This is a genomic window from Ruthenibacterium intestinale (assembly GCF_040096265.1).
GTDB classification, from domain to species: Bacteria; Bacillota; Clostridia; order Oscillospirales; family Ruminococcaceae; genus Ruthenibacterium; species Ruthenibacterium komagatae.
In genome coordinates, this window is the sequence record NZ_JBBMFA010000094.1 from 1 (window position 1) to 56,232 (window position 56,232).

Here is a 56,232-nt window from a genome sequence, read left to right on the forward strand (position 1 = left end):
CCCCCCCCCCCCCCCCCCCCCCCCCCCCGCCTTTTGGTTTATCAGTTCCGGAGCAGGCGAAACGTGCGGCCGCGCACTTCCAAAAGACCGTCCCTTTGCATGCGGGACAACTCCCGGCACAGGGCCGAGCGGTCGCAGCCCAGATAGGCGGCCAGCTGTGCCCGTGTGAAAGGCGTGACGCAGACGCTGTCCGGCCCGGCCTCCGCGGTCAGATAACGCAGAATCTTTTCCCGCAGGGTGCGAGCCATCAGAAGCTCCAACCGGCGGTCCAGCGAAAAGTATTTGTCCGCCAGCAGAGCAATCAGATTCTGCAGAAAGAGGATGTGCGCAGGGCTTCCGCCGCCGCTCAGCACCCGTGCATAGGGAACCCACAGCGTCTGCACCGGGGTGGCGGCCACCACGGTCACCGGGCTTTTCCGGCTTCGGCTGCCGCAGATCACGTCGCCGAACACCCCGCCCGGCCCCATGCGGGCCATCATCAGCTGGCCGCCGTCAGGCTCGGTTTTATATGCTTCGATCGTTCCATCCAGAACGATTCCGATGCTGTGATTTTCGTAACCGGCCAGTACCAGCGCCTCGCCGCAGGCATAGGTGCGGGTCCAGGCGTTCAGTTCGTCCAGCAGCTGCCAGGCCTGCGCGGCAGAAATTTGAGCAAACAGGGGGCAGCGCTCCAGAACTTTGCGGGAGATTTCCATGCTTTTCCTCCAAATGTTGCAACGGCAACGTTCTTTTGCGCTTTATTATACTATAATGAAACGGCAACATGCAAGAAAGAGGAGTTTTATGCGTATGAAAAAATGGATTTCTGCTTTTCTGGCTGCGGCCATGAGCCTCAGCCTGTTGGCCGGATGCGGTGCGTCCGGGGCGTCCAGCTCCAGCGATGCGGTGGCTTCGGCTTCTCAAAGTGTCTCGGCCAGCTCCGAGGCTTCGTCGACTGCGTCCGCTGAGCGAACCACCTTCCGTATCGCCAGCCTGAAGGGCCCCACCACCATGGGTCTGGTGGAGCTGATGGACAGCGCGGACAAGGGTGAAGCGCGCCACGACTATCAGGTCACCATGTACGGCACGGCCGACGAGATCGCGCCGCAGCTGATCAAGGGCGACATCGATGTGGCGCTGGTGCCTTGCAACTTGGCCAGCGTGCTGTATAATAAGACCGAGGGGGCCGTACAGGTGGCGGCCATCAACACCCTGGGCGTGCTGTATGTGGTCACCAACGGCGACGGCATCTCTTCGGTGGCGGACCTGAAGGGCAAGACCATCTATTCCACGGGCAAGGGCACCACGCCGGAGTACGTGCTGAATTACGTTTTGTCTCAGAACGGCCTGACCGTGGGAACGGACGTGACCGTGGAGTACCTGAGCGAGGCCACCGAGGTGGCGGCCGCCATGGAGAGCGCCGGTGAGGGCGCTGTTGCCATGCTGCCGCAGCCCTATGTGACCACGCTGCAGATGCAGAACGAAAACGTCAAAGTGGCGCTGGATATGACCGAGGAGTGGAACAAGGTTTCTCCGGATTCGGCACTGGTCACCGGTGTCGCGGTGGTCCGCAAGGAGTTTGCCGAGGCCAATCCCGCCGCGTTTGAGGAATTCCTGGAAGATTACGCGTCCAGCGTGGATTTTGTCAACAGCAATGTGGAAGCAGCGGCCGAGCTGGTAGCCGGGTATGAGATCGTGCCCAAGGCGCCTGTAGCTCAGAAAGCGCTGCCGGAGTGCAACATCACCTTCATCACCGGTTCGGAAATGAAGGAGAAGGTCTCCGGCTATCTGCAGGTGCTGTACGACCAGGCCCCCGATTCTGTGGGAGGGACCATGCCGGATGATGCATTCTATTACGGAGCGTAAAAAGAAAATAATCGTCAATGGGCTGGCTGTCTGCTTCTGGCTTTTGCTGTGGCAGGCGGCCAGCGTCTGCATTGGAAGCGATTTGCTGCTGGTCTCGCCGGTAAAAGTGCTGGTCACTCTGGCGGGGCTGATCACAACCGGAGATTTTTGGGCCACTGTGCTGTTCAGTACCGTGCGCATTTTGTCCGGATTTGTACTGGCGGTGCTGGTCGGCGTGGTGCTGGCGGTGCTGGCGGCCGGGTCCGGCGTGGTGCGGGCTCTTCTGCGCCCGCTGATGGTCACGGTGAAAAGCATCCCCGTGGCCAGCTTTATCATTCTGGCGCTTTTGTGGCTGCGGAACACGGGAAATCTGGCTGTGTTCATCAGCTTCCTGATGGTGTTGCCCATTGTGTACACCAACACGCTCACAGGCATCCGTCAGGCAGACGCACAGCTTTTGGAACTGGCGCGCCTGTACCGGGTACCCTGGGGACGCACCATGCGTTACATCCGTCTGCCCGCGGTGCTGCCGCCTTTCCGCGCGGCTTGCGCCGTGGGGTTGGGTCTGTGCTGGAAAAGCGGCGTGGCCGCCGAAGTGATCGGCATCACTTCGGGCAGCATCGGCGAGAAATTGTACGATGCGAAACTGCTGTTTTCCACAGCCGAACTGCTGGCGTGGACCGTGGTGATCGTGCTGCTGAGCCTGTGCTTTGAAAAGTTGTTTTTGCGTGCGCTGGACTGGGCGGGCCGGCGGGCCCTTCGGGTGACGGCCCCCCGGCCGACGGAGCCGGGCACTGCGGGCCCTGTCCGAATGGAGCAGGTGGCGAAAGGGTTCGGCGGCGCTCCCGTGCTGCAGGATCTCAGCCTGGAGTTTCCGGCCGGCGAAATGGTCTGTGTGATGGGACCGTCCGGTCAGGGAAAAACCACGCTTTTGCGCGTGGTCGCGGGGCTTTTGAAACCCGACCGGGGCACGGTATCCGCCGGAGACACTCGCTTTTCCGCCGCCTTTCAGGAAGAACGGCTGCTGGAGTATGCCGATGCGGTGGATAATGTTCGCTTTGTGTGCAGCCTGCCGGAACAGAAAATCCGGGATGCGCTTTACAGCCTTGGTCTGGAGAAGGATGCGTGCGGCCGGCCGGTGGCGGAGTTGTCCGGCGGGCAGCGGCGGCGTGTGGCACTGGCCCGGGCCATGCTGGCGGACGGAGCGGGCGCCGTGCTGCTGGACGAGCCGTTCAAAGGACTGGACGAGGAGGCACATCGTTGTGCGGCGCGGTTTGTGCAGGAGCGCCGGCAGGGGCGCACGGTGCTGGTGGTGACCCATGACGCGCAGGATGCGCAGCTGCTGCAGGCTCCGGTGCTGTCGCTGGAACCGGTGCCGCACGGCCATTGACAATTTGTCGAAATCTTTCGCGGAAACCGACGGCCTCTTTTTGCCGATTCACGATTTGCTTTTGTTTTTCTTGACAAACCCTGTTGTGAGAGCATACACTGAATAAGGCGAAGAGACCCATAGCGATGGAAAAAGGAGTGTGACATAGCGTGGAGGGCGATCCTCGAGGGCGATCATGCCGACAAAAAAATGAGCGTGCTTTCTGCGCTGTGCGCGGCTGATTTTGTGCTGCCTGCATGTGCGCGGACCGGCGCGCGGAAAGCAGGGATATCATGATTACGATTTATTCGACGGACGAAGGCGTGCTGAACGAACTGGAGCGCATTGAACCGGGCGCCTGGATCGATTTGTGTGCGCCGACAGAAGAGGAGATCCGATCGGTTTGCGACCAGCTGCAGGTGGATGTAGACCTGGTGCGGGCCGCACTCGACGAAGAAGAACGCAGCCGCATTGACTCGGAAGACGACAATATGCTGATCCTGGTGGACACCCCGACCGTGGAAGTCCAGCCGGGACGTGGTTTTGTTTACACCACATTGCCGTACGGCATTGTGCTCACGAAGGACAACATCATCACCGTGTGCCTGAAGGAAAGCGCGTTGTCCCGCGCGTTCAGCGACGGTTCTGCCAAGCGCTTTTCCACCAAAAAGAAAAAGCGCATGACGCTGCAGCTTTTGTATCGCAACGCGACGCTGTTTTTGTTCTATCTGCGTGAGGTGGACAAGGCGTCCAACCGCGTGGAGAACGAGCTGCACCTGTCCATGAAAAACAAAGAGCTCATTCAGATGCTGGGCCTGGAAAAGAGCCTGGTGTATTTTTCCACTTCGCTCAAGGGCAACGAGCTGGTGCTGGAAAAACTTCTCCGCATGGATTTTGTGCGGGATTTTCCCGATGACACCGAACTGCTGGAAGATGTGATCATCGAAAACAAGCAGGCCATTGAGATGTCCAATATCTATCGGGACATTTTGTCGGGCACCATGGATGCCTTTGCTTCGGTGATTTCCAACAATCTGAACATCGTCATGAAAATGCTGGCCAGCGTGACCATTATTCTCACGGTCCCCAGTATTGTGTTTGCGTTATGGGGCACCAATGTGCCCGTGCCGTTTGAGTCCTCGCCTTTCGGTTTTTGGATCGTCATCGGCATTGCGGTGGTGTTCACCGCTGTCAGCGTTGTGCTGGCGATTCGTAAAAAGTGGCTTTGAAAAAACCCCGCTTTCCTTGGGAAGGCGGGGTTTTGCTGTATACAGAAAGATTGTCTTTGACGAAATTTATAGCGAACTGTGCCCGATTTTGAAAAATTTGTGGATTACCTGTTCCAAGAGAACGGCGAAAAGTTTCGAAAGTTGCCTTTTTATAATTGCTATACATCGATTTCGCGGGACAAGTTGTATGACAACCTTCAGGAAACTTTTGGCCAAGGATTGACAAAAAAATCGCAATTTTTCTAAGATTGGATAAAATTTGTGTAAAATGTCCAAAAAATGGTGCGTTTTTTGGTGCCCGTTTCAACGAATGATACAGAAAACTATTGCAAAAAGACTGGAAAATGTTTATTATAATAAGAAAGAAACCGCGTTTAGCCGTGGTTTCAGTCAGTATGTGCGAAACCTGCCTTTTGCCGGGTTTGCCCCAAAGGAGGAGCTTTTTTGAAAAAGACCAATCAGGCATCAGACTTGCCGATTTACCTTTTTAAGCAGGGAAAAAACTTTGAGTGCCAGCGCTTTTTCGGCGCGCATCTGGAAAAGCGCGGGGACTACGAGGGCGTGGTGTTCCGGGTATGGGCGCCCCGTGCCAAAGCGGTATCCGTGGTGGGCGATTTCAACAGCTGGGTCCCCACGGCCACACCCATGCTGAATCTGGACCCGGACGGCGGCATTTGGGAATGCTTTGTGCCCGGTCTGGAGCAGTTTGACATTTACAAGTACTGTGTGACCACCCCTGCGGATGAGCTGGTGTTCAAGGCGGACCCTTATGCGTTCCACGCGGAAACCCGGCCTGCCAACTGCAGCAAGGTGTACGATCTGTCGGGGTATGAGTGGGGAGACAGCCGCTGGCAGCGCTACATCTCCCAGACTGACCCGCTGAACACTCCCATGAACATCTATGAGATGCACGCGGGCAGCTGGCGCACCTATCCGGACGGGAACCAGTTTGATTACAAGGCTCTGGCGGATGAGCTGGTGCCGTATTTGATTGATATGGGCTATACCCATGTGGAACTGCTGCCGCTGATGGAGCATCCGCTGGATGCCAGCTGGGGCTATCAGGTAACAGGGTATTTTGCTCCCACCAGCCGCTATGGAACACCCCATGATTTCAAGTATTTTGTGGACAAATGCCACCGTTCCGGCATTGGCGTGATCATGGACTGGGTGCCTGCGCACTTCCCCAAGGACCAGTTCGGTCTTTACAAGTTCGACGGTACCAACTGCTACGAAGACCAGAATCCCCTGCGTGCAGAGCACAAAGAATGGGGGACCATGGTGTTTGATTACGGCCGGCCCGAGGTGCAGAGCTTCCTGATCTCCAACGCGCTGTTCTGGCTGGAGGAATATCATGTGGACGGCCTGCGCGTGGACGCGGTGGCCAGCATGCTGTATCTGGACTACAACCGGCGGGACGGCGAATGGAGCCCCAACGCGCAGGGCGGAAAGGAAAATCTGGAAGCCATTGACTTTTTGCGCAAGCTGAACACAGAGGTGTTCGCCCGTCATCCCCACGCGCTGATGATCGCGGAAGAGAGCACTGCCTGGCCGATGGTGTCGCGTCCGGTGGCGGACGGCGGTTTGGGTTTCAACTTCAAGTGGAACATGGGCTGGATGAACGACATGATCAGCTATATGAGCACGGACCCGCTGTTCCGTGCCGGCAATCACAACAAGGTCACATTCAGTTTCTTTTATGCCTTCAGCGAAAACTTTGTGCTGCCGCTGAGTCATGATGAAGTGGTGCACGGAAAGTGCAGCCTGATCAATAAGATGCCCGGTGATTACGAGCAGAAATTTGCCAACCTGCGCACGTTCTATGGGTATATGATGGCGCATCCCGGCAAAAAGCTGCTGTTTATGGGGCAGGAGTTTGCACAGTTCATCGAGTGGAACGAGGCCCAGCAGCTGGATTGGATGCTGCTTGGATATGATCGTCATGCACAAATGCAGCATTACGTCCGCAGTCTGAACCGGCTGTACAAGGACACGCCTGCGCTGTGGGAGGACGACTTCTCCTGGGATGGTTTCCAGTGGATCGTACCGGATGATTCTTCCCAGAGCGTGATCGTGTTCCTGCGCCGGGACAAAAAGGGCCGCGAGATTCTGGCCGTGTGCAACTTTGCACCGGTGCTGCGCCCGGACTATCGCTTCGGCGTGCCCCGCGGCGGCACATATACAGAACTGCTCAACTCCGACGCGGAAGAATTCGGCGGCTCGGGTCTGCACAATGAACCGGTCAAGGCGCAGAAAGAACCCATGCACGGTTTTGAACAGTCCATTTCCATTAAAATTCCACCCATGTCCACGCTGATTTTTTCCACACCTGCCAAACGCGCACCGCGCGGCAGCGTGAAAAAGGAAAAAACAGAGGCTGCGAAAAAACCGGCGGTGCGCAAGAGCGCTCCGAAAAAGAAATCGGCAAAAGCAGCCGAAAAAACCGGCAAACAGGCAAAGTGATTTGCCTTTTGTTTCCGGCCGGATACACCCGGCACGGAAAAGAAATAAATTTGGTGTTTTGCAAAGGCGGCCTGTGCTTTGCAGAACGCCGCAAGGGGAGAAAAAGATGAAAGAATGTATTGCCATGCTGCTGGCTGGCGGTCAGGGGTCACGTTTATACGCCCTTACCAAGAAGCTGGCAAAACCCGCCGTCCCGTTTGGAGGAAAGTACCGTATCATCGATTTTCCGCTCTCGAACTGCGTCAATTCCGGAATTGACACAGTGGGTGTGTTGACCCAGTATCAGCCTCTGCTGCTGAACGAGTACATCGGCAACGGCCAGCCTTGGGATCTGGACCGCCAGTACGGCGGCGTTCACGTGCTGCCGCCTTATCAGACGGCCACGGGCTCCGACTGGTATAAAGGAACGGCCAATGCCATTTATCAGAACATCAATTTTATCGAGCGCTACGATCCGGAGTATGTTATCATCCTGTCCGGTGACCACATTTACAAAATGGATTACAGCAAAATGCTGGAGTTCCACAAAGAAAAACAGGCGGACTGCTCCATCGCTGTTATGGAAGTGCCCTGGGAAGAGGCTTCCCGTTTTGGCATCATGACGGCCGACGAGAACAGCACCATCACCAAGTTCGAAGAGAAACCCAAACAGCCCCAGTCCAACCTGGCCTCCATGGGCATTTACATCTTCACCTGGGAAAAACTGCGCAAATATCTGACGGAAGATGAAGCAGACCCCAATTCTTCCAACGACTTTGGCAAAAACATCATTCCCAATATGCTGAACGCAGGCGAGAAGATGGTGGCCTATCCCTTTGAAGGCTATTGGAAAGACGTGGGAACCATCGACAGCTTGTGGGAAGCCAATATGGACCTGCTGGATCCCAATGTTCCTCTGGATGTTTGGGAATCCGACTGGAAAATCTACTCCCGTACCTCCGGCCGTCCCGGCCATTACATCAGCGAGCATGCCCATGTGGACAATTCCATGCTGACAGAGGGCTGCCTGGTGGAAGGCACCGTGTGCAACAGCATCCTGTTTGCCGGCGTCTCGGTGGGCCGCGGCGCAATGGTGGAATCCTCCATTCTGATGCCCGGCGCCGTGGTGGAAGAAGGGGCCGAGGTCTATTATTCCATCATCGCAGAGAATGTGACTGTGAAGAAAGGCGCTGTGGTCGGCGCACGCCCGGAGACTGTGGAAGACAAATCCAAGTGGGGCGTGGCTGTTGTCGGCGAAGGCCGCACCATCGGCGCGGGCGCGAAAGTCGGGCCCAAGGCGATGCTGGAAAAAGACGTACAGGATGGTGAGCAGTTATGGTAAATATGAATGCGCTGGGCATTATTTTCCCCAATACATACGACGAACTGATTCCGGAGCTGGTGCATCGCCGCACCATGGCCAGTGTGCCCTTCGGAAGCCGTTACCGCATGGTGGATTTCTCCCTGTCTGCCATGGTCAACGCGGGCATTGAAAATGTGACGCTGCTCGCAAAGAAAAATTATTATTCCCTGATGGATCACCTGGGCAACGGCCGCGAGTGGGATCTGTCCCGCAAGCGCGGCGGACTGAACCTGGTTCCGCCCTTTGCGCAGGAGAATACCAAAATTTATCACGGCCGTGTGGAAGCCCTGGGAAGCATTCTGAACTTCCTGCGCGCGCAGAAAGAAAAATACGTGATCCTGTCCGACTGCAACATCGCGCATGATCTGGACTTTGCGGACCTGATGGAAAAGCACATCGACAGCGGTGCCAATGTGACCATGGTGTATGAGCGTGCGGAGATTCCTCTGCCCATTCAGACGGAAAACTACACCTTTACAGTGGGCGGAGACGGCCGCATCACAGAGCTGCGCACCAATGACTATCGTCCCGGCGTGCAGAACCTGTCCATGAACGTAATCGTGATGGACCGCGAAGAGCTGATTGAAATGGTGCGTGACGCGCAGGTTCACAATCTGGTGTACCTGGAGCGCGACATCATCGCGCCCAGCCTGAAGATTCTGCATGTGAACAGCTATGAGTACACGGGTTACCGTGCGCGCATTTACGACATGAAGAGCTATTTTGACGAGAATATGCGCCTGCTGGACCCCAAAAACATGGCTGCGCTGTTCCCGAAAGAGCGCCCGGTGTACACCAAAGTGCGCGATGAAGCGCCCGTGCGTTATGCCATGGACTGCAAAGTCAGAAACTGCATTGTGGCGGACGGCTGCGTCATCGAGGGTGAAGTGGAAAACTGCGTGCTGTTCCGCGGCGTAAAGATCGCCAAAGGCGCAAAGGTTCGCAATTGCGTTCTGATGCAGGGCACCACGGTGGACCAGAACGTGGAACTGGACTACATCGTCACGGATAAAAACGTGCACGTTACCATGGGCCGCCGCCTGCTGGGCAACTCCAACTTCCCCGTTTACATTGAAAAAGGTACCGAGGTTTGATTTTTACATCCATAGGGCGGGCCGTCAGGTCCGCCCTGTTTGCAAAAGGAGCGTGTGACATGAAGGTATTGTTTTGTGCCAGCGAGGCCAGCCCCTTTGCCGCGTCCGGCGGCTTGGGCGACGTGGCAGGCAGCCTGCCGCGTGCCATTCAAAGCCGGAAAGTAGAGTGCCGTGTGGTCCTGCCTTTGTACGGCGACATGAAGCCGGAATACCGGGATAAGCTGAAATATCTGACCAATTTCACCGTGCCGGTTGGCTGGCGCAACCAGTACTGCGGTGTGTTTGAACTGACGCATGACGGTGTAACGTATTACTTTTTGGATAATGAGTATTATTTTAAACGTACTGGATTGTATGGCTTCTACGACGACGGGGAGCGCTTCGCTTATTTCTCCCGCGCGATTCTGGAAATGCTGTTCCACATCGACTTCCAGCCGGACCTCATCCATACCAACGATTGGCAGACCGCGCTGGTGCCGGTGTACCTGAACCTGTATTATCGTCATCTGGAAGAGTTCCGCAACATCAAAACCGTTTTCACCATTCATAATATCCAGTATCAGGGCAAGTACAGCATGGATATTCTGGAAGATACGGTGGCCATCGGCCGGCAGGATGCGCACATTCTGGAATATGACGGTTGCGTCAACTATATGAAGGGCGCCATTGAATGCGCAGATAAGGTGAGCACGGTCTCGCCCAGCTATGCGCAGGAGATTTTGGACCCCTGGTACAGTCATGGGCTGGACGATCTGCTGCGTCAGAAGCAGTACAAGCTGTGCGGCATTCTCAACGGCATTGATGTGAAGAGCTATGACCCGTCCACGGATCCAAACCTGGCGGAAAATTACAGCGCGTCGAATTTTGGAAAACACAAACCCGCCTGTAAGAAGGAACTGCAAAGCCTCTTTGGCCTGAACGACTGGCCGGTGCCGGTGGTGGCCATGGTCACACGTCTGGTAGGTCACAAGGGTGTGGATTTGGTGCGCCATGTGGCACAGGACATCATCAACAACGGGCTGCAGCTGGTGGTGCTGGGCTCCGGCGAGGCAGAATACGAGAGCTTTTTCCGCGAGCTGGCGGCCAGAAATCCCGGTGCGGTTGGGGTGAAAATCGGCTTCATCCCGTCACTGGCCCGCAAGGTGTATGCGGGTGCAGATCTGTTCCTGATGCCTTCCAAGTCCGAACCCTGCGGCTTGTCGCAGATGGTGGCCCTCCGTTATGGCACAGTTCCCATTGTGCGTGAGACCGGCGGCCTGCGGGATTCCATTCAGGATTCCGGCGACGGAAAGGGCAATGGATTTACATTCCGCAATTACAACGCCCACGAGATGCTGAATGCAGTTTTGCGTGCGAAAGAGGGCTATGACAATCCGGACGGATGGAAAGTGCTTGTGAAACGGGCAATGGAATGCGACATGAGCTGGAATGCCAGTGCCAAACAATATGTAGATATGTATGAACAGGTCTGTCAGCTGTGGTGAAGAAAGACAGATCAAAAGGCGCCCCGGATATCCGTGGCGCCTTTTTTGGTTTGAGAAAATCATGTTTCGTCCAAAATACGGCAATAACCTTTCAGTTCGATCCAGTCATCCGTGCTCTGAAGCCGTATACCGGAGAAGCGCAGCAGGACGATTCCCTTCTGAGGATGACGCCAATGAATGGCCGTTTGCAGAAGAGCACCGTTTTGCACGGTCTGATGCAGCTTTTCTTCCAGCTTCGGGCGGTCTGCTTCTACGATGCGGGAATACCAGACCCTGCAGTTTTCGGCAGGCGAGCAGTCCCGTGTAAATCCAAGCAGGCGGGCTGCCACTTCGTTAAAAAGAATCTGACGAGGCACCGTTTCGTTTCGATCCAGGCGCATGAGCCAAAAACCAACCTGCAGCGCAGCCAAAACGTCCTGATCGCTGCTTCGCAGCAGCGCCTGATACCGGCGTTCGTTTCGGTCCTGACGGATACGAGTCAGCAAAAAGCCGGCCAGCACACGCACCTGGGAATCGTCGTGAATGGCATACCGGGGGTTGTCGACGCCAATGAAGCCAATGGTTTTTCCTTCATCCCGCACAGGGACCGCAATCAGACGATGAATGCCCTGCTGACTCAGAATCTCCCATTCCACAGGAGAACTTTCCCGCAGAGGTGCCAGGTTGTGAAGAATGATGGACTGTTCCTTTTCAAAAATGGCCAGCCAGCGGGCAAGTGCGTCCGGCGACACATTTTGAAGGTTTTCTTTTTGATGGGAAACATCGGGTGCACACCATTCAAAGGTATTGTCCCAGTGGCCGGGATGAACCAGAGACGGCTCAAACAAATAGGCGCGATCCGATTGATAGAAATCACCCACCGAAGCCAAAACCTGCCCCACCGCCCGGTCGTAGTCCGACTGGCGCGACAGCGTGTTCATATATCCCACGATTCGGTCTGCAAAAGCCAGACGCTCGCGGGCCTGCTCGCTGACCAGTTCCTGCTTGGTGATGTCCAGCGCCACTTCCAATCGCACGTTTTTGCCCTGATATTCCACCAGTTTATCCTTTAACAGGAAATGGCGTCCGCAGTATTCGTTTTTGTTCTCCCACAAATGGAACGAGTCACGGCGCAGAAATGCATTGGTGCAGAAGGAACAGGGCTTATCGGCGCCCTGCAGCACCTGATAACACTTTTTGCCTTTGTAATCCCGCACATCAAAGGTTTTCTGGCCGGCAGGATTCAAGTAATACAATTCATAAGTATCCAGATCGCTGAGATAGAAAATATCGGTTTCCGCATTCAGAATGGTCTGCGCAATTTCTTCCGAGGCGTCCGGAGAAGGCAGCGTTTCGGATGAGGAAGAAGGAAGGCTGACTTTCTGGCGAAGCGAGGCCCATGGGAGTTCCTCTTTGGGGCACAGGTACTGTGCGGAAAACTCTTTTTCAGAGCAGGGGCGGGCAAATAAAAAGCCCTGATACAAAGAGGGCTGCAATTTTTCCAGAAGGGCCAGTTCTTCCGCTGTTTCCACGCCTTCGCAGCATACGTGGATCTGACAACCGTCCGCCAGTTCCACGATGTTGTTTAAAAGACGCTGATTATAGACGCTTTTCTGAATGTTGTTTACAAAACAGCGGTCTATTTTGATTTCGTCGATGTCCATTTCTTTCAGCCGGCTTAAACTGGAGTATCCCGTCCCGAAGTCATCCACAGAAATGGAAATGCCATGAGTTTTCCATTGGCGGAAAATTTGGTTGAGATCGGGATAATTCAGAAGTTCCATGCTTTCGGTTACTTCAATGGTCAGTGCGGAACCGGGCAACCCGCTGCGCCGAAGAGAGTTCAAAACATCCTGCTTCACAGTACTTTTTCGCAGTTGGCTGTAAGACATGTTAACGCTCATGTGCACCTGAGGGGCTTTGGCGCGCCATGCATTGCACTGAGCCAAGGCGGTTTCCAATACCCACATGCCCACCGGATAAATCAAATCGGTCTGTTCCAGGATCGGCACAAATTCCACGGGGGAAACCGGCCCCAGGCGGGGAGAGGTGTAGCGAAGCAGTGCTTCTGCTCCATACAAATCGTAAGAGCCGGAGAAAATCTGCGGCTGGTAGCAAAGTGAAAATCCTCTGAATCCTGAAGTCACACTTGCCTCCAGCTCTTCCCGCAGTTCCAGTGTGCGCAGCCTTTTTTCGTAATCTTCCGGTGAGAAAAAATTTAACTGGTTTTTGCCGTGGGCTTTGGACGTGTCCAGCGCAATTTCCGCATATTGCAGCAGCGTGTCGGCATCAGGGGTGGCATAGTCTGTGTAAGAGACGCAGCCGGCGGACAGGGTACACTGACCGGACAGCTTTTGCTGAATACGGCCAAATGCGGCAGTTACATCAGAAGAGCTGGCCCCGGGCAGGTTGATGGAAAACCAGTCGCCGTTGACACGAAAGCAACGCTGGTCTCCGGGCGTTTCGTTCTGAATAACGTGGGCTACATCTTTTAACAAAGCGTCACCAAAATCGCGCCCTCTTTTCAGGTTGATGGATTTCAAATCGTCTACGTCCACCAAAAGCAAGAATCCGTCCTTGATGCCGGAAAGAAGCTTCTGCGTCTCTTTTTTCAGTTCGGCAATTTGAAAATCAGACGCAGAGCTCGGCAGTTCGGCGGGAACGGCCCGGGACAATCGCCCCAGAACGTACAGCGGACGGCCGTCCGGCCCTGCGAAACATTTCCCACGGCTGTTGATCCAGAGAAGTTCTCCGTTGCGGTCTACTGCACGGTAATAAAGATCATAGGTGTCGTACTTTTTTGCAAGCAGATCCTGAAAAATAGATTCCAGACGGGCAATGTCCCGCATATCCACATTTTTGCGCCACTCTTCCAAAGTGCACACAAGCCTGTCTGCCGCGGGATGTTCAAAAACATTCCTCAGATTTTCTGAAAAAGCGACCGTGCGGGTGAGGCAGTCAAAAAATACATAAAAATCGCCGGTGCTCTGGCTGAACATATTTAATAAGTCGTGTACCTGCTGTGGGTCACGGTAAAATTTCAAATTCATTTTCTCTCACCGCATCTGTGCTTTTTTTTCAATTATAGCATGAATTTTGGAAAACAACCATCCGAATAGAAGATGTATTTACCCAAAAAACAGCTTTTGCTGCAACAATTTGTTCTCAATATGGATTTTTGGAGCCTTAAAAAGGTGAAGGCAAAGAGATTGAAACAAAATAGTTGCAAACAGTCCCTCTTTTTTCTTGCCGAACTGCACAAAACCAAAATTTGGTGAAATGCAGTTTTGTTGAATAGCGAGAAAAAGAAACGCAAAACCATGATTTGTGTATTTTATACAAGACAAATGGGAAAACTTATGATATAATGCACAACGTAAGGACGGGAGAGTACACCATAAACTGGATGGTGAGGCCTTACAAGTACGCAAATCTATGCTGACTGGAAGAGAGGTAAACCAAAATGGTCAAGCAGATTAAGATTTCCAATTTCAATGAAGTGAAAAACATTATGAACGCGGCATCTCGCTGCTACAACGATATCGGCGTGCACGACGCCAAGGGGAGCATTGCGGATGCCAAAAGCATTCTGGGCCTGATGAGCCTGGACTATACGCATCCTGTACTCCTGGTGAGTGAGGATGAAGAAGAACTGGAGCGCGTTTACAAAGCGCTCAACTAAGCAAAAAGCGGGATGCCAAGGCATCCCGCTTTTTTTTATTCTTTGCGGTATTCAATGATGTCTGAAACCGGACAGTCCAGGATAAAACACAAAGTATCCAGTGTTTTCAATGTAATGGTTTTGCCGTGCTTCATCCGATGGAGGGTGTTGGCCGAAACGCCGTGCTTGAAAATCAGCTGATATTCGGTCATGTTTTTGCGGTACAATGTTTTGTAAAACGGTTCGTAACTGATCACACGCCCCACCTCATTTGTATGCTACCATGCTCAAGACATTGACTATACTAAATATATTGAGTATAATGATGGGCAAAGGAGGGGATGTTGATGCGGCGTTGGGCAATCTGTGTGGCGGGTTTGGCGGTTTGTCTTCTGGCATGTGGAACGCCGCAGCCCCAGAAAACAACACAGGATCTGCACGGGCAGCTGTATGCGCTGGCTCTGCAAAAGGAACCAAAGGCTCGTTGGCATTGCCGGGTTCAGTGGAAGGGGGAACAGGCGTGGGGAACGGCGTGTTCCGAACAGAGCCGGCTCTATGCGTTGTGGCGGCTGAACGACGGCTGGGAGTTGGAGTATCTGATGGATGTTCAGACAGAGAATTAAAGCAAGCCGGAATGCCGGTCCAGGATAGACAGAAAAAACGCCCGTTCGGCGCAAAGCCGGACGGGCGTTTTTGAATGTTTTTGTCGGATCACAGCCGAATTCCGATGTCTGCCACCACGATGTCGCCGCACTGCCGGGCGGCCAGTGTGTGACAGGGTTTGGCAGCATGAAAGGTTACGGTACAGTCGGCCAGGACCGCACCTTCGGCCACACGACCGGTGTCGCACTCCACACCGCTGGGAATATCCAGCGCCAGTACAAAGCCCGGTGCTTCCTTCATCTGACGAGCTGCCTGTGCCGCGCCGGGGCGCAGTTCTCCATGGAAGCCTGTTCCGCACACCGCGTCCACCAGCAGGTCCGCGGACCGGATAAAAGCGTCTGCTTCGTCGTTGTTTTCACGGATGACGATGCCCCGTGCAGAGGCCCGCTGGAAATTGGTCAGAGCGTCCGGCGTGGCCGGCCGGGGTCCGTCGGTCAGGATCACCTGCACCTGCAGTCCTGCCTGATGCAGCAGCCGCGCCACTACAAATCCGTCGCCGCCGTTGTTTCCCTTGCCGCAGAATACGGCGGCAGTCTGCGCAGCGGGGCATCGCTTTAATGCCAGCTGCGCCGCTGCCTGCCCGGCGTTTTCCATCATTTGCAGGTAAGACAGTCCGCCGGCATTGGCTGCCTGCTCGATTTGCTTCATCTGTGCCGCTGTCACTTGTGTCATGCGCATCGCTCCTTCTGTTTTGAAAACAGTATACCACAAAGCGGCCCGGTGTGGTATGCTGATACAAAGGAGTGTGGAACCGTGAAAAATACGACGCTGTGTTATCTGGAGAAAGACGGATGCTACTTGATGCTGCACCGTGTGAAAAAGCAGCAGGATGAGAACGCCGGCAAGTGGATCGGCGTGGGCGGAAAGTTTGAGGAAGGCGAAAGCCCGGAAGAGTGCGCCCGGCGGGAAGTGCGGGAGGAAACCGGCCTTGCACTGGAAGAGGTGCGGCCCCGGGGAATCGTCACCTTTGTGTCCGACCAGTGGGGAACGGAATATATGCATTTGTTCACTTCCACCCGGTTTTCCGGCACGCTTCACGCCTGTGATGAGGGCGAACTGGCCTGGGTGCCCGTGTCACAGGTGACGAAGCTCGAACTCTGGGAGGGGGACCGCATTTTTTTGGACCTTCTGGCTTGGGATGTCCCCTTCTTTTCTCTGAAACTGGTGTATGAGGGAGACTCTTTATGCACCGCGATTTTGGATGGAAATAAAATTTTATAAAAAATAAAATTAAAGATTGACTTTAATAAAATTAAAGTATATACTATGGGCAGAAAGGGGAGAAATGAGATGGCAGTCATGGCAGGTACAATTGTGTTGCTGGTGCCGCTGGTTTTGGGCGCCGTATTTGTGGGGTTGTGTTTTTTGGAGCGCATGCTGGCGCGCAAGAAAGCGTGGTGGCCGGGTCTGATCCTTCCGGGGCTTTCGCTGCTGTGGGCGCTGTTTTCCAGCTTGAACTATCCCCAGAGTACAACCAGCACCGATCCGCTGGTGATCGCGGCATCCATCGGGATGAATTTCCTTCTGGGAAATCTGCCCACCTATGTTTTTCTGCTCATTTACGGGGTGGTGCGCAGTAAGAGCAGAAAGCAGCGGGAACTGGAGAAGATGAATCTTCAGGATTTGTAAGGAGGAAGAATCCATGGCAGTGGAAGTGGTGCCGGAGTGGATGGCCGGGCTGGAAGAGGAGGATGTGGAGTTCATCCGAAAATTTCTGCTGGCGTCAGGCAGTCTGAAGGAAATGGCCGGGGCGTATGGCGTCACCTATCCCACCGTTCGCCTGCGGCTGGACCGGCTGATTCAAAAAATCCGCCTGACGGAAGAGCAGGCGGCGGACCCCTATGTGGCGCTGATTAAGCGGTTGGCCGTGGAGGAAAAGCTGGATTTTGACACGGCCAAATTGTTGATTCAGCAGTATCGCAAGAGCCTTGAACCATAAAAAGCACCGGCCGTCGGGCCGGTGCTTTTGTTTTAAATGGATTGAAAATAGGCTTCGATCTGGGCGCGGGTGGCGTGGACCGTTCCCTGCGCCACTTCGCCCCGCCCGCCGCCGCGGCCGTTCAGGGCTTTGTTCATGGCGCGGTTGCATTCACTCACGTCGCCGTCTTTTTCAAACAGTGCGTAGGAATAGCCGGTTTCATCGCTGCCGGAGAAAGCTGCGCACACGCCGGGGCATACGCCGCTCAGCGCGCAGGACAATCTGCGCAGGCTGTCGGGCCGAAGGTCATCTTCAAATACCACCGGATGTTCGGCCCCGGCCATTTGCCGGGCGCGGCTTTCAAACAGTTCCGTTTCCAGCCGGGCCACCCGTGCTTTCAGCGCGTCGGCCTCGTCCTGCAGATGCTCCACCGCCGGAGCGATCTCGTTGACTTTGGCACTGAGCAGGGTGCTGATGCGGGAAGCGTTTTCGCATTTCAGTGTGTAATCCCGCAGCGCGCGCATGCCGCACACCACCGACAAGCGGGTGCCGCCCTTGTAGTTCTGCGCACTGAGGATCTTGACTGCGCCCACTTCGGCGCAGCGTGCCACGTGGGTGCCGCAGCATGCGCACAGATCCGCACCGGCTGCGTCGATGATGCGAACCGGGCCTTCAATTTCCTTTTTGCTGCGGTAAGGCATGTCCGCCAGTTCTTCCGCAGTGGGCCAAAGCGCCCGAACAGGTCCGTTCTGCCAGATCACCCAGTTGACCGCCTGCTCGATCTCCTGCAATTCTCCGTCGCTCAAAGGGCCGGACACATCTACACGGACCACGTCCGGCCCGATGTGAAAGCCCACATTGTCGTAGCCGAACTGGGACTTGATCACACCGCTGAGCAAATGCTCTCCGGTGTGCTGCTGCATATGGTCAAAGCGGCGCATCCAGTCCACATCGCCCTGCACCGTCTCACCCACGCGCACAGGAGAGGCTGTGATGTGCACCACGGTTCCGTTTTCGTCCCGGGCGTCCAGCACACAGGCACCGCCCAGAGATCCGTGGTCCGCAGGCTGGCCGCCGCCTTCCGGGTAAAAAGCGGTCTGGTCCAGTACAACGGCAAACTGCCCGCCGTGCAGGGGGGTGCACGAAAGTACTTTTGCGCAGAACTGCGCGAGGTAGGGCTCATCGTAGTAAAGCTTTTTCGTCCCGTTCATGAAAGCCTCCAGTCTGTGCTCATGCTATGTATAACTCCATAACATAATACCATAGCTACTTGTGAAAAACACTAAAAAAAACGCTGATTTTTTGGCGCGAAAATCCATTTATTTTCGTTTATAATGCTTATGTTGAACTTTGAACCCACGCGAGGAGGATTTACATGCGGGAAAGCGGTATTTTAATGCCGGTGGCCAGCCTGCCCGGTCCGTTCGGCATCGGCACGCTGGGAAAACCGGCATATGATTTTATTGATTTTTTGAAGAAGGCGCATCAGGCGGTCTGGCAGATCCTGCCGGTCTCTCCCACCGGTTTTGGCGACAGCCCGTATCAAAGCTGTTCGGCTTTTGCGGGAAACCCCTATTTCATTGATTTTGACCTGCTTCGCAAAGACGGCTTGTTGAAAAAAACCGATTATGAAACTCTGCGCTTTGGCACCGACGGCAAGGTGGACTACGAAACAGTGGAAAAAACGCACTTCGCCGTTTTGCGCAAGGCTTTTGCAAAATTTTCGAAATGGTATCCGGATGACTACTATCACTTTTGCTATGAGCAGGGCTGGTGGCTGGAAGATTATGCGCTGTTTATGACGGCCAAGGGACTGAACGGCGGGGTCCACTACCGCCAGTGGCCGCAGCCGCAGCGGGACCACGCCCAAAGCGCCATCGATGCGCTGTACGCCGAACACGAGAGCGAAGTCCATTTTTGGAAATTCTGCCAATACGAATTCCAGCGCCAGTGGCGCGCGCTGAAGGCACATGCCCAAAAGCAGGGAGTGCGCATTCTGGGAGACCTGCCCATCTATGTCTCCGCAGATTCCGCCGATGTATGGGCCGGACCGCAGCTGTTCCAGCTGGATGAGGACGGTACCCCCACGGCCGTGGCGGGCTGCCCGCCGGATTATTTCTCTGAGGATGGCCAGTTGTGGGGCAACCCGCTGTATGACTGGGATTATCATCGGAAAACCGGATACGAATGGTGGGTGCGGCGCATTCGTTTTGCGCTGGAGTTGTACGACATGGTGCGCATTGACCACTTCCGGGGCTTCGACACCTATTACGCCATCCCCTATGGTGCCAAAAACGCCCGGGGCGGAGCCTGGCGCAACGGGCCGGGCATGGAGCTGTTCCGGAAGGTGGAGCAGCAGCTGGGCAAAGCGGAAATTGTGGCTGAGGACCTGGGCGAGATGTTTGACAGTGTACGCCGTTTGCTCAGCGACAGCGGCTTCCCCGGGATGAAGGTGCTTCAATTTGCCTTTGATCCGTCCGGCGACAGTGAGTATCTGCCGCACCATTACCCGGAAAACTGCATTGCGTATCCGGGCACGCACGACAACACCACCGTGGCCGACTGGCTGCGCCATGCGCCCGCGAAAGAACGGCGCAAAGCCACTGCCTATCTGGGCCTGAATGAGGAAGAAGGTCTGGTGGACGGCATGCTGCGGGGCGTTCTTGCCAGCCCCGCAAAGCTGGCTGTGACCCCCATGGCCGACTGGCTGGGCCTGGGGGCGGCGGGGCGCATCAATACTCCCTCCACGCTGGGCGGAAACAACTGGCGCTGGCGCCTGAAGGCGGAACAGCTCACGCCGCAGCTGGCCGCGAAAATGATGCGGAAAACCCGTTTGTTTGGACGCGGATAACACGAAAAAACGGACCTCTCTGTATGGAGAGGTCCGTTTTTTTACGGGCTGTTGACAGGAAAAGGCGGGTTTGCTACAATTAGTTAAGCAAATATAATTATATTTATGAAACAAAGTGAGTGGATGAAAATGGATCTGCGGCAGAGCATGGAACGCTTCTACGTAGGCATGGTGGTCAATGAGCTTCGCCTGGCGAACGGCGCCATTTCCCAGGGGATCACGCACAACAGCCTGTTGTATCTGGATCTGATCGCCTATACGGACAAGTGCACGGTCAGCCGACTGGCGGACATGCTGCACATTGCCAAGTCCGCCGTGACACTGAAGGTGAAGGAACTGGAGCGGCTGGGCCTTGTGACCAAAACCCAGAGCGACGAAGATAAGCGGGTCTTTTACCTGAGCGTCAACGAGCCGGTGCGCGCCGAATACCGGGCGTATGACCGGGTGCTGTATGCGGCTTTGGATGAGGTGGAGCGCCGCCATTCTCCGGAAGAGGTGGCCATGCTGTGCGACATGCTGGAGAGCATTCACCGGTCTTTTTGTCAATTGAGTCAGCTGGAGAAAGGAGAACTCTGATGAACGTCATGGAGCGGGCGGTCACGCCCGGGTATTTGCTTCGTTTTACCATCCCCACCATGATCATGTTAATCTTTAACTCGTTTTACACCATGGTGGACGGTGCATTTGTTTCCAATTTTGTGGCAACCAGCGCGCTCAGTGCGGTGAACATTGTGTATCCGGCGCTGAATCTGGTGTTTGCGGTAGGCATTATGCTGGCCACCGGCGGCAGCGCCATTGTGGGCCGGCAGATGGGCGAGGGGAAAAATCAGGAGGCGCGGGAGAATTTTTCGCTGGTGGTGGCGGCAGGCACAGTCCTGGGCGTTCTCATCGGCGTGGGCGGCCTGGTATTCGCTTCCCCGCTGGTGCGGGCGCTGGGGGCCAGCGATGCCATTTTTCAGCACTGCTATGACTATCTCATCTACATGAGCGGATTTACGCCTTTCGCGGTGCTTCAGCTGTTGTTTCAGTATCTGTTTGTCACAGCGGGACGGCCCAATCTGGGGCTGATATCCACCGTGGCGGGGGGCCTGGCCAATATCATTCTGGACTATGTATTCATCGTGCCGCTGCAAATGGGCATCAAGGGGGCGGCCATTGCCACGGGTATTGGTTTCATGATCCCTGCCGTGACGGGGCTGATCTATTTTTCGGTATGCCGCAGCCAGCACCTCCACTTCACAAAGCCGGTGCTGCGTGGGGACATTCTGGTGCAGGCCTGTGCCAACGGTTCTTCCGAGATGGTCACCAACCTGGCCATCGCGGTGACCACCTTCCTGTTCAATCTGGAAATGATGCGCTGGCTGGGCGAGGACGGCGTGGCAGCCATCACCATTGTGTTTTATGCGGATTTCCTGTTTGTGGCAATGTTTCTGGGGTATACCTCCGGCGTGGCCCCGCTGTTCAGCTACAATTACGGGGCGCAGAACCACGAGCGCCTGCAAAAGCTGTTCCGGCTCAGCCTGCTGTTCATCGCGGTGGGCTCGGCGGCGGCTTACGGTGCCTCGCTGGCGTTCAGCGGCCCGGTGGTGGGCTTCTTCGCCCGGCGCGGAACGCAGGTGTTCGACATTGCCCTGCACGGAATGCTGCTGTATGCCATCTCCTTCCTGCTCAAGGGCGTGAACATTTTTGCCTCGGGCCTGTTCACTGCGCTGTCCAATGGAAAGGTGTCGGCGTTTTTATCGTTCCTGCGCACTTTTGGCTTCCTGGTTTTGTGCATTTTCGTGCTGCCCCGCATCTGGGGCGTCAACGGCATCTGGCTGGCCATCCCGGTGGCGGAAGTTTTGTCGCTGGCGGTGTCCATCTGGTGTCTGGTTCGGTTCCGGAAGGTGTATCATTACGCATAAAGAAAGGCCCCGTTCCTTTGGGAACGGGGCCTTTTTGATCGTTAAACGCGAAGAAAGGGTTGCGTGTAGGCGGTCTGACAGGGCTGGGGCCGGGCGAGGCACAGCGCTGCCAGATCCTCTGCGTCGCTGTGGGCGCGGGCGATGCGTTCACAGTCGGGCGCGATGTCCCGCAGCCGGGCCAGAGAGGTGGAGAGGGGAAGCTGTGCGGTCTCTTTGGCAGTTTTCAGCACGGCTAACCCCTGCTCGCTGGCACCCAGAACGTGGAGATAGGGCGGCAGGGCGGGGATCTGCTTTCCGTACCCCAGCGCGGCGTCCAGAACCAGCCGGCGCAGTCGGGCGTGGGCGTAGCGCTTGGTCTTCAAATCTGCGTAGAGGGCAGGCAGGCTCACTGCGGACTGGATGCTCTGGTACAGACGGTGCTCCAGCCCTTCGTTCACGCCGCGGACACGAAGCAGATCCTGGGCGGAGAGGCCGCGCAGCCGTGACAGGATCGCGATGGAGCCTGCTGTGGGATCATGAAACAGGCCTTCCGACTGCGCCTGCAGATACAGGGGCAGACAGGCGGCCGGAACGTAGGGCGCCATCGCGTCGGCACCCTCGGCTTGAAACAGCGTGCGAAGGGCGCTGGCACTGGCAAAGCCGTCTCCGGGGGTGGCTTCTCCGTGGGCGGCACCGCGCCGTGCCAAAGCGAAAACCTGCAGCGGGCTTTTCTGAGCCTGAATCGCTTTGCAATACTCTACGCCCAGAATGTTGTTGGGGCTGGCCAGCAGAGCTGCCGCGCCCGGCTGAACGGCTTCGGCCGCGGCAGCTCGGGCTGCGGCAAAGCCGCCGCCCTGGCGCAGCGCATGACGCATCTCCCGCTGGAACTCCGGCCTGCGGAGCGTTTGGGCCGTCCGGTGCAGAAGTTCCGGGTCAGGGGTTTCCGCGCCGAAACACAGGGTGTCCACACAACCCAGCATGCTCAAAAGATGCACGCCGGCCGCGGCAAACCCCTCGGCGCTCAACGTGGCGTAGGGAGCGGGCAGGGACAGCACCAGATCCGCGCCGCCCGCCAGTGCCGCCCGCACCCGCACCGGGGTGGGGAACAGAGCGCATCCGCCCCGCTGGACTACGGAAGGGCTCATCACGCACACCACGGCCCGGGCGCCCGCCTGCCGTGCCTGCTGAATCTGCCAGGCGTGCCCGGCGTGAAACGGGTCGTATTCCGCTATGATTCCAACGATTTTCAACATAAAACCCCTTTCGTGCCTTGCAAATGAATTTTTACCATTATATAATAAAAAAGATAAGGAAGAAAAGTGCCTGCTGATCAAAAGGCGGGCATTTGAAACGTTTAGGAGGAAAAAGAAACTATGAAAGTTCTGGTCATCAACTGCGGTTCCAGCTCTCTGAAATATCAGCTCATTGATATGACGGACGAAAGCGTGCTGTGCAAAGGTCTGTGCGAGCGCATCGGCATTGAAGGCAGCAAGATCACCCACAAGGCCAACGGCGGCGAATGGAGCCAGGAGGTGCCGTTCCCCACGCACACTGAGGCGTTCATGAAGGTAGTCGAAATGATGACCACGGGCGAGGGCGCTGTGGTGAAAGACAAGAGCGAGATTTCCGCCATCGGTCACCGCGTGGTGCAGGGCGCCGAGTTCTTTACCAAATCTGAGATCGTCACCGATGCCATCATCGACAAAATCGAAGAGATCGCACCGCTGGCTCCCGTGCACAACATGGCACACGTGCAGGGCCTGCGCAGCGCCAAGGCTGTATTTGGCGAGAAGGTCCCCAACGTGGTTGTGTTCGACACCACGTTCCATCAGACCATGCCCGCCAAGGCGTATATGTACGGCGTTCCCTATGAGATGTATGAAAAGTACTCCATCCGCCGCTATGGCGCGCACGGCACCAGCCACCGCTATGTGAGCATGGCGGCTGCTGAGTACCTGAACAGCAGCGATTTGAAGATGGTCACCTGCCATCTGGGCAACGGCAGCTCCATCTCCGCGGTCAAAGCCGGCAAGTGCATGGACACCAGCATGGGCCTGACCCCGCTGGCCGGTGTTCTGATGGGCACCCGCTGCGGCGACCTAGACCCCAGTGTTGTGACTTACATGGAGCAGAAACTGGGCATCCATGGTCAGGAGATGGCCGATTACCTGAACAAGAAATGCGGCCTGCTGGGTGTTTCCGGCGTTTCCAGCGATATGCGCGACGTGACCAATGCGGCGGATGCCGGCAATGAGCGCGCCAAGCTGGCCACCGAGATGCTGGCTTATCAGATCAAGAAATACATCGGTTCTTATGCTGCGGCCATGGGCGGTCTGGACTGCGTGGTCTTCACCGGCGGCATCGGCGAGAACGATTATCGCATGCGTGCCAGTGTGTGCGAGAACATGGGCTTTTTGGGCATTTCCGTGGATCCGGAGAAAAACTGCAAACGCACCGGCGACATCATGGACATCAGCGGCAAAGGCAGCCGCGTGAAAGTGCTGGTCATCTGCACCAACGAGGAACTGATGATTGCCCGCGACACCAAGGCTCTGGTGGAAGCTGCGAAGTAATTTCGGCTAGGCGGCCGTCCTGCGGGACGACCGCCTTTTTTGCAAAGATATCCGCAAAAAGCGAACAATCGGCACATCCGGGAAAAAGAGTGCGGCTTTTTCGCGGAAAAATCTTGTGTTTTTTTTAACAAAAAGGTATAATGAAACCAAATCGCATTTTGATCGAACTGTTCTGTTCACCACTTTATGCGAGAGGGATTTTTTAAAGGAAAGGTGATTCAATTATGGCTTTGACGAACAATCAGCATGTTCTGGACTGGGTCAAAGAAATGGAAGGCCTGATGACTCCGGACAAGACCATTTGGATCGACGGCTCTGAGGGTCAGCTGCGCGCTCTGCGCGAGGAAGCCTTCAAAACTGGCGAAATGACGGAACTGAACCAGGAGAAACTGCCTGGCTGCGTTCTGCATCACACCGCGAAGAACGACGTTGCCCGTGTAGAGGGCCGCACGTTCATCTGCACCAAGAACAAAGAAGACGCGGGCGTCATCAACAACTGGATGGACCCCGAAGAGATGAAAGCAAAACTGGTTCCCATGTACACCGGCTGCATGAAAGGCCGCACCATGTACGTGATTCCGTACTGCATGGGCCCCATCGGCAGCCCGTTCTCCAAAGTGGGCATTGAGGTCACGGACTCCATCTACGTTGTCCTGAACATGGACATCATGACCCGCATCGGCGTGAAAGCGCTGCGTCAGCTGGGCGATTCCAACGACTTCGTGCGCGGCCAGCACGCGAAAGCCGACATCAACGAGGAGAACCGCTACATTGTGCAGTTCCCCGAAGAGAATGCAATCTGGTCCATCAACTCCGGTTACGGCGGCAACGTGCTGCTGGGCAAAAAATGCTTTGCTCTGCGCATCGCTTCCTACCAGGGCATGAAAGAGGGCTGGATGGCCGAGCACATGCTGATCCTGGGCATCGAGTGCCCCAATGGCGAGACCAAATACATCACCGCTGCCTTCCCCTCTGCCTGCGGCAAGACCAACCTGGCCATGCTGATTCCGCCTGAGGTTTATGCAAAACAGGGCTACAAAGTGTGGACCGTAGGCGACGACATCGCCTGGATGCACATCGGTGAGGACGGCCGTCTGTATGCCATCAACCCCGAGAACGGCTTCTTCGGCGTTGCCCCCGGCACCAACGAGAAATCCAACCCCAACGCGCTGCACACCACCATGAAGGGCACCATCTTCACCAACGTTGCCCACAACCTGGCGGACAACACTGTGTGGTGGGAAGGCCTGGATAAGAATCCTCCCGAGGATGCTCAGGAGTGGACCGGTATCCCCGTCAACGGCAAAGAGTATGTTGCCAACGGCGGCAAGCTGGCTCATCCCAACTCCCGTTTCACGGCTCCGGCTGAGAACTGCCCCTGCCTGTCCAAAGAGTTCAACAACCCCATGGGCGTGCCTGTGACCGCGATGGTCTTCGGCGGCCGCCGCGCGAAGACCGCTCCGCTGGTGTACCAGTCCTTCAGCTGGGAGCACGGCGTGTATGTGGGCTCTGCCATGGCTTCTGAGACCACTGCTGCCGCTACCGGCGCTGTGGGCGTTGTCCGCCGTGACCCGATGGCCATGCGTCCCTTCTGCGGCTACAACATGGGCGACTACTTCGGCCACTGGCTGGAGATGGGCAAGAAATTGGGCGACAAAGCTCCCAAGATCTTCCATGTCAACTGGTTCCGCACCGATGACAACGGCCACTTCATTTGGCCGGGCTTCGGCGACAACATGCGTGTCCTGATGTGGATGCTGGATCGCTGCGAGGGCAAAGTGGACGCGGTGGAAACCCCGATCGGCTATGTGCCTAAGGCAGAAGACATCAACATCGAAGGCCTGTCCGACATCACTCTGGATGTCCTGAAGGGCCTGCTGGAGATCGACAACGATCTGTGGCTGGAAGACGTCAAGGGCGTAGAGGAGCTGTACGATCAGATCGGCGAGCGTGTGCCCGCTGAGCTGCGCAAACAGCTGGCTGACCTGCGTGCCCGTCTGTCCAAATAAGATAAAGTCAATTCAAAACAGGCAGCAGAGCAATCTGCTGCCTGTTTTTTGTGAAGAAGCAGGGATATTTGCAGATTAAAGCAGTAAAAAATAGCCGAAACCATGAATGAACTGTTTCGGAAACCGCGGGGAAAAGGAGGAACGATTATGCAGCGCAGGCAGCTTCAATATTTTATCGAAGTGGTGGACTGCGGCAGCATCAGCGCAGCTGCGCAGAAACTGTTTGTGGCCCAGCCCAGCCTGAGCCGCACCATCAATGCATTGGAAAAGGAAATGGGCTGCGAACTTTTGGAACGCACCAGCAAAGGGGTGCGCCCCACACAGACCGGGCGGCAAATGTATTACTAGGCCCAGTCCATTTTGGATAAATTCCAGATGCTGGAGCGGCTGCGGGACACGCAGGACGCCAGGCTGGTCAGCCGGCTGCATGTGGCGGTGGCGCTGCTCTTTTTAAAAGATGAACTTTTGCTGCATGTTTACGAGCACATGGCAGCGCAGGATACCGAGCTGTGTTTTTACGAAACCACGCTGGAGCCTGCCCTGGAAAAGGTGGCTGCTTTGGATGCCGAAATCGGCCTGGCAGTGGTGAACGACACGCAGCTGCCGGTGTTTTTAAAGATGGCTGCCGGCAAAAATGTGTGCGTGACGCCGCTGGATGATCCCCGTCCGATGTATGTTCATGTCAGGCGGGACCATCCTTTGGCAAAGGCGGACGGCTTGGAATGCCGCCGATCGTTTGAGTACCCGCGTGTTCTTCTGCCGGGGGATTTTTTCAGCCATCTGAACCAGACGCTGTTGGATGATCTCCGGCGCCCCAGCGAATGGCCGCGGCGGACCATCACGGTCAACAGCTATCACTCGGTGCTGCGTATGCTGCGCAGTACCAACGGATACATTGTGGGCAATGCGTGGCAGCGGGAGGAACTGCAGTGCTCCCAAATTTGCAGCGTACCGCTGACAGATGCTCCGGTGCAGATAAATTTGCTGCTTCTTCACCGGGACAGAGAAGAGCTGTCTCAGCCGGCCCGCTCCTTTTTGAAACAATTTGCAGAAGATTTAAATTTAAAAAAAGCCATATCAATTTTGATATGGCTACTTATAAAGAAACAGGTATTTTTCAATATTTTGGACATGTGATATGATAACCATTGCTGAAAACAATACAAAAAAAGTAGACGAAAAGGGGATCGGATCATGTTCAAAAAGACAACCTGGCTTTCTCTGGCAACGGCAGCAGCAGTTGTGGTGACCTCTGCGGGCACGTTTGCCGTGTACGACAAAACCACCGCAACGGCAAGTACGACGGCAGTGACCCTGCGCAAACCCGTCACGGTAGAGACCAGCAACTTCACCATGAACAGCGACAGCGGCACGCTGGATGCATATCCTTCCGCTTCGGGTGATGTGACGTTCACGGTGGAGAATGAGGGAGATCTGGCAACGCAGTTGGATTTGGAAATTGCGGTAAAAGGAGATTCGGGCCCGAGCACATCTGATTTTACCTTTGAGGTTACGCAGAGCGGCGGAGGCAGCGTGAGCGGTTCCGGTACCAGCTTCACGGATACGGCCATTGAAGGAACCAACACATACACCATCAAGGCCACGGTCAACAGTGACAATGTGGCGGACAAGGTGTCCGCCGATACACCGATTCAATTTGACGTGACGGCAACCTTGAGCTGATTGAAAGAAACGGGGCGCAGTGGAAGAAATGGCTGAGCGAATTAGGGCCGCAGTCTTTTGGCTGCTCATGGGGGTGCTTGCCCTATGTATTGGCACCTACCTGTTGTTTCCCCAGCAGGTGGGGCGTCTGCTGCCTTTCCGCTGCTATGTGGTGCTGTCCCAAAGCATGGAGCCTACCATTCCCACGTTTTCGCTGGTCCTTGTGCGTCAGGTTTCACCGGATGCTTCTCTGACATTGGAGCCCGAGCAAATCATCACCTTCCGCGCGAACCGGTTTGGGGAACAAATTACTGAAACGCATCGCTTCAGCCACACAGAATGGGATGGGGAGCTGGGGCAGCTGCTCTACCGAACGCACCCGGAACACACGACCGATTTGGACGGATATGAAACTGTTCGTTCGGACATTTTGGGAACGTATGTAACGCACATTCCTTTTTTGGGAAAAGTGGTTCTGTTTTTGAAAAGTCCCTGGGCGCTGGTTCTGTTGGGAGAAGAAGTGGTGATTTTCCTGGTCAATCGTCTGGTGCGGGCGCGTTGGGAAGAGCAGGAAGCTGCACCTGTCTGATATCATCAAAAAACCGGGTCCCTGTATTGGGACCCGGTTTTGTTAAACTCTGCGGACGGAAGATGCCACGGCGTAGACCAATGTGACAGCCATCGTGCCGCCCACCAGCCAAAGGAGCCAGCTGGTTTTCCATCGGACTTCCGCAGCCAAAAGAAGAAAAATCAGGCAAAGCAATGCAAACACGATGGCGGACTGACGGTAATGAGGGGCTTTGTCCATATGTTTGCGTTCCTGTTCGGAAGCGAATAGCCAGGCATTGTTCCACAAAAAGCCCTTTTGCTGAAAATGGCGAATGCTGAGCACAAGACATCCCGCGGCAAAAGCCAGCAGTACGAACTGCGTCCCGGTTCGGCCATAAACTCACCCCCGTTTTCACCTTGAATATAGACGTGACCGGAGGCGTTGTCAATGAATTTTCGGTTTTATGCAATACTTGCCTCTTCTTTTTCGTTTTTATAAACGAGAGGGGTTGAGAGGTATGAGAAAGTGGATTGCGTTTCTCTGTGCGGTTCTGCTTTTGATTGGATGCAGCGCGGCAGAATTTGCATCCTCAGCGGCCGCGCCCTCCCAGGCGGCATCTCAGTCGGTCTCTATACCGGACTGGATGCAGGAGGATTACCAGCCTACCGGAAAATATGATTTTCAGGTGCCTGAGGGAACCATTGTGGAGTACATCATGGCGGTGCCGGATTTTCTGAATGCAGAGCAGCAGGCGCGATACGTGGCGGCGATGGAGGCTTATCGCGCGTTCACAGTGGAGCCGGGTTTCTCGTCCGATGACACGGATGTCTGGGAGACCGGGTTGCCATATCAATATGTGCGAGAAAAGGCATTTGAAGATTCCGCCGATCTCGCAGATTATCTGCGTTCGCTGTTCGACTTCGAACTGTTCAAAAAGCTGCATCAGGCTTATGCACCGGTGGAAAGTCAGTCCATTGCGCCGGGGTCTGCGCCGCTGGTGGGACAGTCGCTGTATGCGGACTTTGAAGGAAAGCTTTATGTGCTGCAGGTCGGGCAGGGAAATGGGAAGCAATGCCCGTATCCCGCCTCCTTTGAGCTGATTTCCCGGACAGAACAGGAAATCGTGTTTGAAACCTGTTATGAAAGCGGCGCGGCCTGCACGCTTCGCATGACCCTCACAGACCGAGGCTGGCTGTTTTCCGCTTTTTCCACGCCGTATGATGGCCAGTTGAGCGCGTTTTGGTGAAGCCTGACTGAAAGTTTCAATAAAAAAGGTCCGCACAGGGATCCCTGTGCGGACCTTTTTTAAATCTGTTCTCAGAAGAACAGGCTTTCGCGTCCCCAGCAATTCATTGCGTTGTCAGACAGATGGTATTTTGCAAATTCACGAATCATCTTAAACATAACAATAACCTCTTTTCTCATTCTTTCCCAACATGGCCGCCTGCTTGTGGCCATGCCGCAAGCAACTCTCTTGCGGTGTTCCTATTATATTAGTTATATTGCACAATTTCAAGCTAAATTATTCGTGAAAATGCACAAAGATTTCGCGGCACATATTGGAGTGCATAGGGTTATTCATGTAATTCCAAGGGAAGGCCATCCGGGTCAAAGAAAAATGTCATTGGTTTTCCGGTAAATTCGTCAAAGCGCACAGGCTCGCAATGGATCCCTTGGGTGTTCAATTCCGCAATTGTGGCGAAGATATCTTCAACATGAAATGCCAGATGACGCAGTCCGCATGCCTCAGGGCGAGTGAGACGGCGTGGAGCATTTGGTTGTGCGAAAATTTCCAATTCTATGGAATCGGGACCTTCGCCCAAGCGCAGATCCAATTTCCAATCGCCCCGTGCGGGGCGAAAGTTTTCGCGGATTACAGAAAATCCTAGCTTCTTAACATAAAATTCTTTGGCTGCCGCATAGTCGGACACGATGATAGCTATATGATGAATTTGTTGCAGCTGCATGGTACATTCTCCTTTCCGGGCGACACTGATCGAATAAAAAATACAACGAGTGCGTATGTACAGTGAGCATTCCGGCAAGTGTAAGCAAACGTGCCGTTTCAGTTGTTTTAGTCAATCCGCACCATTCTTCATTTGTGTACCGGTTCCTGTCTAAATATAACATATACATAAAATATCGCAAGGCCCTTGTAAGGGATGGCAAGTCGCTTGCATACGAAAGCCGGCTGCGGAATATTGGCGGGGCACCGGCAGACGCTGCACAAGAAATGGAAGTGTGTTAAAAAGTAGGAAAGTCTTGACATATATAGATTATCTATGTATAATACAAATATAGATAATCTATATATTGGAGGCGAAAAAATGCAGCAGAAAAATCTGGTTCCCGGATCCACACAAATGCTGCTTCTGCGGCTTTTGCAGGAGAGCGATATGTATGGCTATCAGATGATCGAGGAACTTGGCAACCGTTCCAACGACACGTTCTTGTTGAAAGCCGGAACGCTGTATCCCATTTTGCACACGCTGGAGCAGGAAGGGAAAATCGAAAGTTACGAGGCCGCAGGCACGGCGGGAAAACCGCGAAAATATTACCACCTGACGCAGGTGGGCCGGCAGGCTTTGGATGTACAGCAAAAGGAATGGGACCGGGTCAGTACTGCCATTAACCGCGTGCTGCACCCGGCACAGCTGCAAAGGGGGAATGGCTGATGCTGCCCGCACAATTGGAACAATGGCTGGACCGGGCCGTTGCGCAGCTGCGCTGCCGTGCGGCGGTACAGCCCGTCAAAGCGGAACTGAAAGCACATCTTGAGGATCAGTACGAGGCATTTTTGGCCGGGGCGGATTCGCCCGAACAGGCAGCGCGCAAGACCGTGGAAAGTATGGGGGACGCGGTGCTGGTAGGCGGTAGGCTGGACGAAGTTCACCGCCCCCGTTCCGCCTGGGGGCCGTTTCTTTGGGTGGCAATGCTGTTTGTGCTGGGAACGGCGCTGCGTGTTTTTGGCGAGCTTCGCCTGGGGCCGGACGGGTCCGGAGAAGTGGCGTCTCTGCTTGTGCGGGGCTGTGTACCGGTTGCCGTGCTGGCCGTGGTATATTTTGGAACGGACCTTGTGGCATGGATGCGCCATACCTGGCTGATTTGTGGCGGCGCTCTGGCACTGGTGCTGGGCACCGCGCTTTGTACGCCCACAATCAATGGAGCCCGAATTTACGCACGGCCGCTGTGCGGTTTTCTGGTGTTGGGTTACGCAGCGGTTTTGTACCGGCAGCGGGGCAAGAGACTGGCCGGTCTGCTTTTGAGCGGTGCGGCCATTGTGCCGCTGCTGCTGGCAGCGCTCTATTTGCCTGCACTGTCGCAGGCCATCTGCATTCTGTTGACCGGACTGGTGCTTTGCCTGTATTGCGGATGGCGCGATTGGTTTGGATGGGGGCGCGGCAGAAGCATGGGCCTGACAGCTGCTGTGGCGGTGGGCCTTCCCGCGATCGGATGCCTGTCCAACCCGCATCTGGTGGAGCGAATGCTGGAAAGAGGCAATCCCTTTTCCGACCCCGCGGGCGGCGGCTGGCTGGACCTGCTGCGGCTGACCATCTGGCAGGGGAAATCGCCCTTGCAGCCGCTGACTTCTGAATGGGCGGACCGCGTACCGGAAAATCTTTTTCAGGGGCTCACGGAAGAGTCGCTGTTTCGTCTGCTGGGCTCCGACGATCCATTGACCTGGAGTGCTCATGCGCTGGGCAGACCGGCTGCGCTGGTGCTGTTGGGGGCGCTCATCGTCTGTCTGGTCCTTCTGTGGCGCTCGGTTTTGCGCGTGCGAAGCGCGGCAGGGCGGATGCTGGCACTGGCGGCGGTCGCCTTTTTGACCGCACAGCTTCTGCTGGAACCCTTGAACCTGTCGGTTCCCTTTCTGAGCGGCGGCGTGTGGAGCGGCAGCGTTCAGGCGGTGCTGGCAGGAGTCATCCTCTCGGCTTTTCGCCTGGACCCGGCCAAAGGCGGGCAGGAACCTGCCACGGTACGCGATTGGCTGCACCGCGACGGCAAAGGCTGGCAGATTCGTTTGAGTTAAAAAGGTCCTCCCCGGCAGGGGAGGACCCTTTTTATGCGTATTTTCTTCCGGCCCAGAAAAGCGGTATGAACAGTGAAGAGAGATAGATCAATAAAATGACCAGGCACAGCGTGGGAAGATACTGTGGAAACAGCTTACAGATTGCCCCGTATACCAGTGGATAGGAAAGCGGTGTGACCACGCCCCAGATGCGTCCGGCACGCAAAATAGAAGGCCAGTTTCGATTGTTGAAGCGCACGCCGGCAAGGTGCAACCGCAAAATGCCCGCGCTTACAAAGCCAATGGCATTTTGATCGTAATAAGCGGGCAGCCGGGTATAGCGCGTCAGCCAGAACCAGCCGCCGAAGAACAGAGAAAGCCCTTCCAGATTCCAGAAAATCTCCAGAACCAGATATTCACGCAAACCGAGAAAAAGCAGCAGGGAAATTTCCGCCGCGGCGAGCGCCGCGCAAAGCAAATAAAGGAAAAGCCGCCGGCTTCTGCCGGCCAGAGCTTTTTGCTTTTCCCCGTCGGCAAGGGCCAGAGAACCCGTCACCAGCTTTTCCACTTCGCCCATGGACATCGACTGATCCCGAGGCTGATCCCGGGCCTGCAGCAGTTCAGTCACGGTCACTTCCAGGACTTCCGCCAGCGGCTCCAGCAGTGCGATATCCGGATAATTGAGGCCGCGCTCCCATTTGCTGACGGCTTTGTCCGTGACGTGCAGAGCTACCGCCAGTTCCCGCTGCGTCAAACCTTTCTGTTTGCGAAGCTGTGCGATTTTTCGGCCTGTGTATTCCGCATTCATGTCCATCCCTCCTGTGCTCAGTATGCCATATGTGCGCCCGAAAGTCACTCGACAAAAAGTAGAAATCCCGTTTTTGCAAGAAAAAGGGCTTTGAAGACTTGCTTCAAAGCCCCGGAACAACGTCCTTTATTTTTGATTCTGAGATTTCCAATAAGAATCAGCCGACTTGGAACCTTTTTGGTAATGCGCTGCAAAATTGCCAAGCGTCTGCGTCGGTTTCCCTCTCTTGGCGGCAGCCACCATATCGTCGGTGATCTTGGGCAGCTGGCCGGTGCGCGCCACCGTTTGGAACCGGTTCTGGCTCTTGGCGGCAGCTACCATATCATCGGTGATCTTGGGCAGCTGGCCGGTGCGCGCCGCCGTTTGAAACTGGTTCTGGCTCTTGGCGGCAGCCACCATATCATTGGTGATCTTGGGCAGCTGACCGGTGCGTGCCGCGGTCTGAAAACGCGCTTTGTTCTGCGCGGCGATCATCTCATCGGTGATCTTCGGAATCTGTGTGGTGCGCGCAGGCTTGGAAGGCGCAGGCCAGGCGATGGGGGTGCGCTCTACGTGCTCTGCAGGTGCGGGAGCCTCCGCACCCGCACGCGGTGCGGGTGCCTCTGTGCGAGGAGCGCTCCAGGCCTGCCCCCACGTGGAAGCGGATTCCTTCACGGGCTGAGCCGCCGCGGGAACAGCTGCGGGCTTCGGTTCCGCAGGAACCTGTGCGACGGGGGTGGCCGGTGCGGCCGCCTGAACCGGAACAACGGGCTGCGGGGCCGGCGCTGTGGACTGTGCCAGCCGCTGCGCCTCTGCCTGACGGGCCAGCGCTGCAAGGCGCGCCTCTTCCTGTGCGATCATCTCATTGGTAATGCGGGGCAGCTGACCGGTGCGCGCGGCATCTGCCAGGCGGATTTGCTCTGCGCGGCGGGCCTGCTGTTGCTCGTGTGCACGCTGAAGAAGTTCCTCTTCGCGTGCCGAATGCTGTGGAGAGGGCTGCGGCGCCTGTACGGGCTGCGCGGCCTGTGCAGCGCTGGCCTGCTCCTGCACTTGCTGCTGAAGCCGGGCCTGTTCGGCCAGACGGCGCGCCTGCTCCTGCGCAATGCGTGCGTCTTCCATCGCCTTGACACGGGCAGTTTGAGCAGCCTTGTACTGCTGATCCACTGCCTTGAAGTTGATGGGCTGCCAGTGATGCTGTTCCACAGGCTCCTGTTCCTGCTTTTCGGGCATCGGCGTATGTACTGCAGCCTGCACGGGCTTGGGTGCCGCCATGACCGGGACAACAGGCTGCTCCGGCTGCACTACGGGTGCAGGTGCGGGAGCCGGTGTTTCCTCAACGGGCAGCGGCTCGTCCAATGTCTGCAGGGGCTGAAGTTCAGGCTCCGGCTGCTGCGGCGCATCAGAGGCCGGCTGCGGCAGCTCTGCCTCTTTTTTTACCAGTTTTGACAGGGTGCGGATCTCCTGGATTTTGCACACCAGAAGACCGATGATCGCAATGCCAAGACCAACGGTACACGCGAGCATCAGCCAGCGGATCGTGGAAGAAAACACCTCGCTTGTGAGCAAAAGCCAGATACACAGCGCAAGGCCGCAGCACATGACAAGCACCGTGGCGATGGTTGCCAGCACCTTTCTTCTCAGTTCGCGTTTTGCCATAGATTCATTCTCCACTCTTTGTTGAAAGTCGTGGCACAAAAATTATTTGGTGCCGAAAATGCGGTCGCCCGCGTCGCCCAGGCCCGGTACGATGTAGCCGTTCTCATTCAGGCGCTCGTCCAGCGCAGCCATGTAGATGTCCACGTCGGGATGGAGTTCCTGCAGGCGTTTCAGGCCTTCGGGTGCGCCGATAATGCCGATGAACTTGATGTTCTTCACGCCGCGCTTTTTGATTTGAGTGATGGCGTCACAGGCAGAGCCGCCGGTGGCCAGCATGGGGTCCAGAACGATGACTTCGCGCTCGGCAATGTCTGCGGGCAGCTTGCAGTAGTACTCCACAGGCTCCAGCGTCTCCTCGTTGCGGTACATGCCGATGTGGCCGACTTTTGCAGCGGGGATCAGGGCCAGCATGCCGTCCACCATGCCGAGGCCGGCGCGCAGAATGGGAACCAGCGCAACCTTGCGGCCGGACAGCATGTGCGTTTTGGCCACGGCGATGGGCGTCTCGATCTCTACCTCTTCGGTGGGAAGGTCACGGGTGGCCTCATAGCAAAGAAGCATGGCCAGCTCGCTGACGAGCTCCTTGAATTCCTTGGTGCCGGTGTTTTTGTTGCGAAGCAGGCTCACTTTGTGCTGTACCAGGGGGTGATCCATGATGACGGTCTTGCTCATGTTTGTCAGACTCCTTTGTTTTTTAATTGATATCGTTCAGCGGTTCTCGATCTCAGTGATTTTGGCGATGCGCCGGGCATGGCGTCCACCCTCAAATTCGGTGTTCAGGAATACATCCACCAGCTCGCACGCGAGACCGGCGCCCACAACGCGTCCGCCCATGCACAGCACGTTGGCGTCGTTGTGCATACGGGTGTACTTGGCGCTGAACGTGTCGCTGCAGCAGCAGGCGCGAATGCCTTTGACCTTGTTGGCAGCAATGCTGATGCCGACGCCCGTTCCGCAGAACAGAAGGGCTTTTTCGCATTCACCCTTGACAACGGCCTCGCAGGGGGGAACGGCCATGTCGGGATAGTCCACGGACTCTTCACTGTATGTACCAAAGTCCTGATAGGCCACGCCCAGCGCGTCCAAATGCTGTTTTACGGCTTCCTTTAATGCCCAGCCGCCGTGATCGGCGCCGAGTGCGATCGGTTTGTTCATATGAGATCCTTCCTCTCTATTATTGTGTGGACGTGCGTTTTGCACGTTCGCGTTCTGCCTGACTGAGACGATGATATTCCGGAACAAGCTCGGCCGGAGAAACCGGCGTACCTGCCGCCAGTGCGGCACGGCATACACAGCCCGCCCGGCAAAGCCGGTACTCCGCGGGCCAAAGCTGAAGGTCCGGCCTGCGTTCGTGCCATGCGTCCCATACAATTTGTGCGCCGTCGCCAAAGCACCAGACCGGCCCGGGCAGCGACATCATCAGTTCTTCCAGCTGTGCAGCCGGTGCGCTGGCGTCCTCGCAGAGCCGGGTGACGGTGCCATCTGCCACGGAAAAAGCAGCGTAGTATACCTCGCCGCGGCGCGCGTCCAGTGCACAGAGGGCGGTGCCGTTCGTACAAAGCCCCCAGGCCAGCGCTTCCAATGTGGAAACGCCCACACAAGGAGTTTGCCGGGGCATGGCCAATCCTTTTACGGCTGCCAGCCCGATGCGAAGCCCTGTGAAGCTGCCGGGCCCGTGGGTCACGGCAAACAGATCCACATCCCGCACATGCAGTTTGGCGGCGCGCAAAGCGTCATCACAAAGGGCTACAAGACTTTCGCTGTGGGTCAGCCCGGCGGCCAGATAATTTTCGTACACCAGGACGCCGTCCCGCACAATGGCGGTGCTGGCGGTTTTACCGGTGGAGTCCACCCCCAGAACGATCATAGCTGCGCCCCCTCGATGGTGATGCGGCGGCTGGTGTCGCCGGTGGAAACAATGTCAATGCGAATGGCCCGCTGTTCCGCCAGAAGAGAAGCGGCGTTCTCGCTCCATTCTGCCGCGACCACGGCGCCCTCGTCCAGATAATCAAAGAACCCGGCCGTTTCCAGATCGGCCAGTGTAGAAATGCGGTACAAATCAAAATGTGCCATGGGCTGCGGCCCGCGGTAATAGTTCACAATGGCAAAGGTGGGGCTCTGCACGTCGTCGGTGCAGCCCAGCCCGGCGGCAATGCCTTCGCAGAATGCGGTCTTGCCGGCACCCAGTCCGCCTGTGAACAGAATCAGATCGCCGGGGTGAAGCGTTTGTGCCAAACGGCGGCCCAGTGCCACGGTCTCCGCCTTGCTGTTTGTCTCAAATACCGCCATAGTTCACCTCTGCGCTTGTACATATTTCAACCTATTATATAACAAAACAGGCCTTTTTGTAAAGTTGGAAAAGAAAGGGCGGCACACTGCCGGAGCTGTACAGCCCCGGCAGTGCGCCGCCGAGAGGGAAAAGAAACTGCGTAAGGGTCAGGTGTCTTTGGAGACGCCCAGTTCAAACAGGCTGGGAATGGCGCACAGCGCCGCGACACCCACCAGTGTGAAGACCGTGCGGCTGAGGAAAGAGGTGGCGCCGCCCAGCAGCCAGGCCACGGCATTGAAGCCGAACAGGCCGATCAGGCCCCAGTTGATGCCGCCGATAATGATCAGCGCAATGCAGATTTTATAGAATACATTCATGACCGTTAACTTCCTTTCTCATGAAGGTTTCGATGCCCATAGTATTCCCGCCGTCTGCAGCTTTATACATCATCACACAGAAACGCCCCGGCCCAAAGGCCGGGGCGAAACAGGTTTTAGAGAAGGCCTGCCAGCTGGGGAAGACCCAGACTGACGATGGGGATGTAGGTCACCATCAGCAGACCGACCAGAATGGCTACATAATACCACAGCATGTACGGCATGACCTTGGACAGGGACGAGCGACCCACCTTGATGGCAACAAACAGCGTGTTGCCAACCGGCGGCGTGATATTGCCGATGCACAGGTTGTACACCAGAATCAGACCGAACTGCACAGGATCCATGCCGAAGGTCTGCACCACCGGCAGGAACAGCGGGGTGAAGATCAGAATGGCCGGGGTGACGTCCATAAACGTTCCGGCAATCAGCAGGATCACGTTCATGATCAGCAGGATGATGACGGGGTTGTCCGTGAGGCCCAGCAGCGCGTCGGAAATTGCCTGCGGAATCTGCGTGAAGGCCATGACCCAGCCCAGAATGTTGGACACGCCGATGAGGAATACGACCATGCCGCTCATTTTGGCGCTGGAGACCACAATGTTCCAGAAGGATTTCAGAGTGATGTTGCGGTAGCAGATGCCCAGGATCAGCGCGTAGACCACGGCGATGGCGGAACCCTCTGTAGCGGTGAAAATGCCGCCCACGATGCCGCCGATGACCACCACGATCAGAGACAGGGACGGGAGCGCACGCAGCGTGGCAATGCCCAGGTTCTTCCAGTCAAATTTGCCGGGTGTTCCCTTGTAGCCTTTTTTCTTGGCGATGATGATGGCGGCCACCATGCAGCACAGGGCCCAGATGATGCCGGGCACATAACCCGCCAGGAACAGCGCGGCCACAGAGGTGCCGCCCGCGGCCAGCGAGTAGGTGATCAGCGCATTGGACGGCGGGATCAGCAGACCGGAGGGAGCGGACGCGCCGTTGGTGGCTGCGCACAGTGCTTTGTCATAGCCCTGTTCTTCCTCGCCCTGTTCCACCATGCTGCCCACAGCCGCGGCTGCGGCGGACGCGGAACCGGAAATGGCGCCGAACAGCGCGTTGGCGCCTACGTTGGTGACCAGAAGTGCGCCGGGCAGCTTGCCCAGAATGGCCATTACAAAGTCAACCAACCGCTTGGCAATGCCGCCCTGGTTCATCAGGTTGCCGGCCAGAATGAAGAAGGGAATGGCGGTCAGACTGAATTTGCTCATGCCGACGAAAATGCGCTGTGCGCCGGTGATCACCGAGACGTCCAGAGGCACTGTCTGCAGAATGGCGATCAGAGAGGAAATGCCGATGGAGTAAGAGATGGGCACGCCGGCAACCAGAAGGACAGCCAGCACGGCCACAATAATCAATAAGGATTGAATTGCCATTTGCTCACGCCTCCTCTTTCTTGGTGTCCGCAGTGGATTTGCAGATGTCGACGATGTTCAGCACCGTGTAGATCATGTTGAGCACGCCGCAAAGGGGGAGCACAACATAGAAAACGCCCACAGCCACGCCCAGGGAAGAAGTGGTCTGCCCCATGGCAAGCTGGGTGATCTGCACGCCGCCGTACACAAGGATGATGAGGGAGAAGGCAAACGCAATCAGTTCGCCGAATACCTCAAAGACCTTGCGGGCACCGGCGGGCATACGGTCCACGACAATAGGGATATTCATATGTCCGCGCTCGCTGGTGACCAGAGAGGCGCCCAGCAGGCTGGCCCACGCAAACAGATAGGAGACCAGCTCCTCGGACCAGGAAGAGGGGTTCTGCAGAATGTAGCGGGTAAAGACCTGCCAGCAGGTCAGTGCCACCATGGCAATGAAACTGATGCCGGCCAGTGCGTTCAAAAGTTTGGTCAGAGCATTTCTCAATGTGTTCATTTCACCGGCACCTCCTTAAGATTCCCCGGAGGGGTACTGTTCGTTGTACGCCTGAATGGCCTCGTAGATGGGCGCAAGGTCCGGATGTTCGGCCAGCATGGAATCGTGCATGGATGCACAGGCCTCCTGGAACGGCTTGGTGTCCGGATACAGGAACTCAACACCCTGTTCGTTCTGAGCGCGGTCCTTAGCCTCTTCCACGGCGCTGACCCACTCTTCGCGCTGCACCTGATTGGCCAGGTCGAAGCCCTCTTCAAAAATGGCGCGCTCCTCTTCGCTCAGACCGTCCAGGAAGGCGATATTGCCGATCAGAATATCCGGGATCATCTGATGCATGTCGTAGGAATAATATTTGCACACGTCACCGTGGCCGTTGTCCGTCAGCGCCAGCTCGTTGTTCTCGGCGCCGTCGATGATTTTGGACTGCAAAGCGGTGTACACATCGCCGAAGCCCATGGGGGTGGCAGAGCCGCCCAGCAGACGCATCATTTCCACGTTGGTGGGAGACTGCTGTACGCGGATTTTCAACCCCTTCAGATCGGCCGGCGTCTCAATGGGCGTGTTGACCGTGTAGAAATTGCGGGTGCCGGCGTCCAGCCAGGTCACGGCCTCAAAGCCGGCCTGCTTGGTGGACTCAAAAATCGGGCCGGTGATGGACTCGTCGTCCATGGCCGCGTGATATGCCTCGCTGCTGGAGAACAGATAGGGAAGGTTGAACAGTGTGTAGTTGTCGCTGAAGGTTTCCAGCAGAGAGTTACTGGCTACGCAGAAGTTGATGGCGCCGGTCTGGGTCAGCTGCACCATTTCGTTCTGGGAGCCCAGCAGTTCGCTGGGGTAGACTTCTACATTATATTTGTCTCCCAGCTTGCTCTCGATAAACTCTTCAAAAGCCACCAGAGCAATGTGCGTGGGATGGTTGGTAGACTGGTTGTGTCCAATGCGAATGATCTGACGGTTGTCCTCTCCGGAGGCTCCGCAGGCCGCCAGCATTCCGAGCGATACGACCGCCGCCAGTGTCAGCGCGGCCGCGCGCAGAATCCGTTTCATAAGATTCCCCCTTCTTATAATTTCAATCATGTTGGTTGCCCCGGTCGGGGCGCGTGGTGATTGCATCGACCTCCTTTTTACAGACCGCCGCCCCGAAAGACGGCAGAACAGCAGCGCGCACCAAATGTTCGCGCGATACAGATAAAAAACACCGGAAATCCAAAAGAATTTACGGCTGCAAGGTATGGGTGAATTGTACAATGCTTTCCGGTTATTTTCAAGGGCAAAGATTGACGGAAAGAAGGAAATGCATGGAAAAACAGCGCATCTTCGACAAGCACGGTGAAAAATTTTTCTGCCATGCTGTGGAAGATGCGCTGTTCGAAAAGAAATTTACTCAGTTCTTCAACGCCTGAAGCGGCGCGGGAATGCGTCCGCCGCGATTTACGAACACATCCGGCCGGAAGGAGGAGATGTCCAGAATGGGGGCATAGCCCAAAAGCCCGCCGAAATCCAGCACATCGCCGCTTTTTTTGCCGATGGCCGGGATGACGCGCACCGCCGTGGTCTTGGTGTTGACCATTCCGATGGCTGCTTCGTCCGCAATCAAAGCGGACAGCACCGCCGCGGACGTTTCACCGGGGACTACGACCATGTCGATGCCCACGCTGCACACAGCGGTCATGGCTTCCAGCTTTTCAATGGAAAGGCTGCCGCGCTCCACTGCCTTGATCATGCCGTCGTCCTCAGATACAGGGATGAAGGCGCCGGACAGACCGCCCACGTGGTTGGAGGCCATCACGCCGCCTTTTTTCACCGCGTCGTTCAGCAGCGCCAGTGTGGCGGTGGTGCCGCAGCCGCCGCAGCTCTCCAGACCGATCTCTTCCAGAATATTGGCCACGCTGTCCCCGGGCGCGGGGGTGGGGGCCAGCGACAGGTCCACAATGCCGAACGGCACGCCCAGCCGCTGCGAGGCCAGGTTGCCCACCAGCTGGCCCATGCGGGTGATTTTGAATGCGGTGCGTTTGATCAGTTCCGCCACCTGATCCAGAGAAGCGTCCTTGGGCAGTTTGGCCAGCGCGGCGCGCACAGCGCCCGGGCCGGAGACGCCCACGTGGATGACGCAGTCCGGTTCGCCCACCCCGTGGAACGCGCCCGCCATAAAGGGGTTGTCTTCCGGCGCGTTGCAGAAGACCACCAGCTTGGCGGCGCCCATGCACATGTTGTCCTTGGTCAGTTCGGCCGCCTGCCGGATCACGGGGCCCATCATCTTCACCGCATCCATGTTGATGCCGGTTTTGGTGGAACCGATGTTCACGCTGGAGCAGACGTATTCCGTTTGGGCCAGCGCCTGCGGAATGCTTTCAATCAGCTGTTTGTCCCCGGCGGAAAAGCCTTTGTGCACCAGAGCGGAATAACCGCCGATGAAGTTGACGCCCACGGCTTTGGCCGCGGCGTCCAGCGTCTGCGCGTACCAGACGGGGTCCGCGTCCGGAGCCGAGGCAAGCAGCATGGCGATGGGGGTCACCGAGATGCGCTTATTTACAATGGGCATGCCGTACGTGGCGGAAATTTCGTCCGCCGTTTTTACCAGATCCCGGGCGCAGGTGGTGATCTTGCGATAGATCTTCTCACAGGCTTTCCGCCCGTCCGGATCGGCGCAGTCCAAAAGGGAGATGCCCATGGTCACAGTGCGCACGTCCAGATTTTCGTCCGAGATCATCTGGATGGTTTCAAGAATGTCATTGGTGTCCAGCAATGTTGTCACTCCTTTTGGAAAATGGTTCAGATGTGGTGCATGGTCTCATACAGTTCCTGCCGGGTGCAGCGAACGTCCACGCCCATGGCCTGTCCGGTCTGGGCCATTTTCTCGGAAAAGGCGGTAAAATCCAGGGTCGCCTGGCTCATGTCAACCAGCATAATCATGGCAAAGGTGCCCCGCAGAATACGCTGGGTGACTTCCTCTACGTTCACATTGGCTTCGGCGCAGGCGGTGCACACCTTTGCCAGAATGCCCACAGCGTCCTTGCCAACAACAGTGATCACAGCTTCCATATGATTCTCTCCTTCTGCTCGCACGCGAAATATAAACTTTAGTATAGCAGAAAAAACGCCGAATGGGTAGTGCGCGGCACGGCAGGACAAAAATTTTTCGGCCGGAAAATACGATTTACTTTCCCGCCTCTTTTGTTTATAATTGAGAAAATACGGTTGCATATTTGTGCGATTGCGAGGGAAGGAAGAGATTGTATATGGAACAGATCCTGAAAGTTTTGGAAACCAACGCCCGCACCAGCCTGGAAGAACTGGCGGCCATGACGGGCAAGACCGTGCAGGAAGTGGCGGCATATATGGATGAGTGCGAAGAAAAGCACATCATCAACGGTTATCGTACTCTGGTGGATTGGGAGCGCGCCGGCGTAGCCGATGTGCAGGCGCTGATCGATCTGCGTGTCACGCCCCGGCGCGATTTCGGTTTTGACGAGATCGCCGCGCGGCTGGCGGATTTCTCGGAAGTGGACAGCGTTTTGCTGATGAGCGGCGGATACGATCTGTCTTTGACCATGCGCGGCAAAAGTTTCCAGGAGATCGCGCTGTTTGTGGCCCAGCGGCTGAGCCCTCTGGAGGGCGTGCTGTCCACGGCCACGCACTTTGTGCTGCGTACCTATAAGAAAGACGGGGTGCTGTACGGCAAAGACCCCATTGACGAACGGGAGTGCCAATAATGGAGTATGAGAAGCTGATTTCCCGTGCCGCGGCGGAAATGCGTCCGTCCGGCATTCGGAAATTTTTTGACATTGCGGCGGAGATGAAGGATTGCATCTCCCTGGGGGTGGGTGAGCCTGACTTCAAGACGCCCTGGGCCATTCGGCAAGCGGGCATTCAAAGTCTGGAAAAGGGACGCACCTGGTATACCTCCAACTCCGGCCTGAAAGAGCTGCGCCAGGAGATCTGCCGCTATCTGGAGCGCCGGTTCGATCTGCATTACACCGAAGATCAGACGCTGGTCACTGTGGGCGGGTCCGAAGCCATTGACATGTGCATCCGCGCGCTGGTGGAGCCGGGGGACGAGGTCATCATTCCCGAACCCTGCTTTGTGTGCTATTATCCCATCACAACGCTGACCGGCGGCGTGGCTGTGCCTCTGGCGCTGAAAGCGGAAAACGGGTTTAAGCTGACCGCGGACGAACTGCGTGCCGCCATCACCCCCCGCACGAAACTGCTGATCCTGCCGTTCCCCTGCAATCCCACGGGCGCGGTGATGCGCAAAGAGGAGCTGGAGCCCATCGCGCAGGTCCTGCGGGAGACCAATGTGCTGGTGCTGTCCGATGAAATTTACGCCGAGCTGACCTACGGCCATACCCGGCACGTCAGCATCGCCAGCCTGCCCGGCATGGCCGAGCGGACCATTGTGGTCAACGGCTTTTCCAAGGCGCATGCCATGACCGGCTGGCGCCTGGGCTATGCCTGCGGGCCCAAGCCCATCATCAAGGTGATGACGAAGATCCATCAGTCCTGCATCATGTGCGCTCCCACCACCAGTCAGTACGCGGCGGTGACGGCGCTGAAAAACTGCGATGCGGACATCGAGTCCATGCGCAAGGAATACGATCTGCGCCGGCGCTGGCTGGTCAATGCGCTGAACAATCTGGGCCTGACCTGCTTTGAACCCCAGGGCGCTTTCTATGTGTTCCCGTCCATCCAAAAGTCGGGGCTGCCCAGCGACGAGTTCTGCAAGCAGCTGCTGTACAGCAAGAAAGTGGCGGTGATCCCCGGCCCCGCGTTCGGCGATTCCGGCGAAGGCTTTGTGCGCATCAGCTATTCCTATTCGCTGGACCACCTGAAAAAAGCGGTGTCCCGCATGGAAGAATTTTTAAAGGAATTGGGAGTTTAATTTGGAGCATACTGTTTTCATTCGCAGGGTGCCCGGCTATGACGAAAAAGTGGACCGGGCAGTGGAAGAGCTGTTTGCCGCCAGTCCCCGGACCGGGGCGCTGGGCCCGCAGACAAGGGCGCTCATCAAACCGAATCTTCTGGCAAAGCACCCGCCGGACCACGGCGTGACCACACACCCGGCCGTGGTGGCGGCCTGCATCCGCGCGCTGCAGCGGCGGGGTGTGGAGCACATTGTTGTGGCGGATTCGCCGGGCGGACTGTACAACCCGGGCATGATGCGCAGCATTTACCAGGTCAGCGGTCTGGCACAGGTGTGCCGGGAACTGGGCGTGCAGGCCTATGACGAATGCGCCTGGGCACAGCGGGAGGCACAGGGAAAGCTGGTTCGGCGTTTCGAGCTGCTGAACCCGGTGTTGGAGGCGGATTTTATCGTCAATGTGCCCAAGCTGAAAACCCATGTGATGACCGGGATGTCCTGCGCGGTGAAAAATTTGTTCGGCACGGTGCCCGGCCTGCAGAAGGCCGAATTTCACATGCGCTTTCCCGAAAAGGAATGCTTTGGGGACATGCTGGTGGACCTGTGCGAAACAGTGAAGCCTTCGCTCACGGTGGTGGACGGTGTGCTGGCCATGGAGGGCGACGGCCCCGCAGGGGGCGTGCCCCGGCAGCTGGGGCTGATTTTGGGCGGCGAGGACCCCTATGCCATCGATTTGACGGTCTGCGGCATGATGGGGCTGGACCCCATGGCCGTGCCGTATCTGAAGGCGGCCAGCGCCCGGGGCCTGTGCCCGCAGCGGGCGGATGCCGCCTGGCGGACAGGCGATGCCGAGGCCGCTGCGCCCATCCCGGAGTTTCGTTTGCCCAAGAGTTATACCAACATCAACTTTTCCAACCGTGCGCCCCGCGCCATCCGCTGGGCGGTGCCGGGTGTGGAAAAATGGATCGCACCCCGGCCGAAGATCGATGTGTCCCGCTGCATCGGCTGTGGAAAATGCGCTGAAATCTGCCCCGGCCACACCATTCGTGTGGAAAAGGGCAAGGCGCACATCGACCCGAAGGGCTGCATCCGCTGTTTCTGCTGCCACGAGATGTGCCCGGTCAAGGCCATCGAGGTCAAGCGGTTCCGCCTGTTCCAAATGTGACGGAGGTATTTTATGGATTCTGTGACGGTTCTTGCCCCTGCAAAACTGAATCTCACGCTGGATATCACGGGCATTGCGCCCAACGGCTATCACACGCTGGACATGCTGATGCAGACGGTCAACCTGTACGAGCGCGTCACATTGCGCAAAAGCCCGTATCTGCGCCTGCGTTTGCCCGGCTCCAATGTGCCTGCCAATGAGCACAACACCGCCATCAAAGCGGCGCTGGCCTTTTTTGACGCCACGGGCCTGCTGGCCGGCGTGGACATCACCGTGCGCAAAGCGGTGCCTGTGCGGGCGGGAATGGCCGGCGGCAGCGCTGATGCGGCTGCGGTGCTGGTGGGGCTCAACGCATTGTACGGTGCGGGAATGACCGTTCCGGAATTGTGCGAGATCGGCCTGAAAGTGGGAGCGGACGTGCCTTTTTCCATCCTGGGCGGCACAGCCCGTGTGCAGGGCATCGGCGACGTGCTCACCCCCATGCCGTCCTGCCCCCGGTGCTGGTTTACGGTCTGCATGCCCAAGGGCGGCATTTCCACGCCCCAGGCCTACGCCCGGTACGACGAGCTGGGCACCGATGTGCACCCGGACAACGACCTGGCACAGCGGGCGCTGGAGCAGGGGGATTTAAAGGCCTTGTGCGCCCAGATGTCCAACGCACTGGAATTTTCTTCCCAAAGCCCGGCCAACGGGCCCATTGAAGAGATCCTTCGGCGCAGCGGCGCGCTGGCGGCGCTGATGACCGGATCGGGCGCTGCGGTGTTCGGCGTGTTCCGGGACGAGAAAACCGCCCAGAGCGCGAAGGCGGAACTGCAGAAGCATTATCCCCGAAGCTGGGTGCTTCATCCGGTGCCCCGGGGAGCGCATGTGCTGCCTGCTCGGCCGGCCGGAAAAAAGAAATAAGCAAAGGCAGGGCTGCCGCGGCAGCCCTGCCTTTTTCAGTTTTCCACCGGAATTTGAATTTCGGTGAGATATTCTTCGGGCCGGGCGGTGGTCATGCTGTCCAGCACACAGAATTCATAGGCAGGCCCGGCCGGTTGAACGCCCTGCTGAGCCAGAAAATCCAGCAGGATCTCGTAGCTTTTGCCGGTGTCCGCGTAAGGGCCCCGATGGTAAATGCAGGCGTACTTTCCCGCGGGTTTCCAGAAGCAGTCCTCCCCGGGAACGCGCTCCAGAAGCGGCAGAAAGGCGTGCTCAAACCGCAGAAATTGCTTTTGCCGCAAGTTTTCAGCGCAGACCGTGTCGCCCAGCTGATAATAAGAACAGTATCCCTGCTGATTGGCCCGGCGCAGCAGACGTTTTAAAGCAAGATCCACTTCCAACAGGCCGAAGGGCTTTTTCACCGGTTCCAACGCCAGATATTGCCCTGCTTTTTCTTCCCAGAAGGGCTGGCCGGGCCGGGCGGGCAGCACCCGTTCCCATTCTTCCAGCTTGCGGGTCAGGCGGCGGTCTGCCATTTGAAGGCGCCGGATCTCTTTGCGCACCAGCTGCCGTTGGGTGCGCAGGGCGTCCAGTGCGGCCGGGGCGCTGCGGCGCTCCATGTGGCGGCGGATCTCCTTCAGTGAAAAGCCCATCTCACGCAGCATCAGCACAGTGTCCAGTTGCTCCAGCTGATCGGCGGTGTAATAGCGGTAGCCGTTTTCCGCGCCGGTCATACGCGGTTTGAACACGTCCATGTTGTCATAGTAGATGAGCATTTGTTTGGAAACACCGGCCATTTGAGCCATTTCTCCCACGGTGAAGCGCACGTCCAAAAAAATTCCTCCCTTGCTCTTGACAATATAGTTACTATATCCTTTATGCTGGAAAGCGTCAAGAAAAACGAGAGGAAGATTTACATGAAACGCTGGAGAGTGCCGCGCGGGGCGCTGGTCCATTACGGCCGGATGCTGCTGGGCGTGGCCATTTTGTCCTTTGGCTTGTTTCACATCCATGACCGAAGCAAAATCACAGAGGGCGGCGTCCTGGGCATGATGTTGTTTTTGCAGCATTGGACAGGGCTTTCGCCCAGCATTACGGGGCCTGTGATGGATGTGGTCTGTTATGCTTTGGGATACCGTTTTTTGGGAAAGGACTTTTTAAAGAACGCGCTGTTTTCCAGTTTCGGGTTTGCAGTGTGCTATCGCATCTGGGAATCCGTGGGCTATCAAATGCCCGACCTGTCAGCCTATCCGCTGGTTTCGGCGCTGGCAGGCGGCCTGTTCGTGGGGGTGGGCGTGGGCCTTGTGGTGCGCGAGGGCGGTGCGTCCGGCGGGGATGACGCGCTGGCCATGGTGCTGTCCCGCTTTTTGAAATGCCCCATTGAACGGGCCTATTTCGCTACGGACTTCACGGTGCTGATGCTTTCCCTGACGTACATTCCCTTCCAGAACATTTTGTATTCTCTGGTGACGGTAACACTTTCGTCCTTTGTCATCGGCCGCATGCAGAAACCATGGTTTGCGGCGCGCGGGGTTTCGTCAAAAGAAAGTGCCGGGCAATCATAAAAAAGCGCGGGGCCGCTGTGCGGTCCCGCGCTTTTATTTTCAGGCTGTGGCCGCGGCAGGGCTGTTGAGCACCACCGCTTCCGGTATGATCTGGCCAATGTTGAGAATGTGGTCACCGATGCGCTCGAAATCGGTGAGCATTTCCGAATACAGCACGCTGGATTCGTTTTCGCTCCCCTCACGCATCCGTTCGATCTGGTTTTGACGGAACTGAGCGGTCATGTCGTCGATTTTCTGCTCAATGGCTCCGATTTTTACCAGACGGTCTGATGCGGAGAAATCGCTGCGCACCAGCAGATCCAGCGCATCCAGGCTGGTCTGGCGCATCTGACGAATCTCGTCCAGTTCGGAATCCGCAAAGCGCACATGTTTTTCGGCCATGCGCTCGGTGTAGCCGCACAGGTTCATGGCATGGTCACCGATGCGTTCCAGATCGGACGCGATTTTGAAACAGGCGCTGATTTCGGCAGAGTCCTGCTGGTTGGATTCAAAGGCGATGGCCCGGGAAATATAACTGGCCAGCTCTTTGTTCAAATAGTCGATGTATTCCTCGCGCTCTTCCAGATCCGCCAGCGGCGCGGTCTGTCCGGTGAGGACGGTTTCAAAGCTGCGGTCCACGTTTTCCCGCACCATGCCCAGCATGCGGGTCAGCTCGCGCCAGAGACCGTTGACCACGATGGCGGAGGAACCGATTTTATACTCTTTGCCTCCGGTCAGCGGTTTCAGGTAGACCAGACGGCGCTCCTGCTGGGTCTCGGCCGGCAGTTCGGGCAGAATTTTGCGGGCCAGCGCAGCCAGCATGGTGCCGAAGGGCAGAAGCAGCAGCGTGGTGACCACGTTGAACAGCGTGTGCATGTTGGCAATTTGTGCCGCCGGTTTCGAAGGCGTCAGAGACTCAATCAGCGACGGCAGCGGGGACACCAGGCAGAGCACGGTGAACAGTGTGGTGCCGATGATGTTGAACAGCAGGTGAATGATGGTGGTGCGTTTGGCGTTGCGGCTGGTGCCGATGGAAGCCAGCACCGCGGTGATGCAGGTGCCGATGTTCTGGCCGAACAGAACGTATACCGCGCTGGACAGGGGAATCAGCCCGCTGGAAGCCAGCGCCTGCAAAATGCCCACCGACGCGGAAGAGGACTGGATGATGGCGGTGAACACCGTGCCCGCCAGAATGCCCAGCACCGGGTTGGAGAACCGGGTCATCAGCGAGATGAATGCCTCGGAGTCCCGCAGGGGCATCATGGCGCTGCTCATCATTTCCATGCCGATGAACAGAACGCCCAGGCCGGCGATGATCTGGCCGTAGTTGTGGAAATGGGGCTTTTTCAAAAAGACGATCATCACCACGCCGCAGAAGGCGAACAGCGGGGCCATTGCGCCCACATCCAGCGCGATGAGCTGGCCGGTGATGGTGGTGCCGATGTTGGCGCCCATGATGATCCACACCGCCTGCTGCAGCGTCATCATGCCGGAGTTGACGAAGCCGACCACCATGACGGTGGTGGCGCTGGAGGACTGGATGACCGCCGTGATGGCTGCGCCTACCGCCACGCCCAAAATGCGGTTGGAAGTAAGCTTTTCCAGAATCTGTTTCATGCGGTTGCCGGCGGCTGCTTCCAGGCCGCTGCTCATCATCTGCATGCCGTACAGGAACAGCGCAAGCCCGCCCAGCAGGCTCAAAATGTCCGAAACTTTCATCAGAGATCCCCTTTACTTGTTCTTGTGCAAAATTTGAATGATTCTTGAAATAACTCGAATGTGAAACGTAACAATGTAAGAGTAACATAAAAGAAAATACCCGGCTATCATCAACAGGTAAACTCGATGTAAAGGAAATGTAAAATGCGGGCCCGCTTGACAAAAGAGCAAAATCGGACAATAATTGACATATCAATTATTGATATGTCATGGAGGCTCGTTCATGGAAAAAACATTTCACATGCTGGTGTACCGGGCGTTTCACGCACAGCGCAATTATCTGCGCGGCTGCCTGGGCAAGGTGGGGCTGGGGTCCGGGCAGCCCAAGCTGCTGGGGTACCTGGCGCAGAACGGCCCCAGCTGCCAGCGTCAGATCGCCGATTACTTTGAGATCGATCCGGCGGCCGTCAGCAGAATGCTGGACAGCCTTTGCAAAAGCGGATTTGTGAGCCGCCGGGTGGATGAGAAGAACCGCCGCGCTGACGTGCTGGAGCTGACCGAAAAAGGCCGCCAGGCGCACGCCCACTGGAAAGAGCAATGCGCGCAGGCGGAACAGGTGATGCTGCAGGGCTTCTCCGATGCCGAGCGGGAGCAGTTTGCCGACTTTCTCACGCGGGCGTATCAAAATTTTAAAGAGAGCGCAAAGGAGGGGCAGCCGTGAAGGATTTGAAACGGATCGCAGCGCATCTGGGACCTTATGGCAAAGATTTGTTCATTGCGGCTGCGCTGGTGCTGGTGGAGACCTGCTTCGAGCTGGTCATTCCCATTTTGATGGCGGACATCATTGACGTGGGCGTTTCGGCGGGCGACATGGCCCTGATCGGCCGCCGGGGAATTCAAATGGCGGTGTGCGCGCTGCTGGCGCTGGTCACGGGGCTTTTATACGCCCGTTTTGCGGCCAGGGCCTCCTACGGTCTGGGGGCGCGGGTGCGGCAGGCGCAGTACGCGAAGGTTCAGGCGTATTCTTTTGCCAATCTGGACCGTTTTGAGTCCTCTTCGCTGGTGACGCGCATGACCACGGACATCACCGTTCTGCAGAATGCCATCAACGGCGGGCTTCGCCCCATGGTGCGCGCCCCGGTGATGCTGATTCTGGGCATTGGCTTTTCCGTGTGGATGAGCCCGCGCCTGGCGCTGGTGTTTTTCTTCTGTACGCCGCTGCTGGGAGCGATCCTGTTCTGTGTGGTCCGCCGTGTGGCGCCCATGTACAGCCGACTGCAGAAGGCGATGGATCACCTGAATGACGTGGTGCAGGAGGGGCTGGTGGCCATCCGTGCGGTAAAGGCTTTCGTGCGGGACGAATACGAGGAAGAAAAGTTCCGGCAGGTCAATACCGATCTGATGGAGACCAGCCAGCAGACGTTCCATTACGCGGTGCTGAACATGCCGGCGTTTCAGCTGACCATGTATTCCACCACGGTGCTGATTCTGTGGTTCGGCGGACGCATGATCATGGCCGGCACACTTCAGGTGGGAGAGCTGACCGGGTTCCTCAGCTATGTGCTGCAGGTGATGAACTCGCTGATGATGATCTCCAACGTGTTTCTGCTTTTGACCCGCTCGCTGGCCAGCGCCCAGCGCATCGGCGAGGTACTGGAAGAGCGCCCGAGCATCAGCTCCCCGCCCGACGGGGTCACAGAGGTGCGGGACGGCGGCGTTGTCTTTGAGAATGTGTCCTTCAAGTACAATCCCGACGCCAAAGAATACGCGCTGTCCGGCGTCAGCTTTTCCATTCGGCCGGGGCAGACCGTGGGGGTGATCGGCGGAACGGGCTCGGCGAAGACCACGCTGGTACAGCTGATTCCGCGGCTTTATGACGTGACCGAGGGCCGGGTGACCGTGGGCGGACGGGACGTGCGGGAGTACGACATCCACGCGCTGCGCGACGCTGTGGGCATTGTGCTGCAGAAAAACGTGCTGTTCTCCGGCACCGTGCGGGAAAATCTGCGTTGGGGCGACCCCGAGGCAGACGATGAGACCCTTTGGGCAGCCTGCCGGGCAGCCTGCGCGGATGAATTTTTGGAGCGGATGCCCGGCGGTCTGGACGCAGATCTGGGCCAGGGCGGCGTAAATGTATCCGGCGGACAGAAGCAGCGTCTGTGCATTGCGCGCACCCTGCTGAAAAGGCCCAAGGTGCTGATTTTTGACGATTCCACCAGCGCGGTGGACACGGCCACAGAGGGCCGCATCCGGACGGCGCTGGCCAAACTGCAGGATGTGACCAAAATCATCATCGCACAGCGCATTACATCGGTGATGAATACGGATCAGATCGTCATTCTGGACGACGGACGCGTCCACGCGGTGGGCACCCATGACCAGCTGCTGGCGCAGGACCCCATCTATCAGGAAATCTATCAATCGCAAATGAAAGGAGATGACGGCCATGGCGCGGCAGTTCAGCGGTAAACGCCCCAAAGACCTGCGGTTCACAGTGGAATCGCTGCTGTCCTACATGGGCCGTCACAAATTTCTTCTGGCGGCCGTGGCGGTGCTGGTGGCGATCAGTGCCAGTGCAAACCTGCTGGGTACGTATATGATCCGGCCTGTGGTCAACAGCCTTGCGTCGGGAGATTTGTCTGCGCTGGCCAGGGGCGTCGGCCTGACCGCGGCCATTTACGCGGTGGGCGTTGTGTGCTCTTTCGGATACACGCAGACCATGGTCAAAGCGGCGCAGAAGGTGCTGTACGATATCCGCCGCGACCTGTTCGCCCATCTGCAGACATTGCTCCTGCGCTTTTTTGACGCGCAGAAACAGGGCGACGTGATGAGTTATTTTACCAACGATGTGGATACCATCGCCGACGCTTTGAACAACAGTTTCGCCATGGTGATTCAGAGCTTCATTCAGGTGGTGGGAACGCTGACGCTGCTGTTTGTGCTCAACGCGCGCCTGTCGCTGATCGTGGTGGTGTGCTACATCGCGATGTTCTGGTATATCCGGTTCAGCGGAAAACGCAGCAAGGCCTATTTCACCCGCCAGCAACAGTGCCTGGGCGAGCTGGACGGCTACATTCAGGAGATGGTCAACGGTCAGAAAGTGGTGAAGGTCTTCAACCATGAACCGGCCAACCTGACGGGGTTTGAACAGCGCAATGAAAATCTGCGCCGGGCCGGAACCGGTGCGCAGGGCTATGCCGCCACCATGGTGCCGGCGGTGGTCAGCATTTCCTATGTGAACTATGCCATTGTGGCCGTGGTGGGCGGCGTGATGGCCATGAAAGGCATGACGGATGTGGGAAGCCTGGCCAGCTATCTGGTGTTTGTGCGCCAGGCGGCCATGCCCATCAACCAGTTCACCCAGCAGAGCAACTTTTTGCTGGCGGCGCTGGCGGGCGCTGAACGGGTGTTCAACGTCATGCGGCAGCCGTCGGAAGTGGACGAGGGCAAAACCGTGCTGGTGAATGTGCGCCGGGAAGGGGAGAAGCTGGTTCCCTGCCAGGAGAAAACCGGCTGCTGGGCCTGGCGGCAGGGCGAGACACTGATCCCGCTGCGGGGAGACGTGCGCTTTGAAAACGTGGATTTCGGCTATGATCCGGAGCATACGATTTTGCACGACATCTGTTTGTACGCCAAACCCGGCCAGAAAATTGCCTTTGTGGGGTCCACCGGCGCGGGAAAAACCACCATCACCAATCTGATCAACCGGTTTTATGACGTGCAGAAAGGACGCATCGTCTACGACGGCATCGATGTGCGGGACATTCGAAAAGATGATTTGCGCCGCAGCCTGGGTATTGTGCTGCAGGACACGCATCTGTTCACGGGCACCATTGCGGACAACATCCGTTTCGGCAAGCTGGATGCCACGCAGGAGGAAATCGTGCAGGCGGCAAAAATCGCCAATGCCGATTCCTTTATTCGCCGCCTGCCAAACGGCTATGACACGATGGTCACCGGCGACGGAGCCAACCTTTCTCAGGGGCAGCGCCAGCTGCTGGCCATCGCGCGGGCCGCGGTGGCGGACCCGCCGGTTCTGATTCTGGATGAGGCCACCTCTTCCATCGATACCCGCACCGAGGCGTTGATCGAAAAGGGAATGGACCGCCTGATGGAGGGGCGGACGGTCTTTGTGATCGCCCACCGCCTCAGCACCGTGCGCAATGCGGATGCCATTATGGTCCTGGAGCACGGGCGGATCATCGAGCGGGGCGCGCACGACGAACTTCTGGCACAGAAAGGCATGTATTATCAGCTTTACAACGGCATGTTTGAACTGTCGTGACTTTGGCGGCTCTGAAAAGAGCCGCTTTTTTAAATTCTTTTCCATATGGACGGCAAGTATGTTATACTGTATCCTGGAGCACTTTGCGGGACCGTTTGGACCCGCTTCATCGTAGAGAAAGGAGAAACGGAATGAAACAGTTATCGGAGATCACGGTGGGATTTATCGGCTTCGGCAACATGGCCGGCGCCATTGCAAAGGGACTGATTCGCCAGGGCACGCTGCGGCCGGACCAGATTTGTGCCTGTGCAAAAAACTGGGACAAGCTGTGCGCCAACACGGAGAAGGCGGGCATGCTTCCCCGGAAAGACGCGGCCGAGGTCGCGTTCGCTTCCGATGTGGTGTTCGTGGCGGTTAAGCCCTATCTGGTGCGGGAAGTTCTGGAGCCGATTCGGGAACTGCTGCCCGGAAAAATTCTGGTTTCCGTGGCCGCGGGCTGCCTGTTTGACTGGTACGAGGAGTTTTTGGCTCCGGGCACCCATCACATCAGCACCATCCCCAATACGCCGGTCTGCGTGGGCGAGGGAATTTTTGTGTGCGAGCAAAAGCACTCCCTCACACAGCCGGAGTTTTTACTGGTGGAACAGCTTCTGTCCAGCATTGGGCTGGTGCGTCTGGTGGACGCCAAGCAGTTCAGTGTGGCGGGCACGGTCAGCGGCTGCGGCCCGGCCTTTGCCAGCATGTTTCTGGAAGCGTTGGGCGACGCCGGCGTCAAGCACGGCCTGCCCCGCGCGCTGGCCTATGAACTGGCGGCACAGATGGTCGTCGGCACAGGCAAGCTCATGCTGGAAACCGGCCAGCACCCCGGCGCGATGAAGGACGCTGTCTGTTCGCCCGGCGGAACCACCATTGTTGGTGTGGCGGCGCTGGAGCGCAAGGGCTTCCGTTCGGCGGTCATCGACGCAGTGGACGAGATCGAAAACCGCTGAGCACCCACTTTCCCCCTGGCAAAAAGAGGCCACTTGACTATATTATACTAAAATGGTATAGTATAGATGTGGTCCAAAAGCGGCTCTGAAAAGAGCAATGGAAACAAAGGAGAACGTGAATGAGACAGGAATGGAATTCTTTTACCTCCGGCATCTGGCAGAAGGAGATCAACGTACGCGACTTTATCCAGAAGAACTATACGCCCTATGAGGGCGACGAGTCCTTCCTTGCAGGCCCCACGGAAGATACGCTTGCCCTGTGGGATCAGGTGATGGAGCTGTCCCGTCAGGAGCGGGAAAAGGGCGGCGTGCTGGACATGGACACCCGAATCATTTCCACCATCACTTCCCATGGACCGGGATACCTGAACAAGGACAAGGAAAAAATTGTGGGCTTCCAGACGGACAAGCCCTTCAAACGTGCGCTGCAGCCCTACGGCGGCATTCGCATGGCGGTAAAAGCCTGTGAGCAGAACGGATATCAGGTGGACCCGCAGATCGTGGAATTTTTCACCAAGCATCGCAAAACCCACAACGACGGCGTGTTTGACGCCTACACCCCGGAGATGCGGGCCTGCCGGTCCAGCCACATCATCACCGGCCTGCCCGACGCCTACGGCCGCGGCCGCATCATCGGCGACTACCGCCGTGTGGCACTGTACGGTGTGGACCGCCTGATCGTGGATAAGCAGCATCAGAAGGACACCACCCGCACCATCATGTATTCTGACGTGACCCGGGAGCGCGAGGAGCTCAGCGAGCAGATCAAAGCGCTCAAGGAGCTGAAAGAGCTGGGCAAAATCTACGGCTTTGACATTTCCCGCCCGGCGGCCAACGTGCAGGAAGCCATCCAGTGGCTGTACTTTGGCTATCTGGCGGCCATCAAGGAGCAGAACGGCGCGGCCATGAGCCTGGGCCGCACCTCCACCTTCCTGGACATCTACGCCCAGCGCGATCTGGCCAACGGCACCTTTACCGAGGAGCAGATTCAGGAGTTTGTGGATCACTTTATCATGAAGCTGCGCCTGGTCAAGTTTGCCCGCACGCCGGAGTACAACGCCCTGTTCTCGGGCGACCCCACCTGGGTGACCGAGTCCATCGGCGGCATGGGCATTGACGGCCGCAGCATGGTCACGAAGATGTCCTACCGCTATCTGCACACCCTGCAGAACCTGGGCACTGCGCCGGAACCCAACCTGACCGTGCTGTGGTCCACCCGGCTGCCGGTCAACTTCAAACGCTTCTGTGCGAAAACCTCCATCGAGTCCTCTTCCATTCAGTACGAGAACGACGATTTGATGC

At 56.9% G+C, this 56,232-nt stretch carries 57 protein-coding genes (1 of these 57 only partly in view); 34 read left to right on the top strand and 23 right to left on the bottom strand.

Features of this window, described 5'->3' with window-relative positions; genetic code table 11:
• Nucleotides 1-41 precede the first annotated feature (41 nt).
• Nucleotides 42-695 (bottom strand): Crp/Fnr family transcriptional regulator, encoded by a 654-nt coding sequence (locus WMO24_RS09315; RefSeq protein ID WP_349216167.1) that lies wholly within the window; start codon nt 693-695, stop codon nt 42-44.
• Between the two features lie 94 nt (nt 696-789).
• Here WMO24_RS09315 and WMO24_RS09320 point away from each other — a divergent pair, with 94 nt between their 5' ends.
• From WMO24_RS09320 to WMO24_RS09330, 3 genes are all read left to right on the top strand, one after another.
• Entirely contained in the window at nt 790-1,845 is a 1,056-nt protein-coding gene (locus tag WMO24_RS09320; protein WP_349216168.1) for an ABC transporter substrate-binding protein, read from the top strand.
• Nucleotides 1,820-3,214: an ATP-binding cassette domain-containing protein gene (locus WMO24_RS09325; RefSeq protein WP_349216169.1), complete on the top strand. Its 1,395-nt coding sequence runs from the start codon at nt 1,820-1,822 to the stop codon at nt 3,212-3,214. Before WMO24_RS09320 ends, WMO24_RS09325 begins: the two co-directional genes overlap by 26 nt.
• Before the next feature lie 272 nt (nt 3,215-3,486).
• A complete protein-coding gene (locus WMO24_RS09330; RefSeq protein WP_349216170.1) occupies nt 3,487-4,422 on the top strand; it encodes a magnesium transporter CorA family protein in 936 nt (311 codons plus the stop codon).
• Here WMO24_RS09330 and WMO24_RS09335 read toward each other — a convergent pair.
• A complete protein-coding gene (locus WMO24_RS09335) occupies nt 4,385-4,888 on the bottom strand; it encodes a hypothetical protein (protein WP_349216171.1) in 504 nt (167 codons plus the stop codon). The genes WMO24_RS09330 and WMO24_RS09335 overlap by 38 nt on opposite strands.
• On the opposite strand from WMO24_RS09335, the gene glgB reads away from it, so the two are divergent.
• The 4 genes from glgB (at nt 4,867) to glgA (ending at nt 10,805) form a co-directional block, all read left to right on the top strand.
• Entirely contained in the window at nt 4,867-6,885 is a 2,019-nt protein-coding gene (gene glgB, locus WMO24_RS09340; RefSeq protein ID WP_349216172.1) for a 1,4-alpha-glucan branching protein GlgB, read from the top strand. The genes WMO24_RS09335 and glgB overlap by 22 nt on opposite strands.
• Before the next feature lie 106 nt (nt 6,886-6,991).
• Nucleotides 6,992-8,206 carry a glucose-1-phosphate adenylyltransferase gene (locus WMO24_RS09345; protein WP_349216173.1) on the top strand — a complete coding sequence of 405 codons (1,215 nt, stop codon included), beginning with the start codon at nt 6,992-6,994 and terminating at the stop codon, nt 8,204-8,206.
• Nucleotides 8,200-9,321 (top strand): glucose-1-phosphate adenylyltransferase subunit GlgD, encoded by a 1,122-nt coding sequence (gene glgD / locus WMO24_RS09350; RefSeq protein ID WP_349216174.1) that lies wholly within the window; start codon nt 8,200-8,202, stop codon nt 9,319-9,321. The genes WMO24_RS09345 and glgD overlap by 7 nt, the downstream gene beginning before the upstream one ends.
• Nucleotides 9,322-9,380: 59 nt before the next feature.
• Nucleotides 9,381-10,805, top strand: a complete 1,425-nt coding sequence (glgA, locus tag WMO24_RS09355; protein ID WP_349216175.1) for a glycogen synthase GlgA — start codon at nt 9,381-9,383, stop codon at nt 10,803-10,805.
• 59 nt (nt 10,806-10,864) lie between these two features.
• Here the strand turns inward: glgA and WMO24_RS09360 are convergent, their stop codons facing one another.
• Nucleotides 10,865-13,834 (bottom strand): EAL domain-containing protein, encoded by a 2,970-nt coding sequence (locus tag WMO24_RS09360; RefSeq protein ID WP_349216176.1) that lies wholly within the window; start codon nt 13,832-13,834, stop codon nt 10,865-10,867.
• Between the two features lie 413 nt (nt 13,835-14,247).
• Between WMO24_RS09360 and WMO24_RS09365 the strand changes: the two genes are divergently transcribed.
• A complete protein-coding gene (locus tag WMO24_RS09365) occupies nt 14,248-14,466 on the top strand; it encodes a hypothetical protein (RefSeq protein ID WP_349216177.1) in 219 nt (72 codons plus the stop codon).
• 35 nt (nt 14,467-14,501) lie between these two features.
• Here WMO24_RS09365 and WMO24_RS09370 read toward each other — a convergent pair whose 3' ends face one another.
• A complete protein-coding gene (locus tag WMO24_RS09370) occupies nt 14,502-14,702 on the bottom strand; it encodes a helix-turn-helix domain-containing protein (protein WP_349216178.1) in 201 nt (66 codons plus the stop codon).
• A gap of 90 nt (nt 14,703-14,792) precedes the next feature.
• Here WMO24_RS09370 and WMO24_RS09375 point away from each other — a divergent pair, with 90 nt between their 5' ends.
• Nucleotides 14,793-15,068, top strand: coding sequence for a hypothetical protein (locus WMO24_RS09375; protein ID WP_349216179.1), 276 nt, complete (start codon nt 14,793-14,795; stop codon nt 15,066-15,068).
• An 88-nt stretch (nt 15,069-15,156) separates the two neighbouring features.
• On the opposite strand, the gene WMO24_RS09380 is transcribed toward WMO24_RS09375, so the two are convergent.
• Entirely contained in the window at nt 15,157-15,780 is a 624-nt protein-coding gene (locus tag WMO24_RS09380) for an NAD(P)H-hydrate epimerase (protein ID WP_349216180.1), read from the bottom strand.
• An 81-nt stretch (nt 15,781-15,861) separates the two neighbouring features.
• Between WMO24_RS09380 and WMO24_RS09385 the strand changes: the two genes are divergently transcribed.
• From WMO24_RS09385 to WMO24_RS09395, 3 genes are all read left to right on the top strand, one after another.
• Nucleotides 15,862-16,329: an NUDIX hydrolase gene (locus tag WMO24_RS09385; RefSeq protein ID WP_349216181.1), complete on the top strand. Its 468-nt coding sequence runs from the start codon at nt 15,862-15,864 to the stop codon at nt 16,327-16,329.
• A gap of 69 nt (nt 16,330-16,398) precedes the next feature.
• Nucleotides 16,399-16,737: a hypothetical protein gene (locus WMO24_RS09390; RefSeq protein ID WP_349216182.1), complete on the top strand. Its 339-nt coding sequence runs from the start codon at nt 16,399-16,401 to the stop codon at nt 16,735-16,737.
• A 13-nt stretch (nt 16,738-16,750) separates the two neighbouring features.
• Entirely contained in the window at nt 16,751-17,047 is a 297-nt protein-coding gene (locus WMO24_RS09395) for a DUF2089 family protein (protein WP_349216183.1), read from the top strand.
• A 32-nt stretch (nt 17,048-17,079) separates the two neighbouring features.
• On the opposite strand, the gene WMO24_RS09400 is transcribed toward WMO24_RS09395, so the two are convergent.
• Nucleotides 17,080-18,237, bottom strand: a complete 1,158-nt coding sequence (locus WMO24_RS09400; RefSeq protein WP_349216184.1) for an alanyl-tRNA editing protein — start codon at nt 18,235-18,237, stop codon at nt 17,080-17,082.
• A 164-nt stretch (nt 18,238-18,401) separates the two neighbouring features.
• Here WMO24_RS09400 and malQ point away from each other — a divergent pair, with 164 nt between their 5' ends.
• The 3 genes from malQ (at nt 18,402) to WMO24_RS09415 (ending at nt 21,781) form a co-directional block, all read left to right on the top strand.
• Nucleotides 18,402-19,877 carry a 4-alpha-glucanotransferase gene (malQ, locus tag WMO24_RS09405; protein ID WP_349216185.1) on the top strand — a complete coding sequence of 492 codons (1,476 nt, stop codon included), beginning with the start codon at nt 18,402-18,404 and terminating at the stop codon, nt 19,875-19,877.
• Nucleotides 19,878-19,982: 105 nt separating this feature from the next.
• Nucleotides 19,983-20,453 (top strand): MarR family winged helix-turn-helix transcriptional regulator, encoded by a 471-nt coding sequence (locus WMO24_RS09410; RefSeq protein WP_349216186.1) that lies wholly within the window; start codon nt 19,983-19,985, stop codon nt 20,451-20,453.
• The gene (locus WMO24_RS09415) at nt 20,453-21,781 is read left to right on the top strand and encodes an MATE family efflux transporter (RefSeq protein WP_349216187.1); all 1,329 of its coding nucleotides are present in this window, start codon (nt 20,453-20,455) and stop codon (nt 21,779-21,781) included. The genes WMO24_RS09410 and WMO24_RS09415 overlap by 1 nt, the downstream gene beginning before the upstream one ends.
• A gap of 41 nt (nt 21,782-21,822) precedes the next feature.
• Here the strand turns inward: WMO24_RS09415 and WMO24_RS09420 are convergent, their stop codons facing one another.
• The gene (locus WMO24_RS09420; RefSeq protein ID WP_349216188.1) at nt 21,823-23,013 is read right to left on the bottom strand and encodes a nucleotidyltransferase family protein; all 1,191 of its coding nucleotides are present in this window, start codon (nt 23,011-23,013) and stop codon (nt 21,823-21,825) included.
• 120 nt (nt 23,014-23,133) lie between these two features.
• Here WMO24_RS09420 and WMO24_RS09425 point away from each other — a divergent pair, with 120 nt between their 5' ends.
• From WMO24_RS09425 to WMO24_RS09450, 6 genes are all read left to right on the top strand, one after another.
• The gene (locus tag WMO24_RS09425; RefSeq protein ID WP_349216189.1) at nt 23,134-24,333 is read left to right on the top strand and encodes an acetate/propionate family kinase; all 1,200 of its coding nucleotides are present in this window, start codon (nt 23,134-23,136) and stop codon (nt 24,331-24,333) included.
• Nucleotides 24,334-24,557: 224 nt separating this feature from the next.
• The gene (locus tag WMO24_RS09430; protein ID WP_349216190.1) at nt 24,558-26,342 is read left to right on the top strand and encodes a phosphoenolpyruvate carboxykinase (GTP); all 1,785 of its coding nucleotides are present in this window, start codon (nt 24,558-24,560) and stop codon (nt 26,340-26,342) included.
• Nucleotides 26,343-26,489: 147 nt separating this feature from the next.
• Nucleotides 26,490-26,690 (top strand): LysR family transcriptional regulator, encoded by a 201-nt coding sequence (locus WMO24_RS09435; RefSeq protein WP_349216191.1) that lies wholly within the window; start codon nt 26,490-26,492, stop codon nt 26,688-26,690.
• Nucleotides 26,691-26,702: 12 nt separating this feature from the next.
• Complete coding sequence (locus WMO24_RS09440) at nt 26,703-27,479, top strand: LysR family transcriptional regulator substrate-binding protein (protein ID WP_349216192.1); 777 nt, start codon at nt 26,703-26,705, stop codon at nt 27,477-27,479.
• A gap of 57 nt (nt 27,480-27,536) precedes the next feature.
• Nucleotides 27,537-28,025 carry a hypothetical protein gene (locus WMO24_RS09445; protein ID WP_349216193.1) on the top strand — a complete coding sequence of 163 codons (489 nt, stop codon included), beginning with the start codon at nt 27,537-27,539 and terminating at the stop codon, nt 28,023-28,025.
• 28 nt (nt 28,026-28,053) lie between these two features.
• Entirely contained in the window at nt 28,054-28,593 is a 540-nt protein-coding gene (locus WMO24_RS09450) for a S24/S26 family peptidase (RefSeq protein ID WP_349216194.1), read from the top strand.
• Nucleotides 28,594-28,635: 42 nt separating this feature from the next.
• On the opposite strand, the gene WMO24_RS15840 is transcribed toward WMO24_RS09450, so the two are convergent.
• The gene (locus WMO24_RS15840; protein WP_407881336.1) at nt 28,636-28,812 is read right to left on the bottom strand and encodes a hypothetical protein; all 177 of its coding nucleotides are present in this window, start codon (nt 28,810-28,812) and stop codon (nt 28,636-28,638) included.
• A 259-nt stretch (nt 28,813-29,071) separates the two neighbouring features.
• Between WMO24_RS15840 and WMO24_RS09460 the strand changes: the two genes are divergently transcribed.
• Complete coding sequence (locus WMO24_RS09460) at nt 29,072-29,800, top strand: hypothetical protein (protein WP_349216195.1); 729 nt, start codon at nt 29,072-29,074, stop codon at nt 29,798-29,800.
• Nucleotides 29,801-30,128: 328 nt separating this feature from the next.
• Here the strand turns inward: WMO24_RS09460 and gloA2 are convergent, their stop codons facing one another.
• The gene (gloA2, locus tag WMO24_RS09465; protein WP_349216196.1) at nt 30,129-30,521 is read right to left on the bottom strand and encodes an SMU1112c/YaeR family gloxylase I-like metalloprotein; all 393 of its coding nucleotides are present in this window, start codon (nt 30,519-30,521) and stop codon (nt 30,129-30,131) included.
• 360 nt (nt 30,522-30,881) lie between these two features.
• Here gloA2 and WMO24_RS09470 point away from each other — a divergent pair, with 360 nt between their 5' ends.
• Nucleotides 30,882-31,229, top strand: a complete 348-nt coding sequence (locus tag WMO24_RS09470) for a PadR family transcriptional regulator (protein ID WP_349216197.1) — start codon at nt 30,882-30,884, stop codon at nt 31,227-31,229.
• The gene (locus tag WMO24_RS09475; protein WP_349216198.1) at nt 31,229-32,584 is read left to right on the top strand and encodes a permease prefix domain 1-containing protein; all 1,356 of its coding nucleotides are present in this window, start codon (nt 31,229-31,231) and stop codon (nt 32,582-32,584) included. Before WMO24_RS09470 ends, WMO24_RS09475 begins: the two co-directional genes overlap by 1 nt.
• A 31-nt stretch (nt 32,585-32,615) precedes the next feature.
• On the opposite strand, the gene WMO24_RS09480 is transcribed toward WMO24_RS09475, so the two are convergent.
• The 12 genes from WMO24_RS09480 to WMO24_RS09535 all read right to left on the bottom strand — a co-directional run bounded on the left by WMO24_RS09480 (nt 32,616) and on the right by WMO24_RS09535 (nt 42,608).
• Nucleotides 32,616-33,371, bottom strand: coding sequence for a helix-turn-helix domain-containing protein (locus WMO24_RS09480; protein WP_349216199.1), 756 nt, complete (start codon nt 33,369-33,371; stop codon nt 32,616-32,618).
• A 126-nt stretch (nt 33,372-33,497) separates the two neighbouring features.
• Nucleotides 33,498-35,006, bottom strand: a complete 1,509-nt coding sequence (locus WMO24_RS09485) for a hypothetical protein (protein WP_349216200.1) — start codon at nt 35,004-35,006, stop codon at nt 33,498-33,500.
• A 42-nt stretch (nt 35,007-35,048) separates the two neighbouring features.
• The gene (gene upp / locus WMO24_RS09490) at nt 35,049-35,678 is read right to left on the bottom strand and encodes a uracil phosphoribosyltransferase (protein ID WP_349216201.1); all 630 of its coding nucleotides are present in this window, start codon (nt 35,676-35,678) and stop codon (nt 35,049-35,051) included.
• Nucleotides 35,679-35,714: 36 nt separating this feature from the next.
• A complete protein-coding gene (gene rpiB / locus WMO24_RS09495; protein WP_349216202.1) occupies nt 35,715-36,161 on the bottom strand; it encodes a ribose 5-phosphate isomerase B in 447 nt (148 codons plus the stop codon).
• Nucleotides 36,162-36,180: 19 nt separating this feature from the next.
• Nucleotides 36,181-36,873, bottom strand: a complete 693-nt coding sequence (gene tsaB / locus WMO24_RS09500; protein WP_349216203.1) for a tRNA (adenosine(37)-N6)-threonylcarbamoyltransferase complex dimerization subunit type 1 TsaB — start codon at nt 36,871-36,873, stop codon at nt 36,181-36,183.
• Complete coding sequence (gene tsaE / locus WMO24_RS09505; RefSeq protein WP_349216204.1) at nt 36,870-37,295, bottom strand: tRNA (adenosine(37)-N6)-threonylcarbamoyltransferase complex ATPase subunit type 1 TsaE; 426 nt, start codon at nt 37,293-37,295, stop codon at nt 36,870-36,872. The genes tsaB and tsaE overlap by 4 nt, the downstream gene beginning before the upstream one ends.
• 147 nt (nt 37,296-37,442) lie before the next feature.
• Entirely contained in the window at nt 37,443-37,652 is a 210-nt protein-coding gene (locus tag WMO24_RS09510) for a DUF378 domain-containing protein (RefSeq protein WP_349216205.1), read from the bottom strand.
• A 116-nt stretch (nt 37,653-37,768) separates the two neighbouring features.
• Nucleotides 37,769-39,070, bottom strand: coding sequence for a TRAP transporter large permease (locus tag WMO24_RS09515; protein WP_349216206.1), 1,302 nt, complete (start codon nt 39,068-39,070; stop codon nt 37,769-37,771).
• Between the two features lie 4 nt (nt 39,071-39,074).
• Nucleotides 39,075-39,566: a TRAP transporter small permease gene (locus WMO24_RS09520; protein WP_349216207.1), complete on the bottom strand. Its 492-nt coding sequence runs from the start codon at nt 39,564-39,566 to the stop codon at nt 39,075-39,077.
• Nucleotides 39,567-39,581: 15 nt separating this feature from the next.
• Nucleotides 39,582-40,613: a TRAP transporter substrate-binding protein gene (locus tag WMO24_RS09525; protein ID WP_349216208.1), complete on the bottom strand. Its 1,032-nt coding sequence runs from the start codon at nt 40,611-40,613 to the stop codon at nt 39,582-39,584.
• Between the two features lie 337 nt (nt 40,614-40,950).
• On the bottom strand, nt 40,951-42,276 hold the full coding sequence (locus WMO24_RS09530) for a PFL family protein (RefSeq protein ID WP_435413821.1): 1,326 nt from the start codon (nt 42,274-42,276) through the stop codon (nt 40,951-40,953).
• Nucleotides 42,277-42,338: 62 nt separating this feature from the next.
• The gene (locus WMO24_RS09535) at nt 42,339-42,608 is read right to left on the bottom strand and encodes an ACT domain-containing protein (protein ID WP_349216210.1); all 270 of its coding nucleotides are present in this window, start codon (nt 42,606-42,608) and stop codon (nt 42,339-42,341) included.
• Between the two features lie 197 nt (nt 42,609-42,805).
• Between WMO24_RS09535 and WMO24_RS09540 the strand changes: the two genes are divergently transcribed.
• The 4 genes from WMO24_RS09540 to ispE are packed head-to-tail and all read left to right on the top strand — an operon-like array spanning nt 42,806 to nt 46,495.
• A complete protein-coding gene (locus tag WMO24_RS09540; RefSeq protein ID WP_349216211.1) occupies nt 42,806-43,279 on the top strand; it encodes an Lrp/AsnC family transcriptional regulator in 474 nt (157 codons plus the stop codon).
• Nucleotides 43,279-44,448 (top strand): pyridoxal phosphate-dependent aminotransferase, encoded by a 1,170-nt coding sequence (locus tag WMO24_RS09545; protein WP_349216212.1) that lies wholly within the window; start codon nt 43,279-43,281, stop codon nt 44,446-44,448. The genes WMO24_RS09540 and WMO24_RS09545 overlap by 1 nt, the downstream gene beginning before the upstream one ends.
• A 1-nt stretch (nt 44,449) precedes the next feature.
• Entirely contained in the window at nt 44,450-45,592 is a 1,143-nt protein-coding gene (locus WMO24_RS09550; RefSeq protein WP_349216213.1) for a DUF362 domain-containing protein, read from the top strand.
• A 12-nt stretch (nt 45,593-45,604) separates the two neighbouring features.
• Nucleotides 45,605-46,495 (top strand): 4-(cytidine 5'-diphospho)-2-C-methyl-D-erythritol kinase, encoded by an 891-nt coding sequence (gene ispE / locus WMO24_RS09555; RefSeq protein WP_349216214.1) that lies wholly within the window; start codon nt 45,605-45,607, stop codon nt 46,493-46,495.
• 35 nt (nt 46,496-46,530) lie between these two features.
• Here ispE and WMO24_RS09560 read toward each other — a convergent pair whose 3' ends face one another.
• Complete coding sequence (locus WMO24_RS09560) at nt 46,531-47,340, bottom strand: MerR family transcriptional regulator (RefSeq protein ID WP_349216228.1); 810 nt, start codon at nt 47,338-47,340, stop codon at nt 46,531-46,533.
• Nucleotides 47,341-47,430: 90 nt separating this feature from the next.
• Here WMO24_RS09560 and WMO24_RS09565 point away from each other — a divergent pair, with 90 nt between their 5' ends.
• On the top strand, nt 47,431-48,078 hold the full coding sequence (locus WMO24_RS09565) for a YitT family protein (protein WP_349216215.1): 648 nt from the start codon (nt 47,431-47,433) through the stop codon (nt 48,076-48,078).
• Nucleotides 48,079-48,117: 39 nt separating this feature from the next.
• On the opposite strand, the gene WMO24_RS09570 is transcribed toward WMO24_RS09565, so the two are convergent.
• Entirely contained in the window at nt 48,118-49,776 is a 1,659-nt protein-coding gene (locus tag WMO24_RS09570; RefSeq protein ID WP_349216216.1) for a Na/Pi cotransporter family protein, read from the bottom strand.
• Between the two features lie 223 nt (nt 49,777-49,999).
• Between WMO24_RS09570 and WMO24_RS09575 the strand changes: the two genes are divergently transcribed.
• The 5 genes from WMO24_RS09575 to pflB all read left to right on the top strand — a co-directional run.
• Nucleotides 50,000-50,437, top strand: a complete 438-nt coding sequence (locus tag WMO24_RS09575) for a MarR family winged helix-turn-helix transcriptional regulator (protein WP_349216217.1) — start codon at nt 50,000-50,002, stop codon at nt 50,435-50,437.
• Nucleotides 50,434-52,185, top strand: coding sequence for an ABC transporter ATP-binding protein (locus tag WMO24_RS09580; protein WP_349216218.1), 1,752 nt, complete (start codon nt 50,434-50,436; stop codon nt 52,183-52,185). Before WMO24_RS09575 ends, WMO24_RS09580 begins: the two co-directional genes overlap by 4 nt.
• On the top strand, nt 52,163-54,001 hold the full coding sequence (locus WMO24_RS09585) for an ABC transporter ATP-binding protein (RefSeq protein ID WP_349216219.1): 1,839 nt from the start codon (nt 52,163-52,165) through the stop codon (nt 53,999-54,001). Before WMO24_RS09580 ends, WMO24_RS09585 begins: the two co-directional genes overlap by 23 nt.
• A 131-nt stretch (nt 54,002-54,132) precedes the next feature.
• Nucleotides 54,133-54,930: a pyrroline-5-carboxylate reductase gene (proC, locus tag WMO24_RS09590; RefSeq protein WP_349216220.1), complete on the top strand. Its 798-nt coding sequence runs from the start codon at nt 54,133-54,135 to the stop codon at nt 54,928-54,930.
• A gap of 119 nt (nt 54,931-55,049) precedes the next feature.
• A protein-coding gene (pflB, locus tag WMO24_RS09595; RefSeq protein WP_349216221.1) for a formate C-acetyltransferase crosses the window boundary here: on the top strand, nt 55,050-56,232 show its 5' portion. It continues 902 nt past the right edge of the window; only the first 1,183 of its 2,085 coding nucleotides appear in the window; its start codon is at nt 55,050-55,052; its stop codon lies beyond the right edge, outside the window.

Coding starts and splice junctions, on each gene's coding strand:
- WMO24_RS09380 (WP_349216180.1), bottom strand. CDS start 15,780: ATGACACAAGTGACAGCGGCACAGATGAAGCAAATCGAGCAGGCAGCC.
- WMO24_RS09475 (WP_349216198.1), top strand. CDS start 31,229: ATGCTGCCCGCACAATTGGAACAATGGCTGGACCGGGCCGTTGCGCAG.
- upp (WP_349216201.1), bottom strand. CDS start 35,678: ATGAGCAAGACCGTCATCATGGATCACCCCCTGGTACAGCACAAAGTG.
- WMO24_RS09415 (WP_349216187.1), top strand. CDS start 20,453: ATGAACGTCATGGAGCGGGCGGTCACGCCCGGGTATTTGCTTCGTTTT.
- WMO24_RS09410 (WP_349216186.1), top strand. CDS start 19,983: ATGAAACAAAGTGAGTGGATGAAAATGGATCTGCGGCAGAGCATGGAA.
- WMO24_RS15840 (WP_407881336.1), bottom strand. CDS start 28,812: ATGGACAAAGCCCCTCATTACCGTCAGTCCGCCATCGTGTTTGCATTG.
- WMO24_RS09460 (WP_349216195.1), top strand. CDS start 29,072: ATGAGAAAGTGGATTGCGTTTCTCTGTGCGGTTCTGCTTTTGATTGGA.
- WMO24_RS09480 (WP_349216199.1), bottom strand. CDS start 33,371: ATGAATGCGGAATACACAGGCCGAAAAATCGCACAGCTTCGCAAACAG.
- rpiB (WP_349216202.1), bottom strand. CDS start 36,161: ATGAACAAACCGATCGCACTCGGCGCCGATCACGGCGGCTGGGCATTA.
- WMO24_RS09320 (WP_349216168.1), top strand. CDS start 790: ATGAAAAAATGGATTTCTGCTTTTCTGGCTGCGGCCATGAGCCTCAGC.
- WMO24_RS09585 (WP_349216219.1), top strand. CDS start 52,163: ATGGCGCGGCAGTTCAGCGGTAAACGCCCCAAAGACCTGCGGTTCACA.
- gloA2 (WP_349216196.1), bottom strand. CDS start 30,521: ATGCAGCTGCAACAAATTCATCATATAGCTATCATCGTGTCCGACTAT.
- malQ (WP_349216185.1), top strand. CDS start 18,402: ATGCGGGAAAGCGGTATTTTAATGCCGGTGGCCAGCCTGCCCGGTCCG.
- glgD (WP_349216174.1), top strand. CDS start 8,200: ATGGTAAATATGAATGCGCTGGGCATTATTTTCCCCAATACATACGAC.
- WMO24_RS09335 (WP_349216171.1), bottom strand. CDS start 4,888: ATGCCTGATTGGTCTTTTTCAAAAAAGCTCCTCCTTTGGGGCAAACCC.
- WMO24_RS09420 (WP_349216188.1), bottom strand. CDS start 23,013: ATGTTGAAAATCGTTGGAATCATAGCGGAATACGACCCGTTTCACGCC.
- WMO24_RS09345 (WP_349216173.1), top strand. CDS start 6,992: ATGAAAGAATGTATTGCCATGCTGCTGGCTGGCGGTCAGGGGTCACGT.
- WMO24_RS09510 (WP_349216205.1), bottom strand. CDS start 37,652: ATGAATGTATTCTATAAAATCTGCATTGCGCTGATCATTATCGGCGGC.
- WMO24_RS09445 (WP_349216193.1), top strand. CDS start 27,537: ATGTTCAAAAAGACAACCTGGCTTTCTCTGGCAACGGCAGCAGCAGTT.
- WMO24_RS09540 (WP_349216211.1), top strand. CDS start 42,806: ATGGAACAGATCCTGAAAGTTTTGGAAACCAACGCCCGCACCAGCCTG.
- WMO24_RS09570 (WP_349216216.1), bottom strand. CDS start 49,776: ATGAAAGTTTCGGACATTTTGAGCCTGCTGGGCGGGCTTGCGCTGTTC.
- WMO24_RS09400 (WP_349216184.1), bottom strand. CDS start 18,237: ATGAACGGGACGAAAAAGCTTTACTACGATGAGCCCTACCTCGCGCAG.
- WMO24_RS09435 (WP_349216191.1), top strand. CDS start 26,490: ATGCAGCGCAGGCAGCTTCAATATTTTATCGAAGTGGTGGACTGCGGC.
- WMO24_RS09575 (WP_349216217.1), top strand. CDS start 50,000: ATGGAAAAAACATTTCACATGCTGGTGTACCGGGCGTTTCACGCACAG.
- WMO24_RS09375 (WP_349216179.1), top strand. CDS start 14,793: ATGCGGCGTTGGGCAATCTGTGTGGCGGGTTTGGCGGTTTGTCTTCTG.
- WMO24_RS09395 (WP_349216183.1), top strand. CDS start 16,751: ATGGCAGTGGAAGTGGTGCCGGAGTGGATGGCCGGGCTGGAAGAGGAG.
- WMO24_RS09530 (WP_435413821.1), bottom strand. CDS start 42,276: ATGATCTCGGACGAAAATCTGGACGTGCGCACTGTGACCATGGGCATC.
- tsaB (WP_349216203.1), bottom strand. CDS start 36,873: ATGATCGTTCTGGGGGTGGACTCCACCGGTAAAACCGCCAGCACCGCC.
- WMO24_RS09520 (WP_349216207.1), bottom strand. CDS start 39,566: ATGAACACATTGAGAAATGCTCTGACCAAACTTTTGAACGCACTGGCC.
- WMO24_RS09390 (WP_349216182.1), top strand. CDS start 16,399: ATGGCAGTCATGGCAGGTACAATTGTGTTGCTGGTGCCGCTGGTTTTG.
- WMO24_RS09325 (WP_349216169.1), top strand. CDS start 1,820: ATGATGCATTCTATTACGGAGCGTAAAAAGAAAATAATCGTCAATGGG.
- WMO24_RS09425 (WP_349216189.1), top strand. CDS start 23,134: ATGAAAGTTCTGGTCATCAACTGCGGTTCCAGCTCTCTGAAATATCAG.
- WMO24_RS09365 (WP_349216177.1), top strand. CDS start 14,248: ATGGTCAAGCAGATTAAGATTTCCAATTTCAATGAAGTGAAAAACATT.
- WMO24_RS09450 (WP_349216194.1), top strand. CDS start 28,054: ATGGCTGAGCGAATTAGGGCCGCAGTCTTTTGGCTGCTCATGGGGGTG.
- ispE (WP_349216214.1), top strand. CDS start 45,605: ATGGATTCTGTGACGGTTCTTGCCCCTGCAAAACTGAATCTCACGCTG.
- WMO24_RS09565 (WP_349216215.1), top strand. CDS start 47,431: ATGAAACGCTGGAGAGTGCCGCGCGGGGCGCTGGTCCATTACGGCCGG.
- WMO24_RS09330 (WP_349216170.1), top strand. CDS start 3,487: ATGATTACGATTTATTCGACGGACGAAGGCGTGCTGAACGAACTGGAG.
- WMO24_RS09470 (WP_349216197.1), top strand. CDS start 30,882: ATGCAGCAGAAAAATCTGGTTCCCGGATCCACACAAATGCTGCTTCTG.
- WMO24_RS09430 (WP_349216190.1), top strand. CDS start 24,558: ATGGCTTTGACGAACAATCAGCATGTTCTGGACTGGGTCAAAGAAATG.
- proC (WP_349216220.1), top strand. CDS start 54,133: ATGAAACAGTTATCGGAGATCACGGTGGGATTTATCGGCTTCGGCAAC.
- WMO24_RS09360 (WP_349216176.1), bottom strand. CDS start 13,834: ATGAATTTGAAATTTTACCGTGACCCACAGCAGGTACACGACTTATTA.
- WMO24_RS09535 (WP_349216210.1), bottom strand. CDS start 42,608: ATGGAAGCTGTGATCACTGTTGTTGGCAAGGACGCTGTGGGCATTCTG.
- tsaE (WP_349216204.1), bottom strand. CDS start 37,295: ATGGCGGTATTTGAGACAAACAGCAAGGCGGAGACCGTGGCACTGGGC.
- WMO24_RS09485 (WP_349216200.1), bottom strand. CDS start 35,006: ATGGCAAAACGCGAACTGAGAAGAAAGGTGCTGGCAACCATCGCCACG.
- WMO24_RS09545 (WP_349216212.1), top strand. CDS start 43,279: ATGGAGTATGAGAAGCTGATTTCCCGTGCCGCGGCGGAAATGCGTCCG.
- WMO24_RS09315 (WP_349216167.1), bottom strand. CDS start 695: ATGGAAATCTCCCGCAAAGTTCTGGAGCGCTGCCCCCTGTTTGCTCAA.
- WMO24_RS09515 (WP_349216206.1), bottom strand. CDS start 39,070: ATGGCAATTCAATCCTTATTGATTATTGTGGCCGTGCTGGCTGTCCTT.
- glgA (WP_349216175.1), top strand. CDS start 9,381: ATGAAGGTATTGTTTTGTGCCAGCGAGGCCAGCCCCTTTGCCGCGTCC.
- WMO24_RS09525 (WP_349216208.1), bottom strand. CDS start 40,613: ATGAAACGGATTCTGCGCGCGGCCGCGCTGACACTGGCGGCGGTCGTA.